This is a genomic window from Pseudomonas sp. NFACC42-2 (assembly GCF_900116055.1).
Classification (GTDB): domain Bacteria; phylum Pseudomonadota; class Gammaproteobacteria; order Pseudomonadales; family Pseudomonadaceae; genus Aquipseudomonas; species Aquipseudomonas marginalis.
Genome location: NZ_FOZO01000001.1, coordinates 287,331 through 343,126, shown reverse-complemented (window position 1 = coordinate 343,126; position 55,796 = coordinate 287,331). Strand labels below are relative to the sequence as shown.

Sequence of the window (55,796 nt, the reverse complement as noted above, 5' to 3'; positions counted from 1 at the left end):
TTGTTCAGCCGCTCATGCAAGCGCTGGTTGCGCCGTGCAAAGCCAGGCACCACCACCAGGCACAGGCCCAGCGCCACCAGGCACGCCAGGCCGACCCAGGGTTCGATCACCAGCAACATGGCCGCCGCGCCGATGATCGAGACCAGCGCCGTCGCAATGGTGGGCACATGTTTTTCGAAGAAATCGACGAACTCCCGTGCCAGTACCACCCGCGCGGCGGACGTTGAGGTGCTGTGGCGTTGCAGGCGCTGGTTAAGAATCACCGGCACGGCAAGGTCGGCGTAGATACGCGTAAAGGTGCGGGTGTCCAGGGCCCGTCGGGCGGCGCCCACCACCCAGAACCCGAGGACCACGGCGGCGTAGAGCAGGGCATTGCCGGTGTCGCCACGGATAATCGCGTCGACGGCAAACCCCGCAAACAACGGGTAGGCCAGCAGCAGCGCGTTTTCCAGCGCCACCAGCGACAGGGTGCCGGACAATTTGCCGGGGTAGGCCTTGGCGATCGCCTTGAGTGTCTGGCTGGCGGATTGTTGACCGATTTTGCGGCTCTGCTCGATCAGTAGTGGAGGTGTGACGGAGGGCATGGGCCACCTGGTTTACGCAAAGTAGGAGGGCGGGAACTCAGGGTCCCGGTATAAAGACCGCGGGTGATGTCGAGCAGATAGCGCGTTTCCTCGGTCATCAGTAACAAGTCGATCTGCACTTCTTCGATCACGATTTCCAGGGTGATCAGCAGGCAAATCGCCGGCGCGGTAAATAACCAGTGGTAATAGGACTGGCTGAACAGCGATGCGACAACCCCCAGGACCCACAGTGACAACACCAGGCGTGGCGCCTGTTTCTGCAGGGGAATCCAGAAGCGCTGCAACCGCTTGAGCTTGGCGCTATAGAGCCGTACCGAGTCTTCAAGCAGCGCCACGTCAATCACGTTTCGATCACGATAGTTGAAAGGCATACAGGCAATTCCAGGCTGACTACAAGAGGCGGGTGTGTGGCCTGGTCAAGGCGCGCGCAGGCAGCGCGCGATTCAACCAGGCCAGGTTGACTTCGTTGACTTGCACCCATTCGCCGTTCTGTGGAATCCCTTCGCAGCTCTTGAAAGCAATGCAACGTCCTTGTGCGTCGAGCAAGGCAAAGTGGCGGTACCGATTGACCCTGAAAATACAGAGGCGCATGCCTTCACCTGGGGGGGTTAGATGGCGACCAACTGGTCGGGCCAGCTCAGCTCGAACAAGGTGCCGCCGTTGTCGAGGTTCCGGCAGGTCGCGCGACCTCCATGGGACAGGGCAATCGCGCGTACGACGGCGAGCCCCAGGCCGCTGCCGCCCTGGGCGCGGGAGCGCGAGCTTTCGCCGCGCTGGAACGGCTCAAAGATGTGCGTTGCAAACGCTTCTGCGATCCCCGGGCCTTCGTCCGCGACACTCAAGGTATTCAGGCCATCCTGGTTGCCCAGGCGCACCGTGACGTTGCCGGGGGTTGCATGGCGTTTCAGGTTGTCGAGCATGGCCAGCAAGGCTTGGCGAATCCTCGCCGGATCACACTGCACAGGCCGTTCGAGCAGGTCGAGGTGCAGAACGAACCCGCAGGCCTGCAGGCCCGGTTCGAACAGGCAGGCGTCGGCCTTGATCTCCTCGGCCAGGTCGGCACTCTGGATCTGCACTTCGAGGTAGCCGTTGTCCGCCAGGCCCACGACCCGCAGGTCCTCGATCAGGCGCGTCAGGCCTTCCACCTGGCTCAGCAGGCTGTAGAACTGCGCCTGGTCCGGGGTGAACACGCCTTCCGCCAACCCTTGCAGGCGGCCGCGCAGGATGGTCAGCGGGGTGCGCAGTTCATGTGCAATCGCGGCGTTCCAGAACGACTGCTCTTGCGCCATGCGTTTCAAGCGTTGGGCCATGCTGTTGAAGTCATCCACCAGCAAGGTGGCCTCTGCCAGTGAGCGGTCGGACGCCGTCGCCCGGGCATCGAGGTCACCATCGGCGAGCCGGCGAAGGCTGGCCGCGACCGAGTTCAAGGGCATCAGAATGCGCCGGGACAGTTTGATCGCCACCACGGCGCCCACCGCCAGGCTGATGCAGGTGATCAGCGCCATCCAGGCCCACTCCATGCCGGTGGGCAGCCATTCGTCCACGTCCAGATCCGACGGCGGCCAGAACGTCCAGAGCAACGCATAAAACACGTAGGAGCCGACCACGGCCAGGGCTATCACGCAGAGCACCACGGCGGACATCGACACGATGATCTGCCGGCTCAAACTGTTGGCGGTCTTCATGGCTGGCTCCCGAACCGGTAGCCGACCCCACGGATGCTGGCCGGTACGCCCTGGAGGCCGAGGTCTTCGATTTTGCGCCGCAACTTGCTGATATGGCTGTCGACGGTGCGCTCCAGGCTGTCGCTCTCGGGCGAACACAGGGCCAGCAACTCGGCGCGACTGAATACGCGCTTGGGGGCCTTGGCCAGTTGCGCCAACAATCTGAACTCGGTCACCGTCAGGTTGAGCCTGTGCGTGTGGGCACCGATCTGCACGCTGACTTCATGGCTGTCGATGTCGATTTCAAAGGCATTCACCCGCAGCACGCGCTGGTGGGCGCCGTAGCCATGATCGAGGGAGCGACGCAGCACCGCCTGGGTCCTGGCGACGACCTCGGCGGGGTTGAACGGCTTGACGATGTAGTCGTCGGCACCGATGCGCAGGCCCATGAGTTTGTCCATGTCCTGGTCCTGGGCGGTCAGCATGATCACCGGTGTGGTGCCCCGGTGGCGGATCTCGGCCAGGACCATCCAGCCATCCAGCTGCGGCATCAGCACGTCCAGCAGTACCAGGTCGGGCTTGAGCGATTGATGCAGTTCAAGGGCGCGACGTCCATCCAGGGCATGGGCGGTCTGGAAGCCGCTGCGCTTGAGATAGGCCGCGAGGATGTCGGCGATTTCCGGCTCGTCTTCGGCGATCAGTACCAACGCCTGGCGTGGGGCCGCGAGGTCCGTCGGTGTCGATACAGGGTGTGATTCAGTCATGGTCGGCTCGGTCGTGCTGTTCGGTCATCGCAGTATGGCGAATTACCATGGGGCGACGAAGACTACTGTGCACCACGAGCATGCGCTTTCATGGGAGGTTTTATGGAGAAACGATGGAGACGCGGGTTTATTCGCAAACGACGTGATCAGGCGTAGCTGATCCTGTCGCTGTAGGCGTTTTGCGTCATGGTGCGCTGGTAGTCGCAGGGGGTGGTGCTGACCAGTTTCTTGAAGTCGCGCAGGAAGTGGGATTGGTCGGAAAACCCCAGGTCGAGGGCCAACTGCGAAAACGATACATCGTGCTGGGTATTGAGGGTGTCCAGGGCCGCCTGGCAGCGGATGATCCGGCAAAACGCCTTGGGTGACATGCCGGTGTCCTGGTTGAACTGGCGGTGCAGGGTCCGGCTGGTGTAGCCGCTGAGGTCTTCGAGTTGCTGGATGCGGATATCGCCGCGATGGTGCAGCGCCTGCTGGATGATCATGGCGGTGAGTCGCGACGTCTTGCCCATCAGGCGCGGGGTCAGGTAGTCGTTGAACAGCCGCATCTGGTCGCCCAGCAGCGGTGCCTGGACGATGCTTTCGAAGAGGCGTTGGGCAAATTCGGAGACTTCCAGCAGATCGAGCTCCCGTTCGGTCAATTCTTCGGCCAGTACATTGACGAAACCGGGAATCACACCCGGCGAAAAGCGCACGCCGAAATAGTGGTGGTGCTGGTGCAGCTCGACCGCCTGGGCCACCAGCGGGGTGCCGCAGATGCGCGCAGTCGGTCGCGTCGCATCACAGTCGAACAGGATATCCACGCAGCCATCCGGCACGGCCAGCAGGTTGGTCGATTGCGCCACATCGAAGGCATAGAAATGCGAGATCGCCGGGTGCGCGGACGGCATCACTGAATAGCGTGAAGAGTTGAGCACGAACCAGGGTTGTTCGTTCGCGGTGTGGAGCCGGGGAGTCGGCACACTCGGTTTGATCATGGTTGCTCCTTGGGCAGGCAGCGCCAGGGGAAAATCAACGCATTAATCGCGCCAACTATCTTCATGCCCGACTGAGCGGCATGTCCGAAATTTACAATACCGCCGCCATCCCCCGCCCGATACTCGATCTCGACAGCGTGGAGCTGCGCCTACCGCAGCGATATCACCTTCAGCCCGAGAATAACTATGTCTGCAACTACAAAAATCGATTTTATCTACCTCTCCGAGCAGGACATGATCCGCGCGGGTGTGACCGACATGCTGGCCTGCGTGAACACCATGGAGGAAATGTTCGGCCTGCTGTATGCCGGTGACTACCGCATGGCCGGCCCGAACAATGATTCCCATGGCGCGATGGTGATTTTCCCGCAGGATTCGCCGTTCCCGAACATGCCCAAGCCCACGGCGGATCGGCGCATGATGGCCATGCCGGCCTACCTGGGCGGCAGCTTCTGCACCGCCGGGGTGAAATGGTACGGCTCCAATATCGCCAACCGCGAAAAAGGCCTGCCGCGTTCGATCCTGATGTTCACCCTGAACGACCCCGACACCGGCGCGCCGTTGGCCCATATGTCGGCCAACCTGCTGTCGGCGTACCGCACCGGTGCGATCCCCGGCGTGGGCGCACGCCACCTGGCGCGCAAGGACTCGAAAGTCGTCGGCCTGCTTGGCCCTGGCGTGATGGGCAAGACCACCCTGGCGGCCTTCATCGCGGTGTGCCCGCATATCGACACCCTGAAGATCAAGGGCCGTGGCCGGCAGAGCCTCGACAACTTTATCGCGTGGGTCGAACAGACGTATCCGCAGATCACCACGATAGACGTGGTCGACACCCTCGAAGCGGTGGTCCGCGACTCGGACCTTGTTACTTATTGTAGCTCCGGTGCCACGGGCGACCCCTCGATCTACCCAATTGTGCGGCGTGAGTGGGTCAAGCCAGGTGCCTTCCTCGCGATGCCGGCGTCTTGCTCCCTCGACGCGGGAATGGAGCAGCCCGACGTACGCAAGGTGCTCGACAACACCGGTCTGTACCAGGCCTGGTTCGAGGAATTGCCCAAGCCTGCGCATCACAACGTGCCGGTCATTGGCGTGCGCTTCATGGACATGATTGCCGAAGGCAAGATGCAGCTCGATGACGTCGAAGACATCGGCAAGATCATCGCCGGGGCCGCGCCTGGCCGCAGGAACGATGAGGAAATCATCATCATGTCGGTGGGCGGCATGCCCGTCGAAGACGTGGCCTGGGGCACCGTGGTGTACCGCAACGCCGTCAAGCACGGCATCGGCGTGACCTTGAACCTGTGGGAAACCCCGGAGCTGCGCTGAGCCGTAGCTTCATTCACTTTGACGAGGCATTCGACATGATAAAAATCACCAAGCTCAAGACCGGTTCACCGTTCGAAGACCAGGCCAGCTATTCGCGCCTGGTGTGCGTGGACAACTGGATCTACGTGTCCAACACCGCCGGCCGCAACCCCCAGACCAAGCTGATCCCGGAGGATGTCCTGGAACAGGCGCACCAGGTGTTCGCCAACATCGAATCGGCCCTCAAGGCTGTCGATTCGAGCCTGGCCGACGTGGTGTGTTCGCGGGTGTTCATCCAGGACCCCAAGGACGTGCCGGCGGTGATGGGCCTGATCGGCGAGAAGTTTCGCGGCGTCGACCCGGCCAGCACCGTGACCTGCCCACCACTGGGCTCGACGGTCTACAAAGTGGAGCTGGAAGTGACGGCGTATCGCAACGCGTCGAAGGCGCAGGTCGACCTCATTCGCCTGTCGCAATAATCGTCACGCGGCCATGCACAGGCCTGGCCGCCCTTATTCGTTTACCGAGTCCTGACCATGGCACCGACAATAGCGCCCGTGACAACCTCCACCGTGTTTCCCAGCGCGACTGCCGTCGTCATCATTGGCGGCGGGATCATCGGCCTCACGGCTGCGCTGACCTTGGCTGAGCGCAATATCGCCGTGGTGGTCCTGGAAAAAGGCCGGATCGCCGCCGAACAGTCATCCCGCAACCTGGGCTGGGTGCGCAAGACCAGCCGCCACGCGGCCGACATCCCGCTGGCCCTGGCCGCCGACCGCTTGTGGGCGCAGATGCCCGAGCGGGTAGGGGCGGATGTGGGGTATCGCCAGGAAGGCATCATGTTTGTCGGGCGTACCCCGGCGCAAATGGCAATGCACGAGGGCTGGCTCAAGTCGGTGGAGCATTTGTCGCTGGATTCACGCCTGCTCAGCAAGCGTGAGATTGACGCGCTGGTGCCAGGCGGCACCGGTGACTGGGCCGGTGGCATCTTTACCCCTTCCGATGCGCGTGCCGAACCGACGCTGGCCAGCAGCGCGATTGCCAGGGCCGCCATGGACAGGGGCGTGGTGATCATCGAGCAGTGCGCGGTGCGTACGCTGCAGATGTCCGGCGGCACGGTCAGCGGTGTGGTCACGGAAAAGGGCGAAATCCGTTGTGATCATGTGCTGCTGGCGGGGGGCATGTGGTCGAGGCGCTTTCTGGGCAACCTCGGTGTGGCGTTGCCGACCTTGCCCCTGACCTGCTCGGTACTGCGTACCCACCCCATGGAGGGGCCGACGCAGATCGCGGTCGGCGCGCCGGACTTTTCGTTTCGCAAGCACCAGGACGGCGGTTTCATCATTACCCAACGGGGCAAGTTGGATGCGTTCCTGACCCTCGACCATCTGCTGCTCGCCAAGCAATACATGCCGCAGTTCCGTGCGCAACGCAGTGTGCTGAACGTGTCGCTGGGCAAGCCGTTCATCAATGACCTGGCCCTGGCGCGGCGTTGGCGCGCCGACAGCGTCAGCCCGTTCGAGCGCGTCAGGGTGCAGGATCCGGCGGCCAACCCGCGCCTCAATAGCGACGCGATGAACAACCTGATGGCGGCCTGGCCGGTGTTTGAACAGGCACGAATCGCCCAGGCCTGGGCCGGCACTATCGACGTGACACCCGATTCCAACCCGGTCATCGGCCCGGTCGCGCAGATTCCGGGGCTGACCGTGGCCACCGGTTTCTCGGGGCACGGCTTCGGTACATCGCCGGCGGCGGGTCATCTCGCCGCGGACCTGGTCAGTGGGCATGCGCCGATCATTGACCCAAGCCCTTATCGCTTCGACCGTTTCTAAAGGAGCAAGCCCATGCCTGCAGACAGCTGTTTCTTCACCAACCGTTCGGGCCTGCGCCTGCACTATTTGCGCTGGGGCGCATCGAGTGGCGTGCCCCTGGTGCTGTTGCACGGCCTGCGCGCCTATGCCCAGACCTGGGAGTCGCTGGTGCAATCCCTGGGGGAGGGCTACTGCATCTATGCCCTCGACCAGCGTGGTCGTGGGTTGAGCGACTGGGCCGAGCCCTCCACGTATCACACCCAATCCTATGTCGAGGACCTTGAGGATCTGATCGCCCATGTCGGCCTGCAGCGTTTTGTCCTGCTCGGGCATTCATTGGGCGGCGCCAACGCCCTCGAGTATGCGCGGCAACATCCGGGACGCTTGCTGGGGTTGCTGATCGAGGACATCGGCCCCGGCTCTTCAACCCAGGGCGATGGCGCCGCACGTATCCGTCGCGAGATGGGCCAGACGCCGTTGCAGTTCGACAATTGGGACGCGGCCCGTGGGTTCTGGAGGGCTTCGCGCCCAGGGTTGTCGGAGCAGGGCCTGGCGTCGAGGCTGGCGCATTCGATGCAGGAACGCGACGGTGTGATTGGCTGGCGCCATGATCAGCAGGGGATTGCCGAGGCCCGCCTGAGTATCGAGCCGACGGACCTGTGGCCAGCGGTGCGTGCGCTGGATTGCCCCAGCCTGTTCATTCGCGGTGGTCGCTCGGACTTCCTGCCGCCGGCGACGCTGCAGGCGATGAGGGCCAGCAACCCCCATGTGCGGACGGTGGAGGTCGCCGACGCGAGCCACTATGTGCACGACGATCAGGGCGCGGTGTTCAACGCGCTGATCGCAGGCTTTCTGGCGAACCTTGACCCGCCGAGGCAATGAGCGGCGGCCGCCCGCCAATGTCGATATCAGGCACCGGCGTGCCGCTATGAGGCTATTTTTGCGGCACGCAGGCCGCGTACTGTGACCCGTCATTAAGAAATGATGATCGCCTGACCTTCCAGTCAGTACGTCTTAACGTCGATCACAGAGAATAAAAAACAACGATGAATAGCCTGATTTCCAAGGATTCCAACGGCCAGCTGGCGCAGGGCTTCAAGCCGCGTCATGTCACCATGCTCTCCATTGCAGGCATTATCGGCGCGGGGCTGTTTGTCGGCTCCGGGCACGCCATCGCGGCGGCGGGGCCGGCCGTGATGCTGGCGTATCTGTTTTCCGGCCTGTTGGTGGTGCTGGTCATGCGCATGCTGGGGGAGATGGCGGTGGCCAACCCCGACACCGGCTCATTCTCGACCTACGCCGACCAGGCCATCGGCCGCTGGGCCGGGTTTACGATCGGCTGGTTGTACTGGTGGTTCTGGGTGCTGGTGATTCCCATCGAAGCCCTGGCCGCCGGGCATATCCTCAACCAGTGGTTCCCGCAGATCGACGCTTGGCTGTTCGCCTTGTTGTCGATCTTTTTGTTGGTGGTCACCAATTTGTTCAGCGTCTCCAAGTACGGTGAATTCGAGTTCTGGTTTGCCATGGCCAAGGTGGTGGCGATCATCGGCTTCATCGGCCTGGGAGGCGCGGTGTTGATGGGCTGGATTCCCGAGCGGGAGGCCAGCGGCTTGAGTCGCCTGATGGAAGAACACGGTGGTTTCGCGCCTAACGGCCTGTCGGCGGTGGTCGGGGCATTCATCACCATCATGTTCAGCTTTATCGGCACGGAAGCCGTCACCATCGCGGCTGCCGAGTCCAATAACCCGGCGCAGAATATCGCCCGGGCCACGCGCTCGGTGATGTGGCGCATCGGCGTGTTCTACGTGTTGTCGATTTTCGTAGTGATTTCCGTGGTGCCGTGGAATGACCCGCTGTTGGCGTCGGTAGGCTCTTATCAGCGCGCCCTGGAGCTGATGAACATTCCCCACGCCAAGTTACTGGTGGACGTGGTGGTGTTGATTGCCGTGGCGAGCTGCATGAACTCGTCCATCTACATTGCTTCACGCATGCTGTATTCCCTGGGCAAACGTGGGGATGCGCCCACACTGATGAAAAAGACCTCCGCCGCGAGTGTGCCGAGGGCCGCCGTGATCGCCAGCACGATCCTCGGGGCTGGCGTGACCTTGCTCAGTTACTTCATGCCCGCCGGATTGTTCCAGTTTCTGCTGGCCAGCTCGGGCGCCATCGCTTTGCTGGTGTACCTGGTGATCGCCGTGTCGCAACTGCGCATGCGCAAGGTCCTGCAACGCCGCAATGTCACCCTGACGTTCAAGATGTGGCTGTTTCCCTGGCTGACCTGGGTGGTCATCGTCTTCATCTGTTGCGCATTGGCGGTGATGCTGCTGACGCCCGAGCACCGCTTCGAGGTGTCGTCGACCATCGGCCTGGCCTTGCTGATTTCCCTGGTCGGCGTGATCACGGCGCGGCAGCCGGACCGCACCCAAAAATCGATCCCCCTGGCTTCGCGCCCATGAACCCCCGGCCGGTCACCTGTTTGGTATTCGTGCTGCTGGATCAGTTCACCCTGATCTCGTTGGCGTCGGCGGTAGAGCCGCTGCGCATGGCCAACCAACTGGCAGGCCAGGAGCTTTATCGTTGGCACACCGCCAGTGTCGACGGTCATCCTGTGTGGGCCAGCGACGGCATGCCCATCACGCCGGACTGTTCCATAGCCGCTGCGCCCTCTGCGGATATCGTCGTGGTGTGCGGCGGCACGGGTATTCAACACACCCTGAGCGATGAATTGATGAAGTGGCTGCGGACCCAGGCGCGTTATTCCAAGCGCCTGAGCGGTATTTGTACCGGCAGTTGGGTATTGGCTCGGGCGGGGCTGCTCGACGGGTTTGAATGCAGCGTGCATTGGGAGTGGCTGGCGGCCATGCAGGAAGCTTTTCCACGGGTGAGCCTCAGCGCCAGCGTGTTCACCCTCGACCGCGATCGCCTGACCAGCTCGGGCGGCACCGCGCCCATGGACATGATGCTGCACCTGATCGGCCGTGAGCATGGGCACGAACTGTCGGCGGCGATTTCGGACATGTTCGTGTACGAGCGCATGCGCAACGAGCAGGATCATCAGCGCGTGCCGCTCAAGCATATGCTCGGCACCCAGCAACCGAAGCTGCAGGAAATCGTCGCGCTGATGGAGGCCAACCTGGAAGAACCGATCGACCTGGATGAATTGGCCGAGTACGTGGCCCTGTCACGTCGGCAGCTTGAACGCATGTTCCAGAAGTACCTGCACTGTTCGCCCTCGCGCTACTACCTGCGGTTGCGGCTGATCCGCGCACGCCAGTTGCTCAAGCAAACCCCCATTTCCATCGTGGAGCTGGCCTTGCTCTGCGGGTTTGTGTCCACGCCGCACTTCTCCAAATGCTACCGCGAGTACTTTGGCGTGCCGCCCAGTGACGAGCGCCTGGTGACGGCAGGCGAGCGAGCCGTCATGTTGAAACCGACGATTCGTGCCGTACCGGTGCCGATGCCAATGAGTGCCCTGGAGCAGGCGCGAGGGGAGTCGACCTTTGCCAGTGTCCGGCTCAAGGCCAGGCGCTGAGAGTACGTTGAGTGGCGCTGATCAGTGACGCTTGCGTTTCGAATTTCAGGCCCCACTCACGCCGGGTTCAAACCCGCATGAACGCCTTGATTCGCTCGCCGCACTGATCGGCACGAATCATCCCAGGCGCCGCATCCAGCGCAACCAGGCCGTCCTCCATGAAAATCACCCGGTCGGAAATGGACAGGGCGAAGTCCATCTCGTGGGTCACGATCAGCATGGTCATGCCTTCTTTGGCCAGGTCGCCGATGACCTTGAGCACGTCGCCTACCAGTTCCGGGTCAAGGGCTGACGTCGGCTCATCAAACAGCATGATATGTGGATCCATGGCCAATGCGCGGGCGATTGCCACGCGTTGTTGCTGCCCCCCAGACAACTGATGCGGATACTTGTGCGCGTGAGCCAGCAGTCCGACCTTGTCCAGCAGGGCGTAGGCGCGCTGCTCGCTGATGAGTTTGTCGCGGCCGTGATAGCGCGGAGCGAGGGTGACGTTGTCGAGAATGGTGCGATGGGGAAACAGGTTGAAGCCCTGGAACACCATGCCGATGTGCTGTACCCCACGGCGTACTTGTTGCGTGTTGGTGTTGTCACCGGCGTGGATATAGCTTTCGCCGAACAGAATGATCTCGCCTTGGTCGATGCTTTCCAGGGCGTTGACGGTGCGAATCAGCGAGGTTTTTCCCGAGCCCGATGGGCCGATGATGGAAATCACCTGACCCACATTTACATCAAGGTTGATGCCCTTGAGCACAGCGTGCTGGCCGTAGCGCTTGTGAATGTCGACCAGTTGCAGGGCGGGTGCCGAGCCAGGCCCGGAGGCTTTCCGAGCGCTTGCCGAAGGAGGGGCGGGTTGTGATGCGCGTAGGCGCCCCATGCTGGTGTCATCCAGCGTCCGGGGTGTGCGGTTGTTGAGTTCCAGGTGGTGCTCCAGCCAATGAAACAGCCAGCCGAGCACGGTCACGATCAGCACGTAATACACCGCCACAGCCGACAGGGTTTCCATCACCAGGAAGTTTTGCGCGTAAAGGCGCTGGCCCACGGTCAACAGTTCGGTCAAGGAAATCACCGAGACCAGCGAGGTCAGTTTCACCACGGTGATGTATTCGTTGATCAGCGTCGGCAGGGAAATGCGGAACGCCTGGGGGATCACGATCAGGCGCTGCAAACCGATCAGGCCGATGCCCAGCGCGCGGCCGGCCTCTTTTTGACCTTTGGCCACGGATATCAAGCCACCACGGTGGATTTCCGCCATATAGGCCGCTTCGGTGACCACCAGGGCCAACAGGCCGGAATAGAACGGGTTGGACAGGACGCCACGGGTGACCGGGAACATCTGCGGCAGGTTATAGACGAACACCACGAGTACCAGCAGCGGCACGCTGCGAAAGAACCAGATATAAATCGACGCCGGTACACTGATCCAACGCGCGGCCGAAAGCTTGGCCGAAGCCAGCAGGAAGCCCAGCAGCATGCCGATGAACCAGGCCAGCGTGCTGAGTTCCACCACCGTAATGCAGGCTTTCCAGAAGTCCGAGAGCGAAAACAGAGAAAAAAAGTAAGGCCATTCAAATTGCATGTGTCTCTCCAACTGCTGGCGTCGACACAGGCTTTACCTGGGCCGGGCAGTCAAGCGAAAGCCGCCGACTGTGGGAGCGGCAGCGCTCCCACAGGGCTGCACCGGGTCAGTTAGTCGGTTCTTCGAGGTTGTATTTCTTCAACAGGGCGGTGTATTCACCGGAGGCCTTGCTCGCCTCAAAGGCCTTGAGCAGTGCCTGATAGAGCGCGTCGTTGCCTTTCTTGACGTAAATACCCAGCGTCTGCTGGTAGATCGAGTGCTCGGTGCTCACCACGACGCGGCCCTTGGTGCGTTCTGCGATCATGCCGGCGGCGCCGTCGATCTCCACCTGAGCCTGCACATTGCCGGAGAGCAGCGCCTGGGTTACCTCCGGTGCGGACGGGAACTCGCTGACCATAATCGCGCCCTTGTTATTCGGGGTGCAGTAGTCGGTCGAGAGCGTGTTGAACTGCGTCACCCACGTGGTGCCTTTTTCCAGGCCGACTTTCAGGCCGCAGAGGTCTTCCGGTACTTTCGGTTTCAGCGGGCTGTCCTTCAGCACCATGATCGCTGCGCCGGTCTTGGCGTACGGGATGGTTTGCGCTTGCGTCTGCCGCTGGGGCGTGATGTACATGCCGGAGATGATCGCGTCGTAGTGGCCGGCGTTCAGGCTGAGGATCAGGTTGGAAAACTTGGTGTCGACGAAGTCGGCCTTGAGGTCCAGGTGCTTGGCGAGCAGGTGCGCCAGCTCGGGGTCGGAACCGACGACGTTTTTATGTTCGTCGTATGACTCGAAGGGCGGATAGGTGATTTCCATGCCGACCTTGAGTACGCCGGGTGTCACCGTCGTTGCGGCATGGGCGCCGGTCGCACCAAGGAGTGCGACGGCCAGCAGGGTCAAGCGGACAGCATGATTGATTGGATTGCGCATCATCGATGACTCCACGTCGGTAAAGTAGGGCTGGGCGGGTGGTTAAACAGGGCGGTGTGACCAGGCTGAGGGTTGCATCAGGACGCGTCCTGCGCCTGGCTCTTCAAGTGACCGAAACTCGATGGCTTGCGCGCTTTCTCGTACAGCGTGAGTTCGCCCCGTTCGACCTTGCGGCGCAGGTACTGATAGGTCTGCAACGCTTGGCCGAACATGTGCTCACCGATGGTGATTTCCTCGTAATCCTTAGCGCCTTCAAGAAACTGTGGCAGTGGCTTGATCTGCGTATGGAAGTCGCACGCGTAGAAGAGTGGGAAGGCGTAGCGCTCTTCGCTGACGGTTCGCACTCGGTGAGCCGTAGCGACGAACGTACCCGCGGTCATGATCTCCAGCATGTCGCCGATGTTGACCACAAAGGCACCGTCCACGGGCGGCGCATCAATCCATTGGCCTTGATCGTTCATCACCTCGAGGCCTGGCTTGTCGGCAAGCAAAATGGTGAAGCACTCGTAGTCGGTATGCGCACCAATGCCGGGTGCGTCTTGGGCGGCCAGGTCAAAGGGGTAGTGAATCAGGCGCAGTTTCGACGGTGGGCGGGTAACCAGTGCCTCGAAATAGTCCTCTTCCAGGCCCAATGCGAGCGCGAAGCCCTTGAACAGGCGACGCCCCAGCGCAAACACCGCAGCGTAGTACGCTTCGACGGCGGGACGGAAACCCGGCAGGTCCGGCCATTCATTGGCCCCGATCAAGGGGGTCCCGGCCCTGACCAGCGGATCGTCTTCGCCCACTTCAAAACCGATATCGAACGCTTCCTTGTGGTCCGGTTTGCCTTTGGCATAGACCTCTTCGCCTTCAGGCACAAACCCCTTGTGGCTGCGGGAGGTGCCGATGTAATGCTGCATCTTGTACTCAAGAGATTGCGCAAACAGGTCCTTCGCCGCGTGACGCACGCCGTCGATCAGCGACGACTCGATGCCGTGGTTCTTGATGTACAGAAAACCCACTGCGCGGGCGGCGTTACCGAGTTCTTCGGCCACTGCCTGGCGCTGTGCGATGTCGTCGCTGTACAGCCCGGCGATGTCCACCAGCGGAATGCGATTGAAGTTGGCGGCCTTTGGCGTTTGGTCAGGCATGAAGTAACGCTCCTTATCGGGTTGAGGCACCGCTGAAGCGCCGGAAATGCTCGCGCTCGGTATTTGCCATCCATACGTTCAGCGACCACAGGTCGGCCACCGGCACATTGGTGAAGGGCAGGTGATGCAGGTAGCCGTCGGCACCGAACTCCGGCGTCAGCGTGCTGACCTGATAGCCGCGACTTTCCTGGGATCGCCAGATGGCCTCCCAATGCTGCTGATGGAAGGCCAGCGCCTGGGCGTACTCGGGAGCGGCGGGGTGGGGAACCTGGGGCCCCTGGTCATAACCGACCCTGGCTTGAATGTGGTGAACGCGCTCGACGAAAGCGCTGAGGTCATCTTCCGGATCGTTGAGCAGGCGCTCGCAGGTGACGACCCAATGACTGATGTCGCTGGTGAAGCGCAGGTCCGGCAGTTGACGAATCAGCTCGAGGGTGACCCAGGGGTTGAACAACGAGCGCGCACGATGGGTTTCAAAGGCGCACACCTGGCCGTGCTTGCGCGCGACGTCCATTGCGCGGCCAAAGAAGTCGACTTGCTGTGCCAGTGGCCAGCGGTCGTTGCCAGCCAGCAGGTTGATGAAGCGCGGCGACAACTCAGCCGCCCAAGCGAGTTTTTTATCGAGGTCCAGAAGGTGTTCGTCGACGCTCGCCGATTGTTGCGGCAGAACATCGTAGGCGCTGAAGACGGTACTGATATAGCTGACGTGGTTGGCGCGTAGAAAGGCTGCGAACTCGGCGCGTTCGCTGGCGGTCATGGGCAGGCGGGCTTCCATGCCATCGAACCCGGCGTCAAGCAACTCTTCGAGCGCGTGTACCTTGCTCGCGGTGTAGCCCCACAACGTTCGGAATACTTCCAACTTCATCGATCTGCTCCAAAGGTGCCTTCGCATGATTGACACAGCGGCGTTTCGGCGCGGACCGAAACGCACAAAAAACGGCAGTGACAATCAGAAAAGGCAATCTTCGGGCCCCATCTCTGTGGAAAGGCTCCTTTGTTGCCGCCAATAGTAGGGAGGGGCGGTTGGCGGAAAGAATAGGGAACTGCAAATAGATAGTTCAGAGATTTCTAAACTATTGTTCAGTGCGGCTCAGGGTGGCGTCATGCGTCAAAACTCGGTTATGACGGTTACCCCTGCCGTTTCGAAGCGGTCCATGTTCGTCAGCGCGTCGATGGACTGTTCCAGGCTGATGGTTTTACCCACGAGTTTTTCAGGCGCCAGCTTGCCTGAGGTGATCATCTCGATCATGGCGCCATAGCGATGCGCTTGCATGCCGTGGCTACCGTAGATCTCAAGTTCATGGGCGATGACCTTGCCCATGGGGATGGCCGGCGTGGCGTGATCAGCGAGCATCAGCCCGACCTGGACGTGCTTGCCGCGACGTCGCAGGTTGTTGATGGAGTTGAAACAGGTGGTTGGGTGGCCCAAGGCGTCCAGCGAGACGTGGGCACCGCCCTGGGTGATTTCCAGCACGGCTTCGGTGACGTCCGCGACGCACTGGGCATTGATGGTGGCGACAGCACCGAGCGCCCGTGCCAGGTCGAGTTTTTCCTGGGAAATATCGATGGCGATCACGTTCGCACCAATGGCCTGGGCGATCATCACCGCAGACAGGCCGACACCTCCGCAGCCGTGAACCGCGACCCACTGACCGGCGCTGACGTTGCCTTGGTCGACGACTGCACGGAACGAGGTGGCGAAGCGACAACCCAGGCTTGCGGCGGTTGCGAAGTCCATGCTCTCGGGCAGCGCGACCAGGTTCAGATCGGCCTGGTGGATGCCGACGTACTCGGCAAACGAGCCCCAATGAGTGAAGCCCGGCTGGAATTGCGTGTGGCACACCTGCTGATTGCCGCTGTTGCACTGCGCACAGGCACCACAGCCGCCCACGAACGGCACGGTCACCCGGTCGCCGACCTTCCACCGCGTGACGTCGTGGCCCACCTCGGCCACGATGCCCGCCAGCTCATGACCCGGTACATGGGGCAGTTCAATGTCGGGGTCATGGCCTTTCCAGCCATGCCAGTCGCTGCGGCACACCCCGGTGCCAAGCACCTGGATCACCACGCCATGGCGTTCCGGGGATGGATCGGCCACGTTCATCAGGCGCGGCGGTTTGGAAAAGGCTTCGTAGACGACTGCTTTCATTCAAATTACCTAGGCTTGGAGGGGCGATTCAGGCATTGCCATTATGAATGAGCGTCGTGAAATTACCCTTCAAGTTGCCATTGACCGAACGCAAGAATTGAAATTAACCTTCATTTTTAAGTCTGAATTTGGGGAGTTATTTCATGATTGAACAGCTCGATAAGGCGGACATTGCAATATCGGAGCGTTTGCAGCGGGACGGCAAGCTGTCGAATGTCAAGCTGGCCGAGCAGCTGTCCCTCAGCGAAGCGTCCTGTTGGCGCAAGCAAAGACGGCTGGAAGAATGCGGGGTTATCGAGGGATACCAGGCCATTCTCAATCGAAAGAAACTCGGGCTGGGCCTGAAGGCCTTTGTCCAGATCTCCTGCACGGATCACAGCGAAGAAGCCACGGCAACGTTTGAAAAGATTATCCAGGCGGCCCCGCAGGTATTGAGTTGCCATAACACAACGGGGGAGGCGGACTTTCTACTTGAGGTGGTTGCACGGGACCTGGACAGCTATAGCCGCTTTGTCGAAACAGTGCTGAGGAAGCTCCCTGGGGTTTCAAGTATTCGCTCGAACCTCTCCCTGCGAGAGATGAAGACCACTCATCGACTGCCCGTCAGCGAGCTCTTGAGCATCTGAAGGCCGTCGGGCACGTGGAGAGCCATCGTTCGTCCGGACAATCGAGCATTTCGGCACTGTTATCGAGCATTTCGGCACAGTCTCCCGGTTTTGTTCAACCTAGACTCGAGTTTCACTTTCAGACTCAGCTGGAGCCGCGATGAACATCAGATCAATCCTGCCTGCACTCTCCATGGCCGTCACACTCAGTGGCTACGCTGCGGATTTCTCACTGACCAGCCGGGATATTGCTGACAACCGCCCGCTGACCCGTCGCGAAGTGTTCCAGGGCTTCGGTTGCGAAGGTGGCAACACGTCTCCTGAGCTTTCGTGGAAAAACGCCCCGGCAGGGACCAAAAGCTACGCGATCACCGTTTACGATCCCGATGCCCCTACCGGCAGCGGTTGGTGGCATTGGACGGTGGTCAACCTGCCAGCCTCCACCCATAGTTTGCCAAGCGGCGTGGGGGCGAACCTGCCTGCGGGTGCCGTGCAAGGGCGAACCGATTATGGCCAACCGGGGTTCGGTGGCGCTTGCCCTCCTGTCGGCGATAAACCCCATCGCTATCAATTCACCGTGTGGGCCTTGAAAGTCGATAAGCTACCGCTCGACAACCAGGCCAGCGGAGCCTTGGTCGGTTACATGCTCAATGCCAACGTCCTGGCCAAAGCGACCATTACTTCCACTTACGGACGTTAAGAACCATGCGCCCTTGTGACGGCATACAGCACCGGGAAAATATTATCGATGCCTGTGTCATACGGGCGCGACATGCCCTTACCTTGCCCAGGGTGCCGGTGTTCGCGACCACCTTGTGTCGAGTGCGGCAGGGAGAAAAACTGTTGCAATGGGATGACCGGGAAATGCGCGCAGGGCCTCGGCATCTGATTCTGATGCCGGCCGGGCGCGAGCTTGGTATCTCAAACTTCCCCGGCCCTCAGGGTCACTACATCGCCGATGCGGTGACCTTTCCCGTCTCGACATTGCGTCAATTCAGCAGCCGATATAGCCAGCAGATCAAGAGTGGTCGCGGTGCACTGAAGAGCGATCTATGCGTTCCCCTGGACAGGCACACCACCCAGGCATGGGAGCAGTTGCTGGTCGCCATCCATGCAAACGCCCCGCAGGCACTCTGCACACATTATGGGGAAGCGGTGCTGCTGAGCCTATGCCTTGGCGGCCAGGCCGGACCTTTGCTGATGGGGCGCAACGATCCCTTGTGCGAGCGGGTGCAGCAACTGGTAATGGCCAACCCGGAGAGAGACTGGACGGTTGCGAGCATCGCACAGCACATGAATCTGGGGGAGTCGACCTTGCGTCGCCAACTGGCGAACGAGGGGAATAGTTTCAGGAACATTCTGGAGGGCGTTCGACTGTCGACAGCATTACAACGGCTGCAGACAACGTCTCGCCCGATCGGCGAAATTGCCGGCGCCTGCGGCTACGCCTCGGCTTCACGTTTTGCCGTGCGCTTTCGCTCACACTATGGCCTGTCACCCCGTGAATTGCGGGCAGCGATTTGAGCATTTGCGGGAGGGCTTTCCCCAGTCTGCCGGCCGGCAGTGTCAACTTGTGCCAGCCTGGGCGCGTCCATTCGTCTGTTGCCCGGCACTCTGGGGGGCATGGCGTTTCTCAACCTTAAGCACGGATATCCCGAGCCCAAGAACGGAGAGCCAGCATGGAAATCAATGAGAATGCCCCGGGCAACATTTCACAGCAGGCTGTAACGCGCGGCACGGACAACGAGACAGGGCACGACCCGAAGCGTGATGAGGATAAGATCCCGCTGCCGCCGGACGACGATGCACCCCTTGAGGAGGATATGTCTGATGTGGACGCTGCCGATTCAGTGGCGAGCGAACACCCTGACAACTGAGGTGTTTCAGATCAACGAACCCGGCCAGGGTGTCGCAGGTGGCTGGGAATCCGAAGGCGGCTGTAAAGCCGCCTTCTGGGCGATGGCTACCGGGCGTTCAGCCCGTCGAGAAACTCGGTGTGTTGCAACGTCCTGGAAAACATCGGCAGCGTGAAGCGTTCGGCTGCCTGTTGTTGTTCGTCGGTAAAGGTCGCGGTGCAATCGATCAGGGTCACCACGTTGTAGCCCTTCTCATAACCTGATCGTACCGTGCCTTCGACACAGCAATTGGTCAGGAAGCCCGCCACCACCAGAGTCTGGATACCATTGTTGCGCAGCACCAGGTCCAGGCCCGTGGTGGCGAAACCGTCCAGCCCGCGCTTGCCCTCCACGAGAATGTCGCCGGCTTCCCGGGTAATCGCCTCGCTGATGTCGGCACCCCAGCTGCCGGCGCGGAAAGCGCTGCCATCGGCAACGCCCTTGAGAATCCCGTAGTCGCGGGTGGTCAGCTCCGGGTAGCCCTCGGCGAACTGGATCGGCAGGTGGATGATCTTCACGCCGAGCGTGCGCGCCTGTTCAACCGTGGTGGCGGTGTTCGCGAGCATATTGGACGTGTGCATGACGTCCTTGACGGCGTCATGGAACACGCCGCCTTGGGTGGTGAAGTCGTTCTGGTATTCGATCAGCACCAGGGCGGTGGTGTGTGGGTTCATGTCGGGTCTCCGATAAGTGGGTCGAGCAACAAGCGTAGAACAGCAGGCAGGGTTGGGTGGGGCGGCAGTCAAACACAAAACTATGGCTAAGAGCGCCGCATCCGTTTACAGACCGCAAGCAAAGCGGGCACTTTGATACTATGCTCATTGCCAATGCGAGCCATCTACGGGTTTCAATGTTCGGCCGCCAAGGGCTCCGACCCTGGCAAAGTCATTGACGTTGGCGACAGCCGGTGGGTGGTCTTCAGGCGTTTTCAACGGCTCACGCAACAACCCGCACGCGGCATACAGGGAAACGTTCAATGCCTGCCCCACACCTCACCTGCTTGAAAATCTCCAATGTGGGGGCCAACGGCTCCAACCAGAACACGCCGTCGATCCAGGCTGTAAGCCGGAGCGGGTGGATAACTGTTGGTAAATGCCAAGCACGATGGAGAACAGCATGAACACCCAGTCGATCCACACGATCTTGAGGCGCTTCGCCGGCTGCGTGGCTGGGCTGGCGATGGTTGCCGCCAATCCGGCCCAGGCTGCCGCCGAGGGCATCGCCAGCGGCCCTACCGCGAGCTACAGCATTGCCTTCAGCAATTCCTACGCAGGCAGCGATTTTCGCAAGGTGATGGTGCGCAACTGGCAGGAAATTGCGCTCCAGGCGCAAAAGGAGGGCTTGATCCGTGAGGCTCCCGTCGTCAGCGCCAATAACTCGGCTTCGGAACAGGCGGCCCATATCCAGGACATGATCGTCAAGGGCGTCGATGCCATCGTGATCCTCGCTGCCTCCGACACGGCCCTCAACGGGGTGATCCGCGATGCCTGCAACGCCGGCATCGTGGTGGTCGTCATGGCCAGCCTGGTCACCGAGCCCTGTGTCTATACCGTGGATTACAACTGGTCCGCCATGGGCCGTGTGGAAATGGACTACATCGCCGAGCGCCTGAAGGGCAACGGGACATTACTGGAGATCCGTGGCATCGCTGGCGATGCCACGGATAAAAACATCAGCGATGGCATTCGCAAGGCCGCCAGCGACTATCCGGGCCTGAAATTCGTCAAGACCGTATACGGGAACTGGACGGCTTCTGTCGCCCGCAGGGAAGTGACGCTGGCGCTGCCGTCGCTGCCCACCATTGATGCCGTGGCTACCCAGGGTGGCGACGGATATGGTGCGGCCATGGCGTTCAAGGCGGCGGGACGCCCTTTGCCGATCATTGTGATGGGGAACCGTCAGGACGAACTTGCCCTGTGGAAACAGGAACGCGATGCCAATGGCTACGAGACCGTCTCTGTCTCTGCCTCCCCGAGCGTCTCCCAGATGGGGTTCTGGGTGGCCCAGCAGATACTGGCGGGCAAGCAGGTGCCGAAGTTCGTCGAGGTGCCGCTGGTACGTATTGATGCCAAGGACCTGGACGCCTGGCTTGCCACTATGCCGGTGGGCGGTGCCGCCAATCCGTTCTACGGCCAGGCTTCCGTTGCGGCGATGATCGATGCGGCCATCAACCATACGGCGCCGCCGGCGCCTTTGCCGGAGGTGACGAAACAGTAGCGGCGGGCTAGGAGGCGAGGCCCCATGTTGACATTCAAATCAGCCACGGCCAGGCCTATTGCGGTCAGGATCGGCCTGGCGGTTGCCGCACTGGTGTTGCTGATGCTGGCGGTATCGCTCGTGAACCTCTACGGCCTGCGAGGCATGGTACGTGCGGTGGATTCCGCCAGCCATTCCGCGGAAATTCTGGCCTCGGTCAACGGGGCTACCGGGCGGGTGGAAAACTTCATTGCCACCCGCGACCAGGACAGCGTGTCCCAGGCCGAAGGCTTGGTCGCGACCGCTATCAACGGCCTTAACGCCATCCCGGCGGCAGAGGCGCAATCGCTCAAGGGCAGCCTGGAGAGGCTCGCTGCGGCGATCGCGTCCTTGCGGGTGGCGACGCTGACCATGGATGGCGAAACCGAGAATATGACCGCCCATTACGCCCGGATGCGAGAGGCGACGGCCCTCGTTGAACTGGGTATCGCCGCTGGGCTGAAGGGCCTGGACTCCCGCGCCGCCGACCACCAGGCGCGGGTGAGCAACGCCCAGAGCGCCCATCGCATCCTGGATATCCTGCGCAACGGCGAACGCATCATTACCGCCAATGTGGCCCAGGTGCTGGTGAGCGGTGATGGTGCCGCCGCCACTGCGGCGCGCAACGCCTGTGCGGCGCTGCCGCCTGTGGTCGAGCAATTGCGTGAGTTGATGGGGGCGCCGCAACAGGTGGAGACCCTGGAGCAGTTGGCGACGGCGGTGGCTGCAGCCAGCCTGGCGCTCGAGCAGCTTGGCGAGGCTCCCAGGCTCCGGGGCGGCGAGGCTTTGCGGCATCTGGGGGCTGTTGGAGGCGTGGCAGAGCGCCTTGAAGTCATGTTGGCTGAAGTGGACGAGCACATTGCCCATGACGCCAGTGACATTCAGGCCGCCATCGGTTTGCTGCAAAACGCCGCCGCGTTGTCCAAGCGTTTCGCCGAACGTGTTGCCACCCTGGAAGCGCAGACCTTGTCGTTTCGCCTGGCGCCGTCGGCCGAGGTCGCCAGTTCTGTAGGCGTCATCCTCGATGAACTCTCCCGTCTCGCCCGGGTTCTGCCTTCGTCTGTGGGGCAGCAGGCCAACGCTGAGCCCCTGACGGTCAGCGATCAGATTGCTGGCTACCGGGCGGCATTTGCCGGGTTCCATCAGGCGAGCAACGCCTTGGGCGACGCGCGCGACCAGGTTCGTATCGAGGCACGCAGCGCTGGCCTGTTGGTTGCGCGCTTCGCAGGCGAAGCGCGTTCAGACGCCTTGGTCCACAAGGATCGCGGCATGCTGGCGACAATAGTCGCTGGCGCCGTCGCCATCCTGCTGGCCGGAGCCATCGCCTGGAGCACCTCGCGGTTTGTCGCGCAGCCCATCGTCGCCCTGGCTTCGGTCATGCGCCGGCTGGCTGCCGGTGACTTGACCGCCGAAATCGCCAGTGCTGGGCGCGGCGATGAGATAGGGATCATGACTCGCGCCGTCCGGGTGTTCCAGGAGAATGCCTTGCGCATCCGGGTGCTGGAGGCCGAGGCCGAAGCCGAAAGACAGCAGGTGCAGGCCTCTCTGGAGAGAATGGTCGCCGAACGGACCGACACGCTGCACCGGCAGACCGAGGTGCTGGAGGCGCAGGCGGTTGCACTTATTCAGGCGCGCAACCAGGCCGAGACGGCCAACCAGGCAAAGAGTGATTTCGTCGCCACGGTCAGCCACGAACTGCGCACCCCTTTGACCCTTATTCTCGCCCCGTTGGAGCAGCTCTCGGTGGCGATCACGCCGCCGGCGGACTGGCGCGTGCAAATCGAGCGCGCACAACGAAACGCACTGCGCCTGATGAACCGCGTGAACGATATCCTTGACTTCTCCAAGGCCGAAGCAGGCAAGTTTGAGCTGTGTCCGGCGCCCGTTGATTTGAACAAGGCGGTGGGCGTGCTGGCCGAGGATGCCGCCATGGTGGCCAAGGGCAAAGGCTGCACGTTGACCTGCAGCATCGATCCTGCCCTCGGTACCGTGTTCCTGGACCCCCGACACTTCGAGAAGATTCTGCTCAACCTGGTGAGTAATGCCATCAAGTTCACCCCTGCTGGCGGTACGGTGCATCTGGCAGTCACTGCGCTTGATGACGAGCGATTTGAGCTCGCGGTGCATGACTCGGGCATTGGCATCGCGCCTGACAAATTACCCCTGCTGTTCCAGCGTTTTTCCCAGATCGACAATTCCGCCACGCGGCATTACAGCGGTACAGGCATCGGCCTGGCCCTGGTCAAGGATCTGGTCGAACTGATGGGGGGCGAAGTCAGCGTCAACAGTGAGCCTGGAAAGGGGTCGTGCTTCCTTGTTCGATTTCCTCGGGGAACCGAGCAAAACATTGTGCCGACCGAAGCCGGTCATCTGCATGAGGGATCGTCACCCACCGCAATGATCACAACCGAGCAGCGCCACTTGCTGTTCGACGACGGCCGCCGTGGCAGTAGCAACGACCAGGCGTCCATGGCCGATGCAGACAACGAGCAGCACCCGGAACGCACCTCGCAGTCCAGGGTCCTGGTGGTCGATGACAGCCCGGAAATGCTTGGCTACCTCAGCGAGCTTTTGCGCGACGACTACAGCGTCGTCACCGCCGCTGATGGAGAGCAGGCCTGGGCCATGCTGCAGCGTCAACCGATCAATGTCGTTCTCTCGGATGTGATGATGCCGGAGCTTGACGGCTTTGGCCTGACCGCCAGAATCAAGGCGAGCGCCGGTTTTGCCCATCTGCCGGTCATCCTGTTGACCGCCCGCGGCGGCAGCGAGGCTTGCATCTCCGGGCTGGAGAGTGGCGCCGATGACTATATCGCCAAACCTTTCTCGCCATTGGAGCTCAAGGCTCGCGTACGCGCGGCGCTACGCATGAGCCAGGTGCAATCCGAGCTGAATGCGAAATCCCGTCAGGCGGGCATGGCCGAGATCGCCACGACGGTGCTGCACAATGTCGGCAACGTCCTCAACAGCGTGAACGTTTCAGCCGAGCTGGTCAGCAGCCAGATGCGCACCTCCAAGGCCCAGGGCCTGGGCAAGGTGGCACAGATGATGAACGAACACATCCATGAGCTGAGCGATTTCCTCACCCAGGACCAGCGGGGAAAGATGCTGCCCGACTACCTGCTCAAGCTGGCGCAGGCGGTGGCGGCAGAACAGCAGGGCATCATCGAAGAGCTCGAGCAACTCACCAAAGGCATTGACCACATCAAGACCATTGTCGCTGCCCAGCAGTCCTATGCCGTTGCCGTCAGTGTCGTCGAGACAATACCGGTCTCGGAATTAATCGATGATGCCTGGCGCATGAGTGCCGGCTCACGGATGAATCAGGAGGTGACGGTGGTCAAGGACATTGCCGACTTGCCCCTGCTCTCGCTGGACCGGCACCGGGTGCTGCTGATTCTGGTAAACCTGATCAGAAACGCCAGGCAGGCGTTGGACGGCGTGGTCGATCGCAGCCCGTGCATCACGTTCAGCGCCTCCCTCATCGGTGACGGGGCAGTCTTGCGTATCACGGTGGCCGACAATGGCAACGGGATTACGCCAGAGCACCTGACGCGTATCTTTTCCCATGGCTTCACGACTCGCAAAGACGGTCACGGTTTCGGCCTGCACAGCTGCGCGCTCGCCGCGCAGGAAATGGGTGGCAGCTTGACCGTGCACAGCGACGGGGAAGGGCAGGGCGCAACCTTCATCCTCGAGATTCCTCTTGATGCGCCGTAGAGTAAGCGATGAGCATCGAACAAGCGTCCTATGGGCTGGGCCGTGGATAAAGTTCTATCAGGTTCGATTTTCAAGTCAGCTGTGCGCTCCCACTCAGTTCGAATCTCGCGGGCCGGTCTTATCAGCAACCATCATTTTTCCGTACTGGTCGTTTTCGCATCATTTGACGCCTCTTTTTGAAAGCGCAGCAGGGTATCGTGATACGTTTTTCTTCGACGATGGTCCGTGTCATAGCCGCCGTTAGCGGCGACAGTGCCGGCTTGAATATGGTCCAGGTAACTGAACAATCTTCGTGCTGACAGAAAGCTGATCGCATAACCCAGCTTGACCATCTTGTCTTGTAGCGCGTATCCCGGTACCCGGTTATCCATCATGAAGCGCAAGTTATGTTGTTTAATTACATCGCAGTTCCATAAGGTGCAAAAACTTTTCAAGTGGGTTTCTCTGAAAGGCTTGGGGTTTTTAGAGGGTAGCCCCACGTAACGCATGAGTGTTCGGTAGTGGTACTTCATCAGTCGAGTGCCGAACCACCAGGCAGTTCTTAAAAAACCGCGATTGATCTGTTCTGTACAACCGACTGCCACTGTACGCGGCGTTGCAGTGCTTTGGCTCATCATCATACTGAACACATCGGTATCAAATACAAATGTGTCCGTATGAAGCAGGAATAAGTACGGAGTTTCAACATATCCCAAAATCAGATCAAGGGCTTTACCATGCGCGATATATCCGGCTTCTCGAGGGTGGGGGATCCTTTCTACCAAGTTGATCCAATCAAGTGTCCGCAAGTAGTGGATGCTTTCATCGGCGGAACCGTTATCCACTACCCAGACCGGAACTTGATGGTATATAGCGTAGTCGCGTAGCAATCCTAAGCAAAGGCGTGTCATGTGCAGCGTTTTATAATTAACCAGGGCAATACTGAACAAGGCATGTTTTGCCGAATGAGCGTTGTCGTCAGGCATTAGTGAAACACTCCAGAATGATATATCGGTCGTGCGCCGTTTGCGACCCGGCCGGCAGGCTCGATGGGTCGCCATCACCTCATGAGTTGTCGGGGCAGGAGAGGCGCATTAGCCAAGCTTAATAGGTTGTTCTGTTTGGTAGCGTTAATTTATGGTTAAGGTGGGTAAATAACAGAGTGGGAAGTAACTCGAAGCGCTCGTGGTATTTACCATAACCTTACCGACTTCTGACATTTTTCAGGCTGGGTACGTCGTAAGCTTGTTCGTGATAGTGCGCAGTAGTGCTGGCACTGCGTAACCGATAAAAGTGGAGGTGGTTATGTTGAGTAAGCAATTCGCCAATGGCCCATGTGTGTCTCGGCAGCTGGAAATATCTGGCTTGCACCAAGACAGTCTTCAGGATCAATTACGTAAGCTCCTCGGTCATGGTTTTAATTTGATGTTATTTTGCAGCGGCGGCCAATATGGTGGTCGATACTGCCATGTGCAAATACACCATGACAAAAGTGGGATTGAGCTTGAGTTGCATGGCGTATTCGACGAACGCTTCGTGCATGAGGCGTGCCTGGCCATAGAGGAAATAAAGAAGCAAGTGCGCTTGGCGATAGGACCACTTCGAGGTATACCAGCACCTGCTCGGAGAAAAGTACATACAGCCCATTATTGACGAATTACACGGGCTGGCGAAGTTACGCCGCACACGCCAACGGCGGAGCAATCAACGGTCCCAATAGCGCGCTGGTCATGGGCTGCCTGCACGTCAAGTCAATCATTGGTGCTTTCTTCATCCCTGAGTTGGCGGCTCATGGCATCGCAGCTCTGCGACCACGAGGCCAGCCATTCCGGCATCTCTGGCGACCGTTCGGGCAGTCCCAGTTCTCGAACAAACTCGCTTGGCGGAACAATACCTTTCGCTGAACGAAATAGACCTCGCATTACGACAACGCCGATCACTCTGCCTTTGCTCACAAATCGATGCTCCATGAAGCTCCACTTGTCGTCCCAGCCAAGCATCCTTGTGTGGATTTCAAACGCTTCAAACAGTCTAAGCTCACGACGAAATTTACCCCAAGTGTCTCCGACGATGGGCAGCGCCTTTGCTCTAATAGCTACTCGATAGGCGCCACTGCGCAAAACGAAATCCATGCGTCCGACATCGGCCAGGGTGAAATATCGGCCGTTGGTGACATGTCGATTGAAGTCGAGGTCCAGTGGCCAGACGCGCATTCGGATGACGGTTGATTCCAGCGCTTTTGCCGGTCTGCGCCAAGGTCGACGAAGCAGCATGAGGAGAAGTCGAAACCAGAGATTCATAAAGACGCCGATAGTTGAATGATTGGCGTACTTTAAAGTGCTGAGGGGTGAGCCAGGTAGGTCCCTAAATGACTTAATTCTGCGCAAAAGTACATTCCGATCACTCATTCTATGGTTTAAGTTTTTCTAGCGGGTTTCGCAGGCGTCTATCGCGCTATCTGCGGCCTGTGGGTTTCGCGACCTTTGTCCGCCCGTTCTCGGCGATTGCCCAAGGTGCACGGCGAGTCGCTGGGGGGCGTCCTCCCTCGACCCCCTCCAGCAAGCAAGCACCCGAAAAGCTGCAACTGGACGGCTTTTAATCAGTGCCATCTATCTCAGGTCCTCTGTTAGATTAAATATATATAGCTTGCCGAGTGCAAAGCTGTTGGAAGTCATAAGAGGGTTAAAAGGTCAGGCACTAAGCTGCCTTGTGCGAAAAAGTGTCATAAATAAAATTTCTTTTGATTCAATGGGTGAGAACAGGCAGTCAGTAACTTTAAGAAAGTCAATATGCGAAACCATGAAGTTTTATTCATGTTGGTGGCTGAGGAGCCCTGATTTGCGATGCTTGATATTGCTGCAACCCTTCAAGTACATTTCATTTAACTTCCAGTATCAACGCTCACCAACAGGAAGTTACCTTCTTCCCGCGCGCATCAAGATGGTATTGATGCGGTTACGGCGATAGGAGCAAACTGGGTAGGCATATTTTCTGGTATCAATGAAACGTCACATAAATATCGAATTAGAAAATCAAAAGCACAGATACAAGATCTCATTAACCGAGGTGTACTGTATGCAAAATCACTGGGCCTGAAAGTTCGCTACGCCGCCCGATTATCGGCGAGTACAGCTTCGTACATACCGCAAAGCTTCATGTGACCGCCAGCTCCCGAAACAGAAACTGCTATCACTGGATAGACCCGGCTTACTTGAGCGAGTAAGCCGTGCCATGAATCTTATGCGAGCACCTCAACATGATGGGTCATGAGTGGTTGACAGGCGTCGGTCTGATTTTCCTCGGAATAATAACGGGATTCGTCGGGACCAACACCGGTGGCAGTGTGTTTTTGACCGTTCCGGTGATGATCTGGCTGGGGATTGCACCTCAGTCGTCGATCGCCACTGCGCGCCTGGCCTCGGTAGGCACCATGGTTGCCGGACTGCGGCACTTCCATAACCAGGGAAAGGTCGATTATGCGCTGGCCTTTCCAGCTGCGGTACTGGGGTTGGTTGGGGCTCTGGCAGGCGCGAGCCTGCTTCTTCAAATAGATCCCGCGCTGCTGCACAAGGTAATTGGCGGGCTGACATTGCTGCTCGTCGCACTGTCTCTTATAAAAAAACCTCGTAGCGGCGAAACACCTCCCTCAGCGATCAGACGTCTGTTTGGCTATATCCTCTTTATCCCCGTGGGAATGATCGGCGGGCTATTTGGTGGGCAAGCCAAACTCTCGACGTATTTATTCATTATCTTTTTCAGAAAAACCATCAGCGAATCGGTGGGGACCCGCAAAGTCGGTGGGCTGGTTCTCTCCGTGGGTTCATTACTGATTTTCGGCGTCAGCGGCATCATTGACTGGCAGTACGGATGTTGCCTGATTATTGGCACGCTATTGGGTGCAAATGCCGGCGCGAAGTTTGCCTTAAAGAAGGGCGACCAGTGGATGGAGGCAGTTTTCAATCTAGTCGTGGTCGCGTTGGCATTGAGGATGCTGTTCTGGTGACCAGATCGGATGGGGACTCGAAAATACGTAAATGGCCTCACCTGTTTGCCAAGCCTTCATCCACAAATGGTCATGTCCTGTCTTTCATGTATTCGATCTCACAGGCTGTAGGCGTAAGCTTTGGGTTTTGCTTGCCTGGCGGCGGTATCAGGGAGTGCCAACTAGTACATCACCCAAAATCGAACTCAGGATGTACTAGAAAATGTTGGGGTGAAGTGAGTGTGGGGGACAAATGTTGGCAACAAAAAACCTGCACAAGGCAGGTTCTATGTGGGTTTCAGCGACTTCTTGGGAGGTCGTGGAACGTAATGATGGTGCCCGAACCCGGAATCGAACCGGGACGCCCTTACGAGCGGGGGATTTTAAGTCCCATGCGTCTACCAGTTTCGCCATTCGGGCGGTAGCGCGTTATTACAGGGTTGGGAATATATAGATCCAGTTGCTTCGACGCAAGGACGGGATGCAGCTTTCTTGCATGGGGGGCGCCTGAAAAAGCTTGGCAGATCAGTGATCTACATCGGCTTTAACAGGCGAACCAGAGGATTCCTACGACACGGGAACAAGCGGCATAAATGACAGTCATAGCGATATGCTATCTCGGCAGTCTGGAAAGGAATCAGTTGATGCTCATTGTTAGCAGGCGCTATTGGATGGTTATTGCAGGTGTCGTGGGATTGTTGGCCGGTACGGCACAGGCTGGGAGTGCGGTGAAGTGGGGGGATTTCAGCGCGTCAGGCGGTGACCGGTTGACGGGGGCTTCGCTGGAGGCGGGCAACCAGTATGTGTTGAAGGCGTCGAGCATTTCGGTGGGGGATATTGAACAGCTGCAGGCTGCGCAGAAACGTACCGAGAGTGAGGTACAAGGCCTGAAAGGCAAGCTGGAGGGGCAGGACCGCGCGTTCGATGAGTTCAAGCGCAGGGACGGTTCGAGCGCCAGTTCCAGTGACAGCCAGTTGGCGAGCCTCAAGCGCACAGTCGAGGATCAGAACAGCACGATCGAACGGCAGAAAAACGACATCGACGGTTTGAAGCGCAGCCTGGATGATCTCAAGCGCAGCCTGGATACCTTGAGCAGCAAGGTCAAGTAGCCTGGCCGCCGCGACATGCGGTCAGTCATGAGCCTGGATGCGGGTGTAAGGTAGGGCGTGCAACGCTGGGAAATCTCAGGAAAGCGAGGTGACTATGAGCGCTCCACTGCTGAAGAAGCTGCACCTGAATGGGTACGACATCGTGCAGGTCAATTTCGGGCCATGGCGGGTGTGTACGCCCCAGGATCGGCTGGCGTCCTTCAATTCCCGTGAACAGGCGCTGGCGTATGCCGCCACGTTGCCGGGTTACCAGGCACGCAACAGGCCGGTGTCCAATGATGATTGATTGAAAACGAAGCCCCGGTTTGTCCGGGGCTTCTGCGTTTGTGGCTTATACGAAAGGCTGTGCGCCGAAGCCGCGGGGCAGGCGTTGTCGCCCTGGCAGGTCGGTCAGGCGCTGCGTCCAGGCACTGCGCCAGTCGGTGCTGGTGTGGGTCTTGGCCTGGCGCGAAGCACGGCGTGCGGCGTTGCGCTGGTTGCGGCGCGCTTCCTTGTAGGCATCGGTGTTGCGGCAGGTGCGGCACTTGACCCGATTCAGCTCGGTGCTGGAGGGCAGGCTATTGCCGTGATGACCGCAGGCCAAATGCCCGGCCACCTTGAAGTGAATGACCATGTAAGCGTCTCCTTCTTATTGGGTACGCACATCGGTAAACCCACAATGCACGCGGGGAGGGCGGGGCTGAAAAATCCCGGCACCTGAAGTTAGGACCCCATGGGCGCAGTGGCGTTCGGTTTTGCCCCCGGACCTGTTCAACACCCCCGCCTCGGCGCTACCCTGCCACGCCACTGATCATGAAAAGGAGTGTGTGATGAGCGTCGAAAACCTGCCCCTGGAAGGCAGTTGCCGTTGTAACCGGGTGCGCTTCAGCGTGAGCCAGGCGCCGGTGATTACCATGGCGTGCCACTGCACCGGCTGCCAGAAGATGACCGCCAGTGCGTTCTCCCTCAGTGCGCTGATTCCCGCCAGCGCGTTCACGGTGACCCAGGGTTGCCCGGTGGTCGGCGGCCTGCACGGGGTCGATCGTCACTATTGCTGCCCGCACTGCATGAGCTGGCTGTTTACCCGCCCCCATGGCATCGATGAGTTCGTCAACGTGCGTGCGACGTTGTTGGATAATGCCGCGGAGTACGTGCCCTTTATGGAAACCTGGACCCGCGAAAAACTGGCCTGGGCTACCACGCCGGCAGTCGAAAGCTTCGAGCAGTTGCCGCAACCCGAGGACTTTGCACGGTTGCTGCAGGCCTATGCCGAGTTCAGCGCTCGCTGAGTTCAGTCAATCAAGGCGAGCAGGTCCGTATCGCCCACATCCTGCCCGGCCTGGGTCAGCAGCGTGGTGACCTGGCCTCGATGGTGGGTCTGGTGATTGAAAAAATGCACCAGCAGGGCGCCGAACGGCTTGCTGGCCGCCGCGCCGCGCATGTTGTGGTAGTGCAGGCGATGGTCGAGGTCGGGTTCGCGCAGCGTGTGCACCCAATCGATGATCAATTGGTCCAGCCAACGCCGCCGGGCGGCGAGTTCATCCAGGTCGGCGAACGCCAGTTGCTTGAGGTCCGACGGTGCGGCAATGCTGCTCAGCGGCGCTAGCGCCGCGTAGCCGGCGGGGTGCAGGGCAAAGCGTTTGAGCCAGACGGTGTCGCCCAGCGTGAGATGGTTGAGCGTGCCGAAGATCGAGCCGAAAAACGCGTGGCGGTCCAGGCGCAACTCATCGTCCGTAAGCCTGGCAGCCGCGTCATAGACCTTGCGGTTCATCCACTGGTTGTAGGTCGCCAGCAGCGTCATTTGTTCGATACGGTCCACGTGCTTTACCCCTCGTTGGCAATGGTGCCGCCATCATAAGGTAATTACCTGGACGACCCGCCACGGCAACTGCACCGGGAGCAGCAGGCCAGGTCTAAAACCTGAGCGTCGTACCGGTGGTCAGCCATTGATTGCGTTCACCGCCCAGGTCGCGCCCGAGCACCAGGTCGACGTCGACAAACTCCCCGAAGTGCAGGCGCGGCCCTGCTTGCCAGGCCTGGTCACCGCCTTCCTGGCCGTAACGTTCAGCGATCAACGTGAGGGCATCCATCAGTTGATACTCGACGCCGGTGCCCCAGGTCAGGCGCTGGGTTTGCTCGCCGTCGTTGTAGGCATGGGCCCAGCCGGCATTCAGGTTCAAGCGCAGGGGCGCCAGCGGTTGCCAGGTCAAGGGGAGGGTGAAGTCGGCGCCGTCGAACCCGTGTCGTCGATCAAGGGCAAGATGCGCCCCGGCGGAGATCGCCATTTCCAGCCCCAGGCCTTGCCGTGACAGCACCTGTGCCTTGAGTTGCGGACTCACCTGGGTCTCGCCCCGGCCTGCGCCGCCGGCCCGTGACAGCGCCGCGCCCCACTGCACCGAAGGCAGTGCGCTGAACGTGCACGCGGGAGACAGCGTTGCCGTGTGCGTGTTGCCGGCGTGCCGGTCGGCGCTGTACCAGGCGTCGAGATTGCAGACACCCGGTGCGTTGATTGCGCCGTCATCGACCACATAGGCGCCACCGGCGGCATGGGCCTTGGACACTAGGGCGATTAACAGGATCGAACCCAGGGTGATACCGATAAACAGCAGGTTGCGCCGCAGCGCCCGCTGTTTTGCCGGCGGCAACAGCAGCAGGGTCTGGCGCGCGCCGCGATAGTGCCGCGCACGGTATTTGGCAAACCCGTCCGGGCGCTTCGGGGTGTGTTTGTTGTGCATGATGCACCTCGCTTGAATGTCAGTTCTCTACGGTCAGCACCGAAATGCCGCTGGCCCTGGCCTGGCAGACCAGCTCCGACGTGTCGTCACCACCCGGCAGCGCGATGACCACATCCGCGCGGCTGTCGGTCAGCATGAAATGGTTGCGTTGGCGCTCCGCCTGCTTGCCGTGGCGTTGCCAGTTGGGCGGGTAGCGCACCACGTCGATGCCGAGTTCCCGCGCCCAGTCCTCGATGGCGCTGCCGAGGAACTGGTTGCCGCCGTGAATCAGCACCTGCACCGGGCGCAGGCGGTGGTAAGCGTCCAGCACTTGGCGGGACTTTTTGCAGTCGGCGTAATGACGACCGGCACAGATCAAGACGCGCATGATCCTATTCCTTGTAATGCACGGTGGCGGCCGGGCGACCGCCACCGTTTAAACGGCGGGGGAACTCAGTACCACTGCTTGAAGCGGCGGATGTAGAGGGTTTTCATCAGTTGGGCCACGCAGCAATAGCTGAGCAGCGTGCCGACCAGCCACGGGAAGTACGCCAGCGGCAGCGGTTGCAGGCCCACCAGGGTGCCCAGGGGCGAGAACGGTACGTAGATGCCCAGCGCAATCACCACGCCGGTCATCATCAGCACCGGCCATGCGGCCGTGCTCTGGAAGAACGGAATCTTGCGGGTGCGCAGCATATGCACCACCAGGGTTTGCGAAAGCAGGCCCTCGATAAACCAGCCGGACTGGAACAGGGTCTGCATTTCCACGCTGTTGGCGGCGAACACGTACCACATCAGGGCAAAGGTGGTGATGTCGAAGATCGACGAGGTCGGCCCGATCCAGATCATGAAGCGACCGATGTTCCTGGCGTCCCACTTGCGCGGTTTGGCCAGGTACTCCTTGTCCATCTTGTCCCACGGCAGGGCCAGTTGGGAGATGTCGTACATCAGGTTCTGCAGCAGCAGATGGATCGAGAGCATCGGCAGGAATGGGATGAATGCACTGGCCACCAGCACCGAAAACACGTTGCCGAAGTTGGAACTGGCGGTCATGTTCAGGTACTTCATGATATTGCCGAAGGTTTCGCGGCCTTTGAGCACGCCTTCTTCCAGCACCATCAGGCTCTTTTCGAGCAGGATGATGTCGGCCGATTCCTTGGCGATGTCCGTGCCGCTGTCCACCGAGATACCCACGTCGGCATCCCGCAATGCCGGTGCGTCGTTGATGCCGTCACCGAGGAAGCCGACGGTGTGGCCGTTGGCTTGCAGGGCCTTGAGCACCCGGGATTTCTGCAGCGGCGTGAGCTTGGCAAATACCGTGCGCTCCTCCACATGGCGCGCCAGGGTGGCGTCGTCCATAAGCTCGATCTCCACCCCCAGCAGCGGCCGGCCTGGCTCGAGGCCGACCTGGCGGCAGATCTTGCTGGTGACCACGGCGTTGTCGCCGGTAAGGACTTTGACCGCCACGCCGATCTGCTGCAGGGCTGCAATCGCCGGGCCTGCGGTTTCCTTGGGCGGGTCGAGGAAGGTCAGGAAGCCCTGGATCACCAGGTTGCGCTCATCGGCGGTGGTGTACTGCTGGCGGGCCAGGGCCTTGGGAATGTTGCGCGTGGCCACCACCAGCACGCGGAAGCCGTCTTCGTTGTAGTCATTGGCGATCGCCAGCAACTCCTCGCGGCGGCGCTCATCCAGAGGCACGGCACTGCCGGCCTCCATCACGTGAGTGGCAATGTCCAGCATCTCCTCGACGGCGCCTTTGCACACCAGCAGATGGTCGTGGGCAGCGTCCTTGACCACGATGGACAGGCGACGGCGCACAAAGTCGAAGGGCAATTCATCGACCTTGCTGTAGGCAAACGGCAGCTGGAACCTCGGGTTCTGCTCCGAGAACTGCACCACGGCCTGGTCCATCAGGTTTTTCATGCCGCTCTGGTGGTAGCTGTTGAGCCAGGCCAGGGACAGCACCGCATCATCGCGCTGGCCGAAGGCGTTGACGTGATGCTCGAGGATGATCTTGTCCTGGGTCAGGGTACCGGTCTTGTCGGTGCACAGCACGTCCATCGAGCCGAAGTTCTGGATCGCGTTGAGGCGCTTGACCACTACTTTGCGCTTGGCCATCGCCGTGGCGCCCTTGGCCAGGTTGGCGCTGACGATCATCGGCAGCATTTCCGGGGTGAGGCCCACGGCGACCGCCAGGGCGAACAGGAACGCATCGCCCCAGTCGCCCTTGGAGAAGCCGTTGAGGAAGAACACGATCGGCACCATCACCAGCATGAAGCGGATCAGCAGCCAGCTGACGCTGTTCACCCCGCGATCGAATGCGGTCTGTACCCGGGAACCGACAATCGCCTTGGCCAGGGAGCCAAAGTAGGTGCGCGGCCCGGTCGCCACCACCACGGCTTTGGCGCGGCCGCTGACCACATTGGTGCCCATGAAGCAGATGTTCGGCAGGTCCAGCAGGTTGCCCTGGTCGGCGGCGATCGGCCCGGCGGATTTTTGCGTGACGTCGCCGAGGGTGTCGTACTTCTCCACCGGCAAGGCTTCGCCGGTGAGCACCGCCTGGCTGATAAACAGGTCGCGGGACTCGATCAGGCGGATGTCGGCAGGGATCATGTCACCGGCCGACAACTGCACGATATCGCCGGCCACCAACTCGCGCATCGGCACTTCGCGCAGGGTGGGCTGGCAGCCCACTTGCTCACGGCGCAGCACCGTGGCAGTGGTGCGGACCATGGCTTTCAAGGCTTCGGCGGACTTGGCCGAACGGTGCTCCTGCCAGAAGCGCAGCAGGCTGCTGAGCAGGACCATGGTCATGATGATGACGACCTTGGTGGGGTCGGCTTCTTCACCGTCCCGCATCGGCAGCCAGCAGTCGGTGAAAAAGCTGATGCCGCCCAGGGTCAGCAACACGTAGATGAACGGGTTGTTCAGGGCCTGCAGGAATTGCACGATGGCGTGAGGCGGTTTGTCATGGGCCACTTCGTTGTGGCCTTCCCGTTGCAGGCGGGCAGTGGCGTCCAGTTCGGTCAGGCCATCCTGGGTGGCGCGTACGTTGGCCAGGGTGGCCGACAGGCCGTTGTGGGCTTCGCGGGCGGCACGCATCGACAGTCTGGTGTCGCTGGCGGTGCCGGTTTTCTTCTGCAGTGGCGTGTTTTTTACGGCGCTCATTGTCTGTGCTCCTGTCGCCAATTCTCGACAAAACATACCCGGTACTTACCTGAATACAGGCGAGCGAAAGCATGCCGAGTCGCTGACTTCGCGATCGGTTTAAATAAGGTGCTTGGATAACTTCTACTGGCGCGTTAGTTATAAGGCGCGCAGCGAACTACAACTGGAAAGTTTCATAAAGAACTCCAGGGACTTGATCAGGAAGTTATTGTTTCAGCGGGATTGAACGGCGCGGGCGCTCAGCACTATCCCAGGCTGAAAAGCGGCGGTCTCTGCGGGTCTTTGGGGGAGGGGGCAACGCAGGGCGTGCGTCGTGGCAGAAAAACCACGCGGGCATGGCAACGCCTGGCTCGCAAGGCTGCGGCCAGTGTGGATACATCGGGCAAAGCAAGGGTTGGGAAGGTCATAACACACCTCGGGACCGGACGGGCGACCGGCGAGGCAGTTACGGCGGAGCATCAAGCTCCAGCGCAGCTTACCGGACCGGGGAGGCGAGTCCTGTCATGTTCTGGATTGGGCGCCCGATGCCCGCCAGGGCGGTGCTCGGACAGCGACTGGATACTGTGTCCATTGGCTTCTTTTGTGAGGGTTAAAAAAGGCCCCAGTTGCGGGCAGGGGCAATCTACTCAGGCAGTTACAAAATGTCAACGCATGATTAATTAAATAGCCCGGCGTTCAGAGTTCATTCAGACAAGAGGCTCTCGAAAGTTGCTCGATATATAACTTCATACACCCTGTGCGGCGAGAACGGCCAAATAGATCAATACCAAACCGCAGGCGCCATAACTGATGCGTTGCCACGTGGGCGATGCATTCTTGCGCAGCAGGTTCACCAGTGCGGCGATCAGAAAACATGACAGCACCGAAGCCAGCATGAAGCCGGCGAAAAACATCAGCGTCTGCCCATGGCTGGGCGTGGCGCCGACGATGCCTGACAGCGCGCTGCCCAGCGCCCCCCAGTAGACGATGTTTTTCGGGTTGGCCAGGGAAATCGCCGCGCCCACGGCCAGCGCGTTTTGCCGGGTACTGGCCGGCGCATCATCGGCTTCGGGCAAGTGCCAGGCGTCGATCAGGCTGCGTACGCCCAGCCACGCCAGGTACAGCGCGCAGATAATCGTCAGCGGCACGCGCACGGCGTCATGCTGGATCAACAGTGCGATGCCGGTGAGGCCGATCACCGCCCACACGGCATCGCCTACCAGCGAGCCAAACTGCACCAGCAAGGCGGGTGTGAAACCGTGGAGCAAGCCTCGGCGCAGGGTCTCCGCCAACACCGCGCCGGGGGAGAGGCAAAACACAAAACCGAATACCAGTGCGTAAAAAAAGATCGTCAGCATGCCCGCGTCCTTTCAGGAAAGTGCGAGAGCATACGCTGGCAGAGGGATGGGAATCCATATCACCACGGGGGATTCATCCAGCCGTCAGGAGGTGGTCATTTCCAGCAGCGCTATGCGCTCGAGTTCGACCTTCAACTCGCCAGGGCTGAGGCGGGCAAAGGGCAGGGCGAAAAACGCCCGGCAACGGCTGGCGATGGTCTCCAGCGTGGCATCGAATGCCGCCTGGATGCTGGCCTGGTCACCTTGAACGTCCGAGGGATCTGCCAAGCCCCAATGCGCCTTCACCGCCGGCCCCAAATACACCGGGCAGGCTTCGCCCGCCGCCTTGTCGCAGACGGTGATGACCACATCCGGCGGGCTGCCTTCAAACGCATCATTGCCCTTGCTGTACAAGCCTTCGGTGCGGATACCCGCTGCCTGCAACGTGCTCAGGCTGCGCGGCAGGACCTGGCCCTTGGGGAAACTGCCGGAGCTGACCGCGGTAAAACCCTGCGGGGCCAGGTGGTTGAACATCGCCTCGGACAAGATGCTGCGACAGCTGTTGGCGGTGCACATGAACAGGACTTTCATTGCGGTTTCTCCGTTAGATGCTCAGGCGTAACGCGAGGGCGGCGAGGGTGATCAGCAGCACCGGCAAGGTCAGCACAATCCCGACCTTGAAGTAGTAGCCCCAGGTGATGGTGATGCCCTTGCGCGCCAGGATATGCAGCCACAGCAGGGTGGCCAGGCTGCCGATGGGGGTGATTTTCGGGCCCAGGTCGCTGCCGATCACGTTGGCGTAGATCATCGCGTCCTTGACCACGCCCACGGCATGGCTGGATTCGATGGACAGCGCACCGATCAATACCGTCGGCAGGTTGTTCATCGCCGAGGACAACAAGGCCGTCAGCACGCCGGTGCCCATGGCTGCGCCCCATACGCCGTAAGTGGCAAAGGTATCGAGCCAGGTCGCCAGGTAGGTGGTGAGGCCGGCGTTACGCAAGCCGTAGACCACCAGGTACATCCCCAGGGAAAACACCACGATCTGCCACGGGGCTTCCTTCAGCACCTTGCGCGTGGAGATCTTGTGGCCCTTGGCGGCGATCACCAGCAGGAGCACGGCGCACACCGCGGAAATCGCGCTGATGGGAATGCCCAGGGGTTCCAGGGCAAAGCAGCCGATCAGCAGGATGCCGAGCACCCACCAACCGGCGCGGAAGGTGGCGCGGTCGTGGATCGCGCTGGCGGGGTCTGCCAGGTCGGCAGGGTCGTAGGTCTGCGGAATATCGCGGCGGAAGAACCACAGCAGTACCGCCAGGGTGGCGGCGACACTGACGACGTTGACCGGCACCATGACCGCGGCATATTCGTTGAAGCCGATCTTGAAATAGTCCGCCGAGACGATGTTCACCAGGTTCGACACCACCAGCGGCAGGCTCGCCGTGTCGGCGATAAACCCCGCGCCCATCACAAACGCCAAGGTCGCCGCCGGCGAAAAGCGCAGTGCCAGCAGCATTGACATCACGATGGGGGTGAGGATCAGCGCCGCGCCGTCGTTGGCAAACAGCGCCGACACCAGGGCGCCGAGCAGCACCATATAGGCAAACAAGCGCCGGCCACGCCCGCGCCCCCAGCGCGCCACATGCAGTGCCGTCCAGGCAAAGAACCCGGCTTCGTCCAGCAGCAGGCTGATGATGATCAGTGCGACAAACGTCCCGGTGGCATTCCAGATGATGTGCCAGACCGCCGGGATATCCGCCAGGCTGATCACGCCACAGGCCAGGGCCAGGATCGCGCCCATCGTGGCGCTCCAGCCCACTCCGAGACCCTTGGGCTGCCAGATGACCAGGACGATGGTGAAAATAAAAATGGCGACTGCGACAAGCATGAATTAACGCTCCGGTGGCTCAGCAGCAGGTGCTGTCTCGTTGTGGTCTGTCGCCCATGGCATCCAGACGCTGTGTGTCGTTGTGCAGCCATGGCTGGTTGGCTTGCAGGGTGATGTCCAGCACCTGGGTCACCCAATCGGGCAGTGCCGGGTTGACGCGGTAGTAGATCCATTGGCCCTGGCGACGATCCAGCAGCACACCGCAACTGCGCAGTTGCGCCAGGTGACGGGAGATTTTGGGCTGGCTGTCGTCCAAGGCATGGATCAGTTCGCACACGCAAAGTTCGCCTTCACGCTGAATCAATAGCGTCAGGCGTGCGCGAGTGGCGTCGGCCAGGCATTTGAACAGGGTGGGCGGTGTAAGAGGATCCGACATGACCATTGCCTACATACATATGGAAATTCGAATATACGTATGTCCATATGTTTCGGTCAAATCCTGTTTCAATTGATATGGATCAAACCTCGGGAAAACTGCCACAAGTGATTGAAATTAAAATGAAACACGAATGTCCTAAAGTGCCTCCCCATTGCTGATGAAGGAAGACCCGCGTGACCCGTGCTACTCGCAACCTGCGCAAAACCCTGGATTCCGTCGCGGAAAATAACGAAACCGCGGCATTCGACCTGATGCGTGCCGTTGAAAAGCTCGGCGATGAAGTGCTGCGCCAGCGCTTGCTCAACACCATTCACCGGCTCAACCAGGACGCTCACGAACTGCGTGAAGCGCGGGACTCGGTGGAGCAGGTGTCGGTCAGGCTCGCCTGAGCAAGATCGTTCAAGACAAGCCCCATCCTACGCTGGCATGCTTGTGGACTGTCTGTCGATGAGCCGTTTCCATGCCTGCTGCCTTACCTCATTACGCTTTCGCTCGCGGTGCAATCGCCGTCATTCCCCTGTCCCTGGCCTGTGCACCTTGGGGGCTGCTGGCCGGTTCCATGGCCATCGATGCGCAATTCACGCCACTGCAAGCCCAGGGCTTGTCCGCCATTGTATTTGCCGGCGCTGCGCAGTTGGTCGCCATTGGTATGGTCAAGAGCGGTGCGAGCCTGATTTCTATCGTGTTGACCACCTTGCTGCTGACCTCCCAGCACCTGCTGTATGGCATGCACCTGCGCCCGATTCTGTCGCCGCTCAAGACGCGCTGGCGCATGAGCCTGGGCTTTCTGCTGACCGATGAGTTCTTTGCGCTGGTCAGCCACTATGACCGTGAAACCTTCAATCGCTGGTACGCCCTGGGCGTTGGCCTGACGTTTTATATCGCCTGGAACCTGTTCACCCTGGCCGGTATTGTGCTGGGCAAAAGCATCCCCGGCCTCGATCAGTTGGGCCTGGAGTTCTCCATCGCCGCCACCTTTATCGCGCTGATCACCCCGGTGGTGCGTGATGTGCCGACGGTGGTCTGCGTGGCGGTGTCGTTGTTGTTTTCCGTATGGTTGAGCTTCCTGCACTGGGAGTCGGCGGTGGTGGTGTCGGGTGTGCTCGGCATGAGCGCAGGGTTTTTCTGCAAACGCCTGGGGGTTGGGCAGCGATGATTTACCTGATGATTGTGGCCATGGGCCTGGTGGTTTTTTTCAACCGCTACTTGTTTATCGAGCCGCGCCTGCCGGTGCGCCTCAACCGGGGGGCGCGGGAGTTTCTCGGGTTTGCGGTGCCGGGCATGCTCACGGCGATTTGTGGGCCGATTATTTTCCTGGCTGATCACCAGCTCAACCTGAGCCCGGCCAATCCTTACCTGCTGGCCGGCATCTGCGCCGTGGCGCTGATGTTCTGGACGCGTAACGTATTGATGACCGTGCTGCTGAGCATGGCGTTGTTCTACCTGTTTCGCTGGTGGCTCTGAAGCGCAGGCGAAAAAAAGCCCGCGGGAGGGCGGGCAGAAGGACACTTCTAAAAATGAGCCAGGCCACTATAGGCGGCATATTCTCCCTCCACAGTGAAACAAAATTCATGGGGGCGTCAGTCAGCCTTGCGGCAATGGTACAGTCGCGTTTTTTCCAACGAGGCAAGGGCATGCACAAGGTGGTAATGGGCGCATTGGTATTGACGGCACTGGCCGGTTGCGCGGGTTCGAAGATGAACGAGGCGCGCCTGGGGGCTCCCTACAAGGCCATGGCATCGGACAAGGCCACGCTGGTGGTTGCCGAGTGCATCCAGTTCGGCTGGCAGGATGAAAGTGTGTTTGGTGTCGACGCCGGTGGCTTCAAAGAGCCGAACGGGGCCGGTGGTTTCACCGTCTATACCACCGGTGGCGATTACTTCGTCGACGTGCAAAGCGCCGGTGCCGGTTCGTCCGTCAAGTACTACGCCGTTGAAGATACGATGCCGGCCAAGCGTCGCTTGGCCGCACTCGCGACCTGTCTGTAATCTGTTGCCTTAGTCATTTCAGGAAACGCCCGGCGGGACAGCCGCCGGACATTCGCTTATGATTCAATCCGCCCGCCCGACATAATGGCTCTTTACCAGTACACGGACGTCGAGGCCTTACCGTCGGGCGGGCACCTTTAGTCCTTATCGCGGCATAAAACCCAAATGCCAGCGCCGGGGAATCTTCAGCGACACCAGTCCCAACACGCCCGCCAATACACCGCTGACCACCAGCGCCCTCAGCCCCATGTGCTGCTCCAGCAGCGCGCCAATCACCGCGCCGACAAACATCCCCGCCCACGGAATCAGTTGTACCCGCCAGCCGTTACGGCGCTCCCCCAGCATCCAGCGCCCCAGCCCGCGCCCAAAGCGTGACAGTGCGCCGGTCACGTAGGTCAGCCCCACCGGCAAGCCGTTGACCTCTTCCACGGCTGCGTTGAGCATGCCCATCGCAATGATCGCCGCCAGCAGCGCCGGCAAGGTGTCGGCGAAGGGCAGCAAGGCTGCGCCGCAGAGCAAGGTGGCGATACACAGCAACAGGGGCAGGGCATGGCGCCGGCTGAGACGGCCGACCACTACGCCCAAGGCGTTACCGGCGACGAATGTGGCGACCAGCAACAGCAGGCGTGCGGTCAAGCCGAGATCTCCCACACTGATGGCCACTGCCAGGCGCGTGGTGTTGCCGCTCATGAACGAAACAAAGTCGCCGCTGGCCATGAAGCCGATGGCGTCAGTCATGCCCGCCAATACCGAAAGGCTGGCCACCAGCATCAGGCCGACGCGGCCGCGCCAGCGCTTTTGATGGGCCAGTGCGGCATTGGCATAAGGCTTGTTGGGCGAAGGCAGCATAGGGCCGGGTTCCTCGGTGAGATTATCTGGCCACTACCCTAGGACGCTTTGATTGCGCGCGCAATGACCTCAGACACACTCCAGGCGCCAACCCTCAGGTTGCCAGAGCAAACGGTGGGTTGGCCCGAACGCCTGGATGAACGCCTCATCATGGGATACAACCATCATCGCCCCGCTGAAACCCTGCAGCGCCTGTTCAAAGGCGATCACCGATTCCAGGTCCAGGTGGTTGGTGGGCTCATCAAGCAACAGCAGTTGCGCGGGTGTTTCACCCCACAGGGCAATCGCCATCGCGGCTTTCAACCGCTCGCCGCCGCTGAGGTGCGCGGTCGGTTGGGTGACCCGCCGGGCATCCAGTTGCAGCAAGGCCAGGCGCGTACGCAGTTCGGCTTCGGGCAGCGGTGTGTCGAGCAGGTTGAGCTGTTCGACGAGGGAGCGTCGGTCATCCAGCAGCGCCTGGTGCTGGTCGATATACGCGCAGGGCACCGGCACCGAGCACTCACCGCTGGCGGGCTGCAATTGGCCGGCCAGTACCTTGAGCAGGGTGGATTTGCCGCAACCGTTCGGTCCCTGCACGGCTACGCGCACCGGCCCTGTGAAGTTGAGTGTGAGGGCGGGATGCTCCAGCCAGGGCAACCGGACCTCCGTCAAGGCCACGACCTGACGGCCATTGGGCACGATCGAACCCGGCAAGGCCAACAGGGTCGGCGTTTCATCCACCACGCGCTCGTAGGCTTGGCGCACCTGCTCATCCAGCGCGTGTTTGTACGCGTGATGGGCACTGCGCACGGTGCCGACGACTTCGGTGGCGGCGCTTTTCCAGCGCGCCTTGGTAAACCGATCCACATTGGCCGTCTCGGCGTGCTTGCGGGAGCGCGCCGCCTGGCGTTGCAGGCTGTCATGGTCTTTCTGCACGCGCCGGCGTTCGCGGTTGCGCTCAAGGCGTGCGTGCTCCAGGGCCGCGACGGCGGCGTGCTGTTCGGTGTCGCGCTGCAGGCGATAGGCATCATAGTTGCCGCCGTAGACGTGAGGGCCGAGGGGGGACAGTTCAATGATGCGCCCGAGGGTGTTGAGTATTTGCCGGTCGTGGCTCACCACCACCAGGCCGCCGCGCCATTCCTGCAACAGATGCAGCAGCCACCGGCGGCCGGCGCTGTCGAGGTGGTTGGTGGGTTCATCGAGCACCAGCAGTTGCGGTGCGGCCAGCACGGCGCCGATCAGCCTGAGCCGCGCCAGTTGCCCTCCACTGAGCTGATCGGCCGGCGTATCGACACCCAACTGCGCAAGGCCTGCTGCATCGAGTGCGGCGCGCAAGCGTTCGGCAAGGTCCCAGCGATTGTCGATCAACGCAAGGTCATCGACCTGCGCCGTCCCTGCCGCCATGCGTGCCAGTGCCGCCAGCACGGGCGTGGTGCCCGTCAGGTCAGCGAGGGTGTCTCCCGCGGCAACCGCCATGTCCTGGGGGACATAGGCCACACTGGCCGAGCGCTTGAGCGAGCCGGAGGAGGGGGACAACACGCCGGCGATCAATTGGGCGAGGATACTTTTGCCCCGTCCATTGCGTCCCACAATCCCGGTGGGCGTGTGGTCGATGGACAGGTTCAGGTCGTCCAGCAATGTCTCGCCATCGGCGAACTGGAAGCACAGGTGTTGCAGGGAAACCAATACGGGCAGCCGGTTGACGTCAGTCATCAGCACCTCCAAAAAAATGTCGGACAGGCCAACAAGCGCGCCAGGCGGCTCGTTGCAGGTACATTCTGGAAGGCTTAGTGATTCACGTCGGCGGTCGTCCCGGAAGTCAGAAGGGGGCCAGAGCCTAACCCGCCTTGGCATTGCCGGGCAAGTCGGCGGCCAGTTGTTCAAGGAACATCGCCAAGGCGACTTCCTCGGCCTTCAGGCCTTTGCGCACCCGCGGCTTGGGCAACCTGGACAATTCCCCCAGGCTGAAATGCTCCAGTACGGCCGGGTGGATATAACACTTGCGGCACACCGCAGGCGTGTTGCCCAGTTGCCTGGCGACATCCTTGACCATCGCCACCACATGTCGCTTGGCGTCGGATTCCGGTTGCCATTCCAACTCCCGCAGCACCGCCAGCGCCATGGCGGTGCCGGCCCAGGTGCGGTAATCCTTGGCGGTGAAGTCGGCACCGGTAAGGTCGTGCAAGTAGGCGTTGACGTCATGGGAGCTGACGGTGTGCCGCTCGCCGTCTTCATCCAGGTACTGGAACAGGTTCTGCCCCGGTAACTCCAGGCAGCGCTTGACCACCGTGGCCAGGCGCCGGTCCTTGACACTGACCTGGTGCTCCACGCCACTCTTGCCGCGAAACTGGAACTGGATCTCGCTGCCTTTGACATCCACATGGCGGTTGCGCAGGGTGGTCAGCCCGTAGGATTTGTTGTCTCGCGCATATTGGGTATTGCCGACGCGGATCAGCGTGGCGTCCAGCAGCATCACCACCGTGGCCAGGACTTTTTCGCGCGTGAAGCCGGGTTCGGCGATTTGCGCTTCGAGCTGTTTGCGCAGTTTCGGCAGGGCGTTGCCGAACTCCTGCAGCCGCGCATACTTGTCGCTGTCACGCACCTCACGCCAGCGCGGGTGATAGCGGTATTGCTTGCGTCCACGGGCATCGCGGCCGGTGGCTTGCAGATGGCCGTGCGGGTCGGCGCAGATCCACACATCGGTATACGCAGGAGGGATGGCGAGGGCGTTCAGGCGCTTGATCTCATCGGCATCCCGGATGCGCTCGCCCTTGGCGTCGAAGTACTGGAACTTGCCGCGCACTCGCTTGCGGCGGATGCCGGGCTGGGTGTCATCAACGTAATGCAGGTCGCGGGGCAGGTCGGCGGGCAGCGCGGAGTCGGGCATGGTGCGGGTTCCTTGGCAACGGATCAGGCCGGTATTCCTGATTGACCGCAGCCGTGTGCGGTCGTGCCAAAAGGTTTCTTATGCCAGCACGGCCACCGCCTTGATCTGCGCCCACAGCGCCTGGCCGGGGTGCAATTGCAACTGGTCGCGGGAGAACCGCGTGATCCGCGCCAGCAACGGCGTGCCATCCGCGTCCAGGCGCACCAGCACATGGGCGCTGTTATCCGCTGCGATCTCCTGGGTAACCGTCACCGGCAGGCGGTTGAGGATGCTGCTGTGCTCTCCGGCCTGCAGGCTGAGGCTGACGTCGCGCGCCTGTACCTTGACGCGCAACGCCTTGCCCAACGCCAGCGGTGCATGGGCCACGCGCAGGTGCTGGGCACTGTCGGGCAGTTGCAGCGTGAGCAGACGGTAGTGATCGTCGTAGGCGCTGACGCTGCCGTTGATCACCACGCCCGCGTCGTCCCCCAACGCCAGGGGCAGGTCGAGACGCGCCAGGGTTTCGCCGATGGGACCACTGGCCAGGGCCTTGCCGTCGCTGAGCAACACGATGTGATCGGCCAGGCGCGCCACCTCATCCTGGGCATGGCTGACGTACAGCACGGGGATGTCCAGTTCGTCGTGCAGGCGTTCCAGGTAAGGCAGGATTTCGCCTTTGCGCTTGCTGTCGAGGGCGGCCAGGGGCTCATCCATCAACAGGAGTCTTGGGCTGGTGAGCAGGGCGCGGGCGATACCGATGCGCTGGCGTTCACCGCCGGACAAGTGTTGGGGGTGACGCTCCAGCAGATGGCCGATCCCCAGCAACTCCGTGGCCTGGAGCATATCCACCCGGCGTTGCGAGCGCGGGATGCGCTTGAGGCCGAACTCCAGGTTGGCCCGCACCGACAGATGGGGGAACAGGCTGGGCTCCTGGAACACGTAGCCGAGCGCGCGCTTGTGCGGGGGCACGAACAGGCCGTTGCGGCTGTCTTGCCAGACTTCATCGTTGATCTGGATAAACCCATCCTCGGCCCGTTCCAGCCCGGCAATGCAGCGCAGGCAGGTGGTCTTGCCGGAGCCCGAGTGCCCGTACAGCGCAGTCACCCCTCGGCCTGGCAAATGCAGGTCAACGTCCAGGGCAAAGCCTGTGTACTTCAAGCTCAGGCGTATATTGATCATCGACATCAGCTCCAACCCATCCTGGTTTTACGGCTGGAGTAGAGCGCCAGCAATACGAGGAACGCGAACACCACCATGGAGCCCGCCAGCCAATGGGCCTGGGCATACTCCATGGCTTCGACATGATCGTAGATCTGCACCGAGACCACGCGGGTCTTGTCCGGGATATTGCCGCCGATCATCAGCACCACGCCGAACTCACCGACGGTGTGGGCAAATCCCAGGATGGACGCGGTGATAAACCCCGGGCGCGCCAGGGGCAGGATCACCGTGAAGAAGGTATCCCACGGATTGGCGCGCAGGGTCGCGGCCACCTCCAATGGGCGCGTGCCGATGGCGGAAAAGGCGTTCTGCAACGGCTGCACCACGAATGGCATGGAATAGATCACCGAACCGATCACCAGCCCGGCGAAGCTGAAGGTGAGGGTGCCCAGGCCCAGCCATTGGGTGAACTGGCCGAAGTAGCCGTGGGGGCCCATGGTCAACAGCAGGTAGAAACCGATGACGGTGGGGGGCAGCACCAATGGCAACGCCACCACCGCGCCAATGGGGCCGCGCCACCATGAACGGGTGCGCGACAGCCACAGGGCAATCGGAGTGCCGATGACCAGCAGGATCACGGTGGTCAGTGACGCCAGTTTGAGGGTCAACCAGATTGCGGAAAAATCGGCACTCGACAGGGGCATTTACTTGCTCAGTTCATAACCGTAGGACTTGATGACGGCAGCGGCTTTCGGCCCCTTGAGGTACTCGACCAGAGCCTTGGCAGCGGCGCTGTCCTTGCCTTTGTTGAGGATCACCGCGTCTTGTTTGATCGGGTCGTGCAGGGCCGCCGGGACGATCCACGCCGAACCGCTGGTGACTTTGCCGTCTTTATAAATCTGCGACAAGGCGACGAAACCCAACTCGGCGTTGCCGGTGGAGACAAACTGGAAGGCCTGGGTGATGTTCTGGCCTTCGACGAGCTTGTCCTTGACCTGCCCGGTCAACCCTTCCTTGGCCAATACCTGGGTGGCGGCGAGGCCGTAAGGCGCGGCTTTCGGGTTGGCGATGGACAGGTGCTTGAAGTCATTCTTCTTCAACACGTCGCCCTTGGCGTCCACATAACCTTCCTTGGCCGACCACAGCGCCAGGGTGCCCACGGCGTAGGTGAAGCGCGAGCCTTTGACCGTGTCGCCTTCGCTTTCGAGTTTTTGCGGGGTGGTGTCGTCGGCACTCAGGAACACTTCGAACGGCGCGCCGTTCTTGATCTGGGTGTAGAACTGCCCGGTGGCGCCGTAGGCCGCGATCAGCTTGTGGCCGGTGTCTTTTTCGAAGCCGGCGGCAATCGCCTGGATCGGTGCGGTGAAGTTGGCCGCGACGGCCACCTGGACTTCATCGGCGTGAGCCGCTGCGGTCGCGAGCAACGTGACCAATGCCGCCAGGCACGTGGGTACAAAGCGAGGGGTATTGAAAGTCATGAACGGCTCCGTTTGAGAAGGTGCAGAACCTGGTGCCGATTATAGGGACGGGCGCTGCCAGGCGCTGTATGTATAGGTATATAGCGTAAAAATGGCAAGCGAAATCCATCTTAGGAATCGATGCCCGCTCGCGGTCGAGATTTCCTCCCGTTGACGCCCCCCTGACTGACAGCCAGACGCTGGCCGCAACGCGATAGTGGTAGGCGTATTGACCTGAAACGGAAGCAAATCATGGGCAAGGAATACGCTTACATCGACGTGGGCGCGACAAACACCGAGAGCAGTAAGGCTTACACGCAGACATGGATAGAGCGTGTATTGGCTCAATCCACGCTGGAGCCGCAGGCCAAGGCACTGATCCGGGCGGACTCCCTGATCCCCGTCGAATTCTCGGTATTCGATACCGATGACAGCCAGCGACAGCCGATCCTCGTCGAGACCGAGTCGGTGCCGCTGTGGCATATCCTCAACGATCGGTTTCCCTGGAAGGTATATGCCGGCAAGCAGCAAAGCACGGACAGCGTACAAACCAAAGTCCTGATGCCGTATTTCTACGGTGAGGTGGCACGGGAGCTGAATTTCACTCGATTTTTCCTCGGTCGCATCCGCATCAGTGGGCAGATCCACGCGGGCTTTTGGGTGCAGCATGAGTTGATGATGCCGTACCAGGCGGTACTCAAGACCGAGGTGGTGGTGCTATCGGTGTGGAACACCCACGCAGAGATGATGGCGGAAATCTGGTTTGACCTTCCTCTCATCTCCCTGGGAGCCAACCAATGGCCTAAGGCGATCAGCCTGGAGTGGCCGGGGATGCGTATTGGTGCGCAGTCGGGCAACCGCTTCGAATATTCAGCCGATACGAGCCAGAACAGGCTGTGGCTCAAACCCTTTGAAGAGCCTGTGGGGGTTGCGATCTTGAGTATCCTTCCGCGGTGGACACTCAAAGACGTGCAGTTGCCAGACACTCACATAGAGCCCGATCAATTGCTCAAGGTGACCCTCGGCAATCTTCCTGGTGGTGCGCCGGCGCTGGAATATTCGATCAGCGTTGGGCAGGAATATCGAGCGGCAGGGCGCTGGCAATATTATCTCGCCGTTTATTTGAATCACCATTGCCCTTGGGTTAACTGCGGGGTGATGGATGAAGAGGGCGTGATCCGGGCGCATCGTGACCAGGAAAATTTCTGGTTCGTGCGCAGTGACGCCTCCCAGGCGTCTTTTTCGATACAGGTGTTGCCCCAGGACCTGGCGCAGTGGCTGAAGGGCGTGCCGACGTCGACACAGCCGGTTGCGCCCCCCAAGGCCTGGCAAAAATGGGACAACCTGCTGAGCAGTGTATGGAACGCCGAACTCTCCAAGGACTACATCCAGAATCTTATCGAGCGCTGCCTGAACAAGTCCGGGCTGCCGCAACGTACCCAGGATCGGTTCAGGGACGAAAAACGGTTTCGCTATAAATACCAGGTGGGCTACCCGGTCTATTCGGCGGGCATGACCGCCTATGCGCCACCGCGCTACAAGCACTTTTCGTTCCTGCAGGTGCTGACGGGCGAGCCGCAGCGCACGGCGTATTTCCAGGAAACTATCGCCAACATACATGTCAGCGGTGCACCGCTGTCGAGCGTGGAAGTGCGTGCCCTGGGCCGCTTGCGCGACATTCTGTATGAAACCTTTGTCGCCGACATCGACGAACTGGCGCGCAACGCAGACTACAAACAACTGTTTGGTGAAACCTGCGAGGCTTTGGCCAAGGTCCGTGCCGCACAGTTTCTGGTCGATGATGCTGAGCAGGATGTGTCCCTGCGTGAACTCGCCCACCGCTTTCTAAAAGGTGAAGTCAAGCCGCGCCTGCTGCTGTTCCGGGAAAAAGTGGTGCCCAATGCGTTGGTGCTCAAGCTCAGTTCAGAGAAGGCGCTGCTCATCTCACTGAACATGGCAGAGCTCACTTGGGCGGTGTGGCAGCCCAGCGGCGTGGCGGGGCAACCCAGTGACGACTTGATGCGGTTTATCACGCACCACCTGCCGTTGCCGGAAAAACTCAGCGTGGAGCGCTCGGATTTCTATCCGCAGAAAAAGCGCTACGGCTACCACTACCGCCGCGTACCGCCGCAGCCGGTGTCTTTCCGGGAGGTGACGAACATCAACGATGCGCTGTATGAGATCGGTATCAGCGAACTCAAGCACATGATGAATTACGCGGTATTTTCCTCCGATGAAGAACGGCGCCTGGCGAAATGGGGCCTGTTCAAGGTCGCCACCCGCGCGGTGTCCAGCCTGGTGATAGCGGCGGTCGGTCCCGCATCGGGCGTCGGGGCGTTACTGTTGTCCGGCGGTGTCGGCCTGATCGCCAATGTCGCAGACGCAAGCTTCTCCTACCAACTGGCCCGCAGCATGGACCGACCCGAGAATTACGCCGCTTATGTGTATGAGTGCAAGTTGGGCGTATTGCTGGGCGTGGTGGAGCTGGTCGCCGACGTTACCCTGGCCAGGGGACAACTGCGCACGCTGTTGAAACGGTCGGCACAGACCGGGAAGTTGCTGTTGCCGGCCTTGAGGTCCCGTGAGCGCCCGGACACCCCTGTTTCCCTGGAGCAGGCGAGCGCCTCCACGTTGTTCCTGCCCACATCAGCGGACCTGCTGGGCATGCGCGGTCGTCTGGAAAAGCTTTATCGCGACGCCAATAAGCTGGCCGAATTGGCGGGCGACTCCGAGGCCTCGACTACAGGCGGCTTCGCTGAGTCCAAGCGCTGTGCGGACTACCTGTCGAGCAAGTCCTGGGACGTCCAGGCTATCGGCGTCTTGCTGTTCGCCGAACCGGACGACCCGCGTCCGCAGTGCCATTTTGCCCTGTCGGTTCGTAATGAAAGTGATGCGGCGGTGCTGGACACGGGGTTGGGGCGCCTGGACCCTTCGGCGCAGCAACTGGCCTATTTTGATTCCATCGCCGGCTGGGAGCAGCGCGTGCAGCAAGCACCGGCGTCGAGCGGCAAATTGGTGGTCTACAAGCTCTATGCCAATGTCATCGAGGCCAGCCATGAGCTCAACACGGTGTTCCGGCTGGGAGTGAGTTGGGGGCGTTTCTTCAATACCGGCAGCTATTCGGTCCTCGCGTGTCCGCAGCGATTTATCACCGCCATCCAACGGCAACTGCCCAGGTTATGGGATGTGCTTTCCCGGGAGCTGCCAGGGGGCGCGTCGCAGCTGACGACGGCGCTGCAAAATACGCCGCAGCCGTTCGATCACGCCGGCCTGTTGCTGCAGGTCAGTAACCTGCGAGGCTTGATCGATGAATCCGAGGATATGTTGCGCCGTACCGTTGGAGTGCCTGTGGTTGGCAACCTCAGGGCGCAACTGCTGGGGGCTTTCCGGAGTTGGCGTCACGAGTCGCTGGAAGAGTATGTGGAGCTGATGGACAGCGTTATCGCAGAAGAGGCGGAGTTGGTGCGCGGAGCATTGGCTCACCTGGACCAGTTGCAATCGGGCCTCGCCAGCCCGATTGCCACGGCGGAGAACGCCCTGGTCGATTGCGTCGACTGGATCGCACTGCGGGCCGGCCAGGAAGACGACGACTGGCGCAGTTTGCTGCGCAGCGAAATCGAACGCTATGTCACGGGGGATCGCGCCCGTGCGGACCTCTGTACAAGGGCGCAACTCGACTACCTGCACCAGACGCTGGCCGCCCATCGCGAAGTGCAGATACACCACGTACTGGGGGCCAGCTACGAACGACTCTCCATGAGCACCGGCCAGGCGCTGTTTACTATCGGATTGAAGTTGATCAACGCCATGGCCAGCCATCGGCAGTCCGATTGCTTCTTCGCCCTGATCATGACCTGCCAACCCTATGAGAACAGTAACGAGCACTTCGCCCGCATCATCTACGGTATCCACGCCCTGCGGCAAAAGCGCTTCATGGTACTGACCCAGGCCCACGAAAACCGCCTGAGCGGGCTACGACCTGCGGAACCTGTGCCGCTCTAGTCCGGTGTGCGGGTGAGCGTCTTGAGGGCTTGCGCGGCCAGCAACGTGGTCAGTTCGCGCGTCGACAGTGCGTGCTTGAGCCCGACGGCCTGCCCGGCCCACTGACTGCCAAAACCGGCTTCATCCTTGGCCTTCAATGGCATCAGCGCGCCGCCTGCCAGAGGAAAGGCCGGCGCCGCCGGGTTCACGGGGCCCAGCTCACGCATCAGGCGATTCAAGAGGCCACGGGCAGGGCGCCCGGTGAACAGATTGGTCAACGCTGTGCCACTGGCCTGGGCCGTCAGCAAGGCCAGATGGTGGGCCCGGCTGAGCGTCGCCTCCGGGGTGAACAGATACGCGGTGCCGATCTGCACCGCCGAGGCCCCGAGGGCGAAGGCCGCGACAATACCGCGCGCATCGCCGATTCCGCCGGCGGCGATTACCGGGACGCGCACTGCGTCCACCACTTGCGGGACCAGGGCCAGCGTGCCGATCTGGCTGCTCAGATCCGAAGCCAGGAACATTCCCCGGTGCCCGCCGGCCTCATACCCCATAGCGATAATCGCGTCGCAACCGTGCCGCTCCAACCAGATCGCTTCCTCGACTGTGGTGGCCGAGGACAGCACCTTGGCCCCGGTCGCCTTGACACGTTCCAGCAGGGTTTTTTCCGGCAGGCCGAAATGAAAGCTCACGACCTCGGGGCGGTGTTGCTCCACCACTTCGCAACTGGCTGCGTTGAACGGGGCGCGATTGGAGACCGGTGTCGGCGCATCAAAATCGGCGCCCAGCTCACGGTAGTAGGGTTCCAGCAAGGCCTTCCAGTGGCGATTGCGTTCCTCATCGGGCTCAGGCGGCTGATGGCAGAAGAAATTGACGTTGATAGGCCCGCTGCTGGCATGGCGCACGGTGGCCAGGGTTTCGTGCAGTTGCTCGATGCTCAGCATCGCAGCAGGGATCGAACCCAGCGCGCCGGCCTGGTTGGCGGCAATCACCATGGCGGCGCTGGTCGCACCGGCCATCGGTGCCTGGATGATGGGCACGTCGATGCCCAGCAGGTCGAGAATACGGGTGTCTGGCCAGGTGCTCATGGGACGTGTCTCCAGTATCAGTGAGGCTTGTCGCTGTTTTAACAGGGCCCTTGGCACCCGGCCAGTCTGTTTTATTCACTGGACGAGGGACGTTTTTCGTGCGCGTCAGTGGTCTCTTTCACGCTCCAGCAGCTGCCGCTTGCGTTCAACCCCCCAGCGATAGCCGGATAGATCGCCATTGCTGCGCACCACCCGATGACAGGGAATCGCCACCGCCAGGCTGTTCGCCCCGCACGCCTGGGCCACTGCGCGAAAGGCCTTGGGCGCGCCGATGCGTTGGGCGATCTGCCCATAGCTGGCCGTGCTGCCCACCGGAATCTCGCGCAAGGCCTGCCACACCCGCTCCTGGAACGCGGTGCCACGCAAGTCCAGTGGCAAGTCCAGGCCCAGGGCCGGCGCCTCGATAAAGCCCACCACGTGCGCAATCAATTGTTCGAAACGGCGGTCCGCGCCCACCAGGTTGGCCCTGGGGAATTGATCCTGCAGGTCGCGCACCAGTTTGTCCGGGTCATCCCCGAGCAGAATCGCACACACGCCACGGGCGCTCTGCGCCACCAGGATTGCCCCCAGCGAGCATTGCCCGACGGCGAACAGAATATCGTTGTTGGTGCCGCCGGCCTTGTAGTCGCTGGGCGTCATGCCGAGCCGTTGGTTGGCCGACTCATAAAAGCGGCTGTTGGAGTTGAAGCCGGCTTCATACAACGCGTCGGTTACCGAGTGCGGGCCCTTGAGCCCCTCGCGGACCTTGCGTGAGCGATGGGCGCTGGCGTAACCCTTGGGCGTCAGGCCGGTCACGCCTTTGAACACCCGGTGGAAATGGAACGGGCTCAGGCCGGCCCGGCTCGCCAGCGTGCTGAGGCTGGGCGCGGTGTCGGCGTGTTCGATCTGCCGGCACGCGTCCGCCACCAATTGCGCATGCTGCGCAGCCAGTTGTGTCTGGTCACCGGCTGCGCGTTTGCTGGCGCGATAACCGGCAGCCTCGGCCTGTGCCGGGGTGTCGAAAAACTCGATATTTTCCGGACGGGGCAATCGCGAGGCGCTGCTCGGGCGGCAATACACACCGGTGGTTTTCACGCCGTAGACGAACAGCCCATCGGCTTTCGGATCGCGGGCAAGAATTGCAGCCCAGCGCGGATCTTGTTCGGTAGTCATGGTTGGCACTCTTGACGGATCCTGGCCAGATTAGCCGTGCTGCAGTGGCCTGGCACTCCGAAGCTTGCGGTCAAATCAGCCGGCGGTGCGAAAAGTGAGGTTGATACGTTGCGGGCCCATGATCGGGTGCACGCCTTCCTTGATCGGCATCACCCCATGAAAACGCAGCCGATCGACCCCTCCCCAGACCACCACATCACCATGGAACAGCGAGACCTTGCGGGTCTTGTCACTGCGGGCGTGGCCACCGAACAGGAAAACTGCCGGCAGTCCAAGGGATATCGACACGACGGGCTCGCTGTAGCGACGTTCATTCTTGTCCTGGTGCAAGGACATTTTCGCGCCCGGCACATAACGATTGATCAGGCAGGCGTCGGGGGCAAAGTCGACAAACCCGGCGTCTGCCGCGGCTTCTATGGCCAGTCGGCGCAAGGTGTCCGGCAGCGCTGGCCAGGGTTGCCGGGTGCGAGGGTCCAGGGGCGTGTAGCGGTAACCGCTGGTGTCGCTGGTCCAGCCCAGCGCGCCGCAACTGCTCAAGGCGGCCGACATGGTAAAGCCACCGGGCGTAACCATTTGCCGAAACGGCGATTGCGCCAGCACACGGCGCAGTTCTGGCAGAAGGCGTTCAATCCAGGGCAGGGCATAGCCCCTTAGCACGTAGGACTGTTCGCCGATCTGCTCACGCGCTGCGGGTTGTTGCAGGGCGTCATCGGCGAACAGGTCATCAGTGGGGCCGGGCATTGCCTTACAACGCCTTGCTCACGTTGATGTCGGTGATGACATCGCTGGCATCGTGGATTTTCGCCAAGGCCTGCAAGGCCTCTTCCACGCTATTGCTCGTCAGTTGGGCGAACTCGAAGCGGCGTTCGCCGTTGAGCTTGTACTTGATCACGTATTTGGTGGTAGTGGTCACGGTGATTTCCTGTGGCGTCTTCGAGTCAGCTCAGCTTGGTGCTGGTGCGACGTACGATGCGAATCTTGTGGGACAGCGCCGGCTTGCGGGTGACGCTGATCGCGCGGCGTGTCACCACGTCCAGGGTGATATTCCAGAATCCGGTGCTGGGTGCGGTGATCTTGGCGGGGAATTTGTCGAAGGCGCCGCCGTGGTACGTGTGGCGACCGCCATTCTTGAAACTGCGAAAATTTGCGTCGCTCATCAGGCGAATATTACAAGTCTGCGAGCATTCGATGACGACAATGTCCCCCTCGTTGAGGTGCTCGCGCTGGTGAATAAATTTCATGAGGGTGTCTCCAGAAGGGCTTTTTCTGAAAAATCAGAATGATACGTAGGTTAAGATGGAGTTTATCAGCCCCAGCGCGTTTATTATCGGCCCGTCTTCAATGGCGTCGACAATTTAAAACAGTTATTTACCGAGTTATCAGGGATAAATCCTACGTGGGCGGGAGAAAATTACCATCTCCGCTGTCGTAGGGTCTTTATTGGAGGTTTTGTATGAAGTGGAGTGTGTTGGTTCTGGCCTTGGCGATAGGTGGGTGTGCTTCGGTTGCAGATATCAAGCAGACCCCGCCGACGTTGGCCGTCATTTCCGGGAAAAAGCCCCAGGAGTATGCCGCGTGTGTGGTAAGGAAACTGTCGGCTACTCGTCGGCCGCCGCAGATTGAACCGCATAAGGATGGTGTGCAGGTTATCGTGCCGCAGAAGTTTTCCGCCGACCCTTCGGCTATTTTCGAAATTGAAGAGCGCTCCAGCGGTAGCAGCATCAAGCTCTACGAGAGCATGTCCAACGTGCCGATCCGCCCGGGTGATGTGAAAAAAGCCGGGGAAGAGTGCATTTCCGGTTGAGGCCGCTGGGGAAAGCCGATATGAAGCGTGAACACGTGAAGGCCCGTCATGCCGAGGGTGAAATCTCGGCCACCCATGTCATCCAGAACCCCGCCGACCTGGGCGA

The 55,796-nt window shown here is 60.8% G+C and carries 57 protein-coding genes, 1 tRNA gene and 2 pseudogenes (2 of these 60 cut by a window edge); 25 read left to right on the top strand and 35 right to left on the bottom strand.

From position 1 onward, the window contains the following. From BM416_RS01510 to BM416_RS01485, 6 genes are all read right to left on the bottom strand, one after another. Positions 1-584, bottom strand: partial view of an ABC transporter six-transmembrane domain-containing protein gene (locus BM416_RS01510; RefSeq protein WP_027606673.1) — the 5' portion only. The gene continues 337 nt to the left of window position 1, outside the view; the window shows 584 of its 921 coding nt (coding positions 1-584); the start codon lies at positions 582-584; its stop codon lies off the left edge, out of view. Then, entirely contained in the window at positions 557-955 is a 399-nt protein-coding gene (locus BM416_RS01505) for a hypothetical protein (protein WP_065927440.1), read from the bottom strand. Before BM416_RS01505 ends, BM416_RS01510 begins: the two co-directional genes overlap by 28 nt. 19 nt (positions 956-974) lie before the next feature. Beyond that, complete coding sequence (locus BM416_RS01500; RefSeq protein WP_065927441.1) at positions 975-1,175, bottom strand: hypothetical protein; 201 nt, start codon at positions 1,173-1,175, stop codon at positions 975-977. Between the two features lie 17 nt (positions 1,176-1,192). Next, positions 1,193-2,269 carry an ATP-binding protein gene (locus BM416_RS01495; protein ID WP_065927442.1) on the bottom strand — a complete coding sequence of 359 codons (1,077 nt, stop codon included), beginning with the start codon at positions 2,267-2,269 and terminating at the stop codon, positions 1,193-1,195. Beyond that, on the bottom strand, positions 2,266-3,012 hold the full coding sequence (locus tag BM416_RS01490) for a response regulator (RefSeq protein ID WP_092484556.1): 747 nt from the start codon (positions 3,010-3,012) through the stop codon (positions 2,266-2,268). The genes BM416_RS01495 and BM416_RS01490 overlap by 4 nt, the downstream gene beginning before the upstream one ends. Positions 3,013-3,158: 146 nt before the next feature. Next, the gene (locus tag BM416_RS01485) at positions 3,159-3,986 is read right to left on the bottom strand and encodes an AraC family transcriptional regulator (protein WP_065927444.1); all 828 of its coding nucleotides are present in this window, start codon (positions 3,984-3,986) and stop codon (positions 3,159-3,161) included. A 186-nt stretch (positions 3,987-4,172) separates the two neighbouring features. Here BM416_RS01485 and BM416_RS01480 point away from each other — a divergent pair, with 186 nt between their 5' ends. The 6 genes from BM416_RS01480 (at position 4,173) to BM416_RS01455 (ending at position 10,631) form a co-directional block, all read left to right on the top strand. Beyond that, positions 4,173-5,312, top strand: coding sequence for an ornithine cyclodeaminase family protein (locus BM416_RS01480; protein ID WP_092484553.1), 1,140 nt, complete (start codon positions 4,173-4,175; stop codon positions 5,310-5,312). A 35-nt stretch (positions 5,313-5,347) separates the two neighbouring features. Then, the gene (locus BM416_RS01475) at positions 5,348-5,770 is read left to right on the top strand and encodes a RidA family protein (protein WP_092484550.1); all 423 of its coding nucleotides are present in this window, start codon (positions 5,348-5,350) and stop codon (positions 5,768-5,770) included. A 57-nt stretch (positions 5,771-5,827) separates the two neighbouring features. Next, the gene (locus BM416_RS01470; protein ID WP_065927446.1) at positions 5,828-7,120 is read left to right on the top strand and encodes an NAD(P)/FAD-dependent oxidoreductase; all 1,293 of its coding nucleotides are present in this window, start codon (positions 5,828-5,830) and stop codon (positions 7,118-7,120) included. Between the two features lie 12 nt (positions 7,121-7,132). Beyond that, positions 7,133-7,981: an alpha/beta fold hydrolase gene (locus tag BM416_RS01465; protein WP_092484547.1), complete on the top strand. Its 849-nt coding sequence runs from the start codon at positions 7,133-7,135 to the stop codon at positions 7,979-7,981. 164 nt (positions 7,982-8,145) lie between these two features. Further along, positions 8,146-9,555 (top strand): GABA permease, encoded by a 1,410-nt coding sequence (gene gabP / locus BM416_RS01460; RefSeq protein WP_065941630.1) that lies wholly within the window; start codon positions 8,146-8,148, stop codon positions 9,553-9,555. Then, complete coding sequence (locus BM416_RS01455) at positions 9,552-10,631, top strand: choline metabolism transcriptional regulator GbdR (protein WP_092484544.1); 1,080 nt, start codon at positions 9,552-9,554, stop codon at positions 10,629-10,631. Before gabP ends, BM416_RS01455 begins: the two co-directional genes overlap by 4 nt. A 67-nt stretch (positions 10,632-10,698) precedes the next feature. On the opposite strand, the gene BM416_RS01450 is transcribed toward BM416_RS01455, so the two are convergent. From BM416_RS01450 to BM416_RS01430, 5 genes are all read right to left on the bottom strand, one after another. Continuing rightward, the gene (locus BM416_RS01450) at positions 10,699-12,207 is read right to left on the bottom strand and encodes an amino acid ABC transporter permease/ATP-binding protein (RefSeq protein WP_092484541.1); all 1,509 of its coding nucleotides are present in this window, start codon (positions 12,205-12,207) and stop codon (positions 10,699-10,701) included. 106 nt (positions 12,208-12,313) lie between these two features. Further along, positions 12,314-13,117, bottom strand: coding sequence for an ABC transporter substrate-binding protein (locus BM416_RS01445; protein ID WP_092485557.1), 804 nt, complete (start codon positions 13,115-13,117; stop codon positions 12,314-12,316). A 77-nt stretch (positions 13,118-13,194) separates the two neighbouring features. Further along, a complete protein-coding gene (locus BM416_RS01440; protein ID WP_092484538.1) occupies positions 13,195-14,247 on the bottom strand; it encodes an isopenicillin N synthase family dioxygenase in 1,053 nt (350 codons plus the stop codon). A gap of 13 nt (positions 14,248-14,260) precedes the next feature. Further along, positions 14,261-15,112: a sugar phosphate isomerase/epimerase family protein gene (locus BM416_RS01435; RefSeq protein ID WP_092484535.1), complete on the bottom strand. Its 852-nt coding sequence runs from the start codon at positions 15,110-15,112 to the stop codon at positions 14,261-14,263. 243 nt (positions 15,113-15,355) lie between these two features. Beyond that, on the bottom strand, positions 15,356-16,396 hold the full coding sequence (locus BM416_RS01430; RefSeq protein WP_092484532.1) for a zinc-dependent alcohol dehydrogenase family protein: 1,041 nt from the start codon (positions 16,394-16,396) through the stop codon (positions 15,356-15,358). 143 nt (positions 16,397-16,539) lie between these two features. Here BM416_RS01430 and BM416_RS01425 point away from each other — a divergent pair, with 143 nt between their 5' ends. The 4 genes from BM416_RS01425 to BM416_RS01410 all read left to right on the top strand — a co-directional run bounded on the left by BM416_RS01425 (position 16,540) and on the right by BM416_RS01410 (position 18,878). Beyond that, the gene (locus tag BM416_RS01425; RefSeq protein ID WP_065941773.1) at positions 16,540-17,022 is read left to right on the top strand and encodes an Lrp/AsnC family transcriptional regulator; all 483 of its coding nucleotides are present in this window, start codon (positions 16,540-16,542) and stop codon (positions 17,020-17,022) included. Positions 17,023-17,161: 139 nt separating this feature from the next. Beyond that, the gene (locus BM416_RS01420) at positions 17,162-17,701 is read left to right on the top strand and encodes a kinase inhibitor (RefSeq protein ID WP_074846845.1); all 540 of its coding nucleotides are present in this window, start codon (positions 17,162-17,164) and stop codon (positions 17,699-17,701) included. Positions 17,702-17,706: 5 nt separating this feature from the next. Next, the gene (locus tag BM416_RS01415) at positions 17,707-18,525 is read left to right on the top strand and encodes a helix-turn-helix transcriptional regulator (RefSeq protein WP_092484529.1); all 819 of its coding nucleotides are present in this window, start codon (positions 17,707-17,709) and stop codon (positions 18,523-18,525) included. 155 nt (positions 18,526-18,680) lie between these two features. Continuing rightward, complete coding sequence (locus tag BM416_RS01410; protein ID WP_027606646.1) at positions 18,681-18,878, top strand: hypothetical protein; 198 nt, start codon at positions 18,681-18,683, stop codon at positions 18,876-18,878. 86 nt (positions 18,879-18,964) lie between these two features. On the opposite strand, the gene BM416_RS01405 is transcribed toward BM416_RS01410, so the two are convergent. Then, entirely contained in the window at positions 18,965-19,570 is a 606-nt protein-coding gene (locus tag BM416_RS01405; RefSeq protein ID WP_027606645.1) for a cysteine hydrolase family protein, read from the bottom strand. Between the two features lie 442 nt (positions 19,571-20,012). On the opposite strand from BM416_RS01405, the gene BM416_RS01400 reads away from it, so the two are divergent. The 4 genes and pseudogenes from BM416_RS01400 (at position 20,013) to BM416_RS31050 (ending at position 24,851) form a co-directional block, all read left to right on the top strand. Continuing rightward, the gene (locus tag BM416_RS01400; RefSeq protein ID WP_027606644.1) at positions 20,013-21,113 is read left to right on the top strand and encodes an ABC transporter substrate-binding protein; all 1,101 of its coding nucleotides are present in this window, start codon (positions 20,013-20,015) and stop codon (positions 21,111-21,113) included. Between the two features lie 24 nt (positions 21,114-21,137). Further along, a pseudogene (locus tag BM416_RS31060) lies at positions 21,138-23,450 on the top strand (sensor histidine kinase); the annotation flags it as partial. Positions 23,451-23,528: 78 nt separating this feature from the next. Then, positions 23,529-23,999 (top strand): annotated as a pseudogene (locus BM416_RS31055) (response regulator transcription factor); the annotation flags it as partial. Beyond that, positions 24,000-24,851, top strand: coding sequence for a sensor histidine kinase (locus BM416_RS31050; RefSeq protein ID WP_371856032.1), 852 nt, complete (start codon positions 24,000-24,002; stop codon positions 24,849-24,851). A gap of 131 nt (positions 24,852-24,982) precedes the next feature. Here the strand turns inward: BM416_RS31050 and BM416_RS01390 are convergent, their stop codons facing one another. Beyond that, positions 24,983-25,816: a glycosyltransferase family 2 protein gene (locus BM416_RS01390; protein WP_092484523.1), complete on the bottom strand. Its 834-nt coding sequence runs from the start codon at positions 25,814-25,816 to the stop codon at positions 24,983-24,985. 765 nt (positions 25,817-26,581) lie between these two features. After that, a complete protein-coding gene (locus BM416_RS01380) occupies positions 26,582-27,130 on the bottom strand; it encodes a thioesterase family protein (protein WP_092484520.1) in 549 nt (182 codons plus the stop codon). 956 nt (positions 27,131-28,086) lie between these two features. On the opposite strand from BM416_RS01380, the gene BM416_RS01375 reads away from it, so the two are divergent. Further along, positions 28,087-28,833: a sulfite exporter TauE/SafE family protein gene (locus BM416_RS01375; RefSeq protein ID WP_092484517.1), complete on the top strand. Its 747-nt coding sequence runs from the start codon at positions 28,087-28,089 to the stop codon at positions 28,831-28,833. A 312-nt stretch (positions 28,834-29,145) separates the two neighbouring features. Here BM416_RS01375 and BM416_RS01370 read toward each other — a convergent pair. Continuing rightward, a tRNA-Leu gene (locus BM416_RS01370) sits at positions 29,146-29,232 on the bottom strand. Between the two features lie 251 nt (positions 29,233-29,483). On the opposite strand from BM416_RS01370, the gene BM416_RS01365 reads away from it, so the two are divergent. Next, positions 29,484-29,921, top strand: a complete 438-nt coding sequence (locus BM416_RS01365) for a hypothetical protein (protein ID WP_223841591.1) — start codon at positions 29,484-29,486, stop codon at positions 29,919-29,921. 94 nt (positions 29,922-30,015) lie between these two features. Beyond that, entirely contained in the window at positions 30,016-30,207 is a 192-nt protein-coding gene (locus BM416_RS01360) for a hypothetical protein (RefSeq protein ID WP_027606617.1), read from the top strand. Positions 30,208-30,252: 45 nt separating this feature from the next. Here BM416_RS01360 and BM416_RS01355 read toward each other — a convergent pair whose 3' ends face one another. Further along, positions 30,253-30,534, bottom strand: coding sequence for a hypothetical protein (locus BM416_RS01355; RefSeq protein ID WP_027606616.1), 282 nt, complete (start codon positions 30,532-30,534; stop codon positions 30,253-30,255). A gap of 196 nt (positions 30,535-30,730) precedes the next feature. On the opposite strand from BM416_RS01355, the gene BM416_RS01350 reads away from it, so the two are divergent. Continuing rightward, on the top strand, positions 30,731-31,189 hold the full coding sequence (locus BM416_RS01350; protein ID WP_092484511.1) for a GFA family protein: 459 nt from the start codon (positions 30,731-30,733) through the stop codon (positions 31,187-31,189). Positions 31,190-31,191: 2 nt separating this feature from the next. Here the strand turns inward: BM416_RS01350 and BM416_RS01345 are convergent, their stop codons facing one another. From BM416_RS01345 to BM416_RS01310, 8 genes are all read right to left on the bottom strand, one after another. Further along, complete coding sequence (locus BM416_RS01345) at positions 31,192-31,719, bottom strand: DinB family protein (RefSeq protein ID WP_092484508.1); 528 nt, start codon at positions 31,717-31,719, stop codon at positions 31,192-31,194. 94 nt (positions 31,720-31,813) lie between these two features. Continuing rightward, positions 31,814-32,635 (bottom strand): hypothetical protein, encoded by an 822-nt coding sequence (locus tag BM416_RS01340; RefSeq protein ID WP_092484505.1) that lies wholly within the window; start codon positions 32,633-32,635, stop codon positions 31,814-31,816. Between the two features lie 19 nt (positions 32,636-32,654). Continuing rightward, positions 32,655-33,002, bottom strand: a complete 348-nt coding sequence (locus BM416_RS01335; RefSeq protein WP_065927468.1) for a DUF2493 domain-containing protein — start codon at positions 33,000-33,002, stop codon at positions 32,655-32,657. Positions 33,003-33,067: 65 nt separating this feature from the next. Beyond that, complete coding sequence (mgtA, locus tag BM416_RS01330) at positions 33,068-35,782, bottom strand: magnesium-translocating P-type ATPase (protein WP_092484502.1); 2,715 nt, start codon at positions 35,780-35,782, stop codon at positions 33,068-33,070. Positions 35,783-36,507: 725 nt separating this feature from the next. After that, positions 36,508-37,119: a LysE family transporter gene (locus tag BM416_RS01325; RefSeq protein ID WP_092484499.1), complete on the bottom strand. Its 612-nt coding sequence runs from the start codon at positions 37,117-37,119 to the stop codon at positions 36,508-36,510. A gap of 84 nt (positions 37,120-37,203) precedes the next feature. Continuing rightward, on the bottom strand, positions 37,204-37,689 hold the full coding sequence (locus BM416_RS01320) for an arsenate reductase ArsC (protein ID WP_092484497.1): 486 nt from the start codon (positions 37,687-37,689) through the stop codon (positions 37,204-37,206). A 13-nt stretch (positions 37,690-37,702) separates the two neighbouring features. Further along, entirely contained in the window at positions 37,703-38,986 is a 1,284-nt protein-coding gene (locus tag BM416_RS01315) for an arsenic transporter (protein WP_065941578.1), read from the bottom strand. 19 nt (positions 38,987-39,005) lie between these two features. After that, positions 39,006-39,362 (bottom strand): metalloregulator ArsR/SmtB family transcription factor, encoded by a 357-nt coding sequence (locus BM416_RS01310; protein ID WP_092484494.1) that lies wholly within the window; start codon positions 39,360-39,362, stop codon positions 39,006-39,008. A 176-nt stretch (positions 39,363-39,538) separates the two neighbouring features. Between BM416_RS01310 and BM416_RS01305 the strand changes: the two genes are divergently transcribed. The 4 genes from BM416_RS01305 (at position 39,539) to BM416_RS01290 (ending at position 41,353) form a co-directional block, all read left to right on the top strand. Beyond that, on the top strand, positions 39,539-39,754 hold the full coding sequence (locus tag BM416_RS01305) for a hypothetical protein (protein WP_025856028.1): 216 nt from the start codon (positions 39,539-39,541) through the stop codon (positions 39,752-39,754). A 71-nt stretch (positions 39,755-39,825) separates the two neighbouring features. After that, positions 39,826-40,521, top strand: coding sequence for an AzlC family ABC transporter permease (locus tag BM416_RS01300; RefSeq protein WP_092484491.1), 696 nt, complete (start codon positions 39,826-39,828; stop codon positions 40,519-40,521). Beyond that, on the top strand, positions 40,518-40,829 hold the full coding sequence (locus BM416_RS01295) for an AzlD domain-containing protein (protein ID WP_092484488.1): 312 nt from the start codon (positions 40,518-40,520) through the stop codon (positions 40,827-40,829). The genes BM416_RS01300 and BM416_RS01295 overlap by 4 nt, the downstream gene beginning before the upstream one ends. Positions 40,830-40,999: 170 nt before the next feature. Further along, positions 41,000-41,353 carry a hypothetical protein gene (locus BM416_RS01290; RefSeq protein ID WP_027606604.1) on the top strand — a complete coding sequence of 118 codons (354 nt, stop codon included), beginning with the start codon at positions 41,000-41,002 and terminating at the stop codon, positions 41,351-41,353. A 144-nt stretch (positions 41,354-41,497) separates the two neighbouring features. On the opposite strand, the gene BM416_RS01285 is transcribed toward BM416_RS01290, so the two are convergent. The 6 genes from BM416_RS01285 to modA form a co-directional block, all read right to left on the bottom strand. Further along, positions 41,498-42,202 (bottom strand): YoaK family protein, encoded by a 705-nt coding sequence (locus tag BM416_RS01285; RefSeq protein ID WP_027606603.1) that lies wholly within the window; start codon positions 42,200-42,202, stop codon positions 41,498-41,500. A 69-nt stretch (positions 42,203-42,271) separates the two neighbouring features. Continuing rightward, on the bottom strand, positions 42,272-43,894 hold the full coding sequence (locus BM416_RS01280) for an ABC-F family ATP-binding cassette domain-containing protein (protein ID WP_092484485.1): 1,623 nt from the start codon (positions 43,892-43,894) through the stop codon (positions 42,272-42,274). Positions 43,895-44,018: 124 nt separating this feature from the next. Further along, the gene (locus BM416_RS01275; RefSeq protein WP_092484482.1) at positions 44,019-45,068 is read right to left on the bottom strand and encodes a DNA topoisomerase IB; all 1,050 of its coding nucleotides are present in this window, start codon (positions 45,066-45,068) and stop codon (positions 44,019-44,021) included. Positions 45,069-45,146: 78 nt separating this feature from the next. Further along, positions 45,147-46,226, bottom strand: a complete 1,080-nt coding sequence (modC, locus tag BM416_RS01270; protein ID WP_092485554.1) for a molybdenum ABC transporter ATP-binding protein — start codon at positions 46,224-46,226, stop codon at positions 45,147-45,149. A gap of 5 nt (positions 46,227-46,231) precedes the next feature. After that, entirely contained in the window at positions 46,232-46,912 is a 681-nt protein-coding gene (gene modB, locus BM416_RS01265) for a molybdate ABC transporter permease subunit (protein ID WP_065941573.1), read from the bottom strand. Further along, positions 46,913-47,686 carry a molybdate ABC transporter substrate-binding protein gene (modA, locus tag BM416_RS01260; protein ID WP_092484479.1) on the bottom strand — a complete coding sequence of 258 codons (774 nt, stop codon included), beginning with the start codon at positions 47,684-47,686 and terminating at the stop codon, positions 46,913-46,915. It abuts the gene before it with no gap. A 231-nt stretch (positions 47,687-47,917) separates the two neighbouring features. Here modA and BM416_RS01255 point away from each other — a divergent pair, with 231 nt between their 5' ends. After that, positions 47,918-51,667 carry a hypothetical protein gene (locus BM416_RS01255; RefSeq protein ID WP_092484476.1) on the top strand — a complete coding sequence of 1,250 codons (3,750 nt, stop codon included), beginning with the start codon at positions 47,918-47,920 and terminating at the stop codon, positions 51,665-51,667. On the opposite strand, the gene BM416_RS01250 is transcribed toward BM416_RS01255, so the two are convergent. The 5 genes from BM416_RS01250 to BM416_RS01230 all read right to left on the bottom strand — a co-directional run bounded on the left by BM416_RS01250 (position 51,664) and on the right by BM416_RS01230 (position 55,127). Beyond that, on the bottom strand, positions 51,664-52,734 hold the full coding sequence (locus BM416_RS01250) for an NAD(P)H-dependent flavin oxidoreductase (protein ID WP_092484474.1): 1,071 nt from the start codon (positions 52,732-52,734) through the stop codon (positions 51,664-51,666). The two genes, BM416_RS01255 and BM416_RS01250, sit on opposite strands and share 4 nt — an antisense overlap. A gap of 105 nt (positions 52,735-52,839) precedes the next feature. Further along, positions 52,840-53,886 carry a bifunctional DNA-binding transcriptional regulator/O6-methylguanine-DNA methyltransferase Ada gene (gene ada, locus BM416_RS01245; protein ID WP_092484471.1) on the bottom strand — a complete coding sequence of 349 codons (1,047 nt, stop codon included), beginning with the start codon at positions 53,884-53,886 and terminating at the stop codon, positions 52,840-52,842. 75 nt (positions 53,887-53,961) lie between these two features. Then, positions 53,962-54,627 carry a DNA oxidative demethylase AlkB gene (gene alkB / locus BM416_RS01240; RefSeq protein ID WP_092484468.1) on the bottom strand — a complete coding sequence of 222 codons (666 nt, stop codon included), beginning with the start codon at positions 54,625-54,627 and terminating at the stop codon, positions 53,962-53,964. Between the two features lie 4 nt (positions 54,628-54,631). Beyond that, positions 54,632-54,799 carry a hypothetical protein gene (locus BM416_RS30530; protein ID WP_092484465.1) on the bottom strand — a complete coding sequence of 56 codons (168 nt, stop codon included), beginning with the start codon at positions 54,797-54,799 and terminating at the stop codon, positions 54,632-54,634. A gap of 25 nt (positions 54,800-54,824) precedes the next feature. Continuing rightward, positions 54,825-55,127, bottom strand: a complete 303-nt coding sequence (locus BM416_RS01230) for a DUF1883 domain-containing protein (protein ID WP_003173824.1) — start codon at positions 55,125-55,127, stop codon at positions 54,825-54,827. Positions 55,128-55,339: 212 nt separating this feature from the next. Here BM416_RS01230 and BM416_RS01225 point away from each other — a divergent pair, with 212 nt between their 5' ends. Together BM416_RS01225 and BM416_RS01220 are read left to right on the top strand one after the other, a co-directional pair. Further along, on the top strand, positions 55,340-55,690 hold the full coding sequence (locus tag BM416_RS01225) for a hypothetical protein (protein ID WP_027606592.1): 351 nt from the start codon (positions 55,340-55,342) through the stop codon (positions 55,688-55,690). 20 nt (positions 55,691-55,710) lie between these two features. Next, on the top strand, positions 55,711-55,796 hold the 5' portion of the coding sequence (locus BM416_RS01220) for a hypothetical protein (RefSeq protein WP_027606591.1). It continues 145 nt past the right edge of the window; only the first 86 of its 231 coding nucleotides appear in the window; its start codon is at positions 55,711-55,713; its stop codon lies off the right edge, out of view.

Coding starts and splice junctions, on each gene's coding strand:
- BM416_RS01355 (WP_027606616.1), bottom strand. CDS start 30,534: ATGGTCATTCACTTCAAGGTGGCCGGGCATTTGGCCTGCGGTCATCAC.
- BM416_RS01475 (WP_092484550.1), top strand. CDS start 5,348: ATGATAAAAATCACCAAGCTCAAGACCGGTTCACCGTTCGAAGACCAG.
- BM416_RS01340 (WP_092484505.1), bottom strand. CDS start 32,635: ATGCACAACAAACACACCCCGAAGCGCCCGGACGGGTTTGCCAAATAC.
- BM416_RS01335 (WP_065927468.1), bottom strand. CDS start 33,002: ATGCGCGTCTTGATCTGTGCCGGTCGTCATTACGCCGACTGCAAAAAG.
- BM416_RS01285 (WP_027606603.1), bottom strand. CDS start 42,202: ATGCTGCCTTCGCCCAACAAGCCTTATGCCAATGCCGCACTGGCCCAT.
- BM416_RS01375 (WP_092484517.1), top strand. CDS start 28,087: ATGATGGGTCATGAGTGGTTGACAGGCGTCGGTCTGATTTTCCTCGGA.
- BM416_RS01405 (WP_027606645.1), bottom strand. CDS start 19,570: ATGAACCCACACACCACCGCCCTGGTGCTGATCGAATACCAGAACGAC.
- BM416_RS01505 (WP_065927440.1), bottom strand. CDS start 955: ATGCCTTTCAACTATCGTGATCGAAACGTGATTGACGTGGCGCTGCTT.
- BM416_RS01425 (WP_065941773.1), top strand. CDS start 16,540: ATGATTGAACAGCTCGATAAGGCGGACATTGCAATATCGGAGCGTTTG.
- ada (WP_092484471.1), bottom strand. CDS start 53,886: ATGACTACCGAACAAGATCCGCGCTGGGCTGCAATTCTTGCCCGCGAT.
- BM416_RS01495 (WP_065927442.1), bottom strand. CDS start 2,269: ATGAAGACCGCCAACAGTTTGAGCCGGCAGATCATCGTGTCGATGTCC.
- BM416_RS01430 (WP_092484532.1), bottom strand. CDS start 16,396: ATGAAAGCAGTCGTCTACGAAGCCTTTTCCAAACCGCCGCGCCTGATG.
- BM416_RS01295 (WP_092484488.1), top strand. CDS start 40,518: ATGATTTACCTGATGATTGTGGCCATGGGCCTGGTGGTTTTTTTCAAC.
- BM416_RS01310 (WP_092484494.1), bottom strand. CDS start 39,362: ATGTCGGATCCTCTTACACCGCCCACCCTGTTCAAATGCCTGGCCGAC.
- alkB (WP_092484468.1), bottom strand. CDS start 54,627: ATGCCCGGCCCCACTGATGACCTGTTCGCCGATGACGCCCTGCAACAA.
- BM416_RS01500 (WP_065927441.1), bottom strand. CDS start 1,175: ATGCGCCTCTGTATTTTCAGGGTCAATCGGTACCGCCACTTTGCCTTG.
- BM416_RS01480 (WP_092484553.1), top strand. CDS start 4,173: ATGTCTGCAACTACAAAAATCGATTTTATCTACCTCTCCGAGCAGGAC.
- BM416_RS01290 (WP_027606604.1), top strand. CDS start 41,000: ATGCACAAGGTGGTAATGGGCGCATTGGTATTGACGGCACTGGCCGGT.
- BM416_RS01250 (WP_092484474.1), bottom strand. CDS start 52,734: ATGAGCACCTGGCCAGACACCCGTATTCTCGACCTGCTGGGCATCGAC.
- BM416_RS01315 (WP_065941578.1), bottom strand. CDS start 38,986: ATGCTTGTCGCAGTCGCCATTTTTATTTTCACCATCGTCCTGGTCATC.
- BM416_RS01465 (WP_092484547.1), top strand. CDS start 7,133: ATGCCTGCAGACAGCTGTTTCTTCACCAACCGTTCGGGCCTGCGCCTG.
- BM416_RS01280 (WP_092484485.1), bottom strand. CDS start 43,894: ATGACTGACGTCAACCGGCTGCCCGTATTGGTTTCCCTGCAACACCTG.
- BM416_RS01275 (WP_092484482.1), bottom strand. CDS start 45,068: ATGCCCGACTCCGCGCTGCCCGCCGACCTGCCCCGCGACCTGCATTAC.
- modC (WP_092485554.1), bottom strand. CDS start 46,226: ATGATCAATATACGCCTGAGCTTGAAGTACACAGGCTTTGCCCTGGAC.
- BM416_RS01300 (WP_092484491.1), top strand. CDS start 39,826: ATGCCTGCTGCCTTACCTCATTACGCTTTCGCTCGCGGTGCAATCGCC.
- BM416_RS01365 (WP_223841591.1), top strand. CDS start 29,484: ATGGTTATTGCAGGTGTCGTGGGATTGTTGGCCGGTACGGCACAGGCT.
- BM416_RS01325 (WP_092484499.1), bottom strand. CDS start 37,119: ATGCTGACGATCTTTTTTTACGCACTGGTATTCGGTTTTGTGTTTTGC.
- BM416_RS01400 (WP_027606644.1), top strand. CDS start 20,013: ATGAACACCCAGTCGATCCACACGATCTTGAGGCGCTTCGCCGGCTGC.
- BM416_RS01320 (WP_092484497.1), bottom strand. CDS start 37,689: ATGAAAGTCCTGTTCATGTGCACCGCCAACAGCTGTCGCAGCATCTTG.
- BM416_RS01415 (WP_092484529.1), top strand. CDS start 17,707: ATGCGCCCTTGTGACGGCATACAGCACCGGGAAAATATTATCGATGCC.
- BM416_RS01350 (WP_092484511.1), top strand. CDS start 30,731: ATGAGCGTCGAAAACCTGCCCCTGGAAGGCAGTTGCCGTTGTAACCGG.
- BM416_RS31050 (WP_371856032.1), top strand. CDS start 24,000: ATGAGCCAGGTGCAATCCGAGCTGAATGCGAAATCCCGTCAGGCGGGC.
- BM416_RS01450 (WP_092484541.1), bottom strand. CDS start 12,207: ATGCAATTTGAATGGCCTTACTTTTTTTCTCTGTTTTCGCTCTCGGAC.
- BM416_RS01360 (WP_027606617.1), top strand. CDS start 30,016: ATGAGCGCTCCACTGCTGAAGAAGCTGCACCTGAATGGGTACGACATC.
- gabP (WP_065941630.1), top strand. CDS start 8,146: ATGAATAGCCTGATTTCCAAGGATTCCAACGGCCAGCTGGCGCAGGGC.
- BM416_RS01390 (WP_092484523.1), bottom strand. CDS start 25,816: ATGCCTGACGACAACGCTCATTCGGCAAAACATGCCTTGTTCAGTATT.
- BM416_RS01410 (WP_027606646.1), top strand. CDS start 18,681: ATGGAAATCAATGAGAATGCCCCGGGCAACATTTCACAGCAGGCTGTA.
- BM416_RS01440 (WP_092484538.1), bottom strand. CDS start 14,247: ATGCCTGACCAAACGCCAAAGGCCGCCAACTTCAATCGCATTCCGCTG.
- BM416_RS01490 (WP_092484556.1), bottom strand. CDS start 3,012: ATGACTGAATCACACCCTGTATCGACACCGACGGACCTCGCGGCCCCA.
- BM416_RS01455 (WP_092484544.1), top strand. CDS start 9,552: ATGAACCCCCGGCCGGTCACCTGTTTGGTATTCGTGCTGCTGGATCAG.
- modB (WP_065941573.1), bottom strand. CDS start 46,912: ATGCCCCTGTCGAGTGCCGATTTTTCCGCAATCTGGTTGACCCTCAAA.
- BM416_RS01255 (WP_092484476.1), top strand. CDS start 47,918: ATGGGCAAGGAATACGCTTACATCGACGTGGGCGCGACAAACACCGAG.
- BM416_RS01485 (WP_065927444.1), bottom strand. CDS start 3,986: ATGATCAAACCGAGTGTGCCGACTCCCCGGCTCCACACCGCGAACGAA.
- BM416_RS01380 (WP_092484520.1), bottom strand. CDS start 27,130: ATGAATCTCTGGTTTCGACTTCTCCTCATGCTGCTTCGTCGACCTTGG.
- BM416_RS01420 (WP_074846845.1), top strand. CDS start 17,162: ATGAACATCAGATCAATCCTGCCTGCACTCTCCATGGCCGTCACACTC.
- modA (WP_092484479.1), bottom strand. CDS start 47,686: ATGACTTTCAATACCCCTCGCTTTGTACCCACGTGCCTGGCGGCATTG.
- BM416_RS01445 (WP_092485557.1), bottom strand. CDS start 13,117: ATGCGCAATCCAATCAATCATGCTGTCCGCTTGACCCTGCTGGCCGTC.
- BM416_RS01225 (WP_027606592.1), top strand. CDS start 55,340: ATGAAGTGGAGTGTGTTGGTTCTGGCCTTGGCGATAGGTGGGTGTGCT.
- BM416_RS01435 (WP_092484535.1), bottom strand. CDS start 15,112: ATGAAGTTGGAAGTATTCCGAACGTTGTGGGGCTACACCGCGAGCAAG.
- mgtA (WP_092484502.1), bottom strand. CDS start 35,782: ATGAGCGCCGTAAAAAACACGCCACTGCAGAAGAAAACCGGCACCGCC.
- BM416_RS01230 (WP_003173824.1), bottom strand. CDS start 55,127: ATGAAATTTATTCACCAGCGCGAGCACCTCAACGAGGGGGACATTGTC.
- BM416_RS01470 (WP_065927446.1), top strand. CDS start 5,828: ATGGCACCGACAATAGCGCCCGTGACAACCTCCACCGTGTTTCCCAGC.